General features: G+C 60.2%; 52 protein-coding genes and 1 pseudogene (2 of these 53 only partly in view). 34 read left to right on the top strand and 19 right to left on the bottom strand.

The genetic code is table 11. The annotated features are described in order from the left end of the window. From cysT to JNB91_RS03285, 5 genes are all read left to right on the top strand, one after another. Window positions 1-260, top strand: the 3' end of a protein-coding gene (cysT, locus tag JNB91_RS03305) for a sulfate ABC transporter permease subunit CysT (protein WP_220324091.1). Its footprint begins 565 nt before the window's first position; only the last 260 of its 825 coding nucleotides appear in the window; its start codon lies beyond the left edge, outside the window; its stop codon occupies window positions 258-260. Between the two features lie 4 nt (window positions 261-264). Further along, window positions 265-1,143 (top strand): sulfate ABC transporter permease subunit CysW, encoded by an 879-nt coding sequence (cysW, locus tag JNB91_RS03300; RefSeq protein ID WP_220324090.1) that lies wholly within the window; start codon window positions 265-267, stop codon window positions 1,141-1,143. Then, window positions 1,140-2,174 carry a sulfate/molybdate ABC transporter ATP-binding protein gene (locus JNB91_RS03295; protein WP_220324089.1) on the top strand — a complete coding sequence of 345 codons (1,035 nt, stop codon included), beginning with the start codon at window positions 1,140-1,142 and terminating at the stop codon, window positions 2,172-2,174. The genes cysW and JNB91_RS03295 overlap by 4 nt, the downstream gene beginning before the upstream one ends. Window positions 2,175-2,344: 170 nt before the next feature. After that, window positions 2,345-2,959 carry an N-acetylmuramoyl-L-alanine amidase gene (locus tag JNB91_RS03290; protein ID WP_220324088.1) on the top strand — a complete coding sequence of 205 codons (615 nt, stop codon included), beginning with the start codon at window positions 2,345-2,347 and terminating at the stop codon, window positions 2,957-2,959. Window positions 2,960-3,104: 145 nt separating this feature from the next. Further along, on the top strand, window positions 3,105-5,195 hold the full coding sequence (locus tag JNB91_RS03285; protein ID WP_220324087.1) for a DEAD/DEAH box helicase: 2,091 nt from the start codon (window positions 3,105-3,107) through the stop codon (window positions 5,193-5,195). A gap of 198 nt (window positions 5,196-5,393) precedes the next feature. Here the strand turns inward: JNB91_RS03285 and JNB91_RS03280 are convergent, their stop codons facing one another. The 3 genes from JNB91_RS03280 to JNB91_RS03270 all read right to left on the bottom strand — a co-directional run bounded on the left by JNB91_RS03280 (window position 5,394) and on the right by JNB91_RS03270 (window position 8,301). Then, on the bottom strand, window positions 5,394-5,804 hold the full coding sequence (locus tag JNB91_RS03280) for an endonuclease domain-containing protein (RefSeq protein ID WP_220324086.1): 411 nt from the start codon (window positions 5,802-5,804) through the stop codon (window positions 5,394-5,396). A 300-nt stretch (window positions 5,805-6,104) separates the two neighbouring features. Beyond that, window positions 6,105-7,541 carry an NAD-dependent succinate-semialdehyde dehydrogenase gene (locus JNB91_RS03275; RefSeq protein ID WP_220324085.1) on the bottom strand — a complete coding sequence of 479 codons (1,437 nt, stop codon included), beginning with the start codon at window positions 7,539-7,541 and terminating at the stop codon, window positions 6,105-6,107. 163 nt (window positions 7,542-7,704) lie between these two features. Further along, window positions 7,705-8,301 (bottom strand): cupin domain-containing protein, encoded by a 597-nt coding sequence (locus JNB91_RS03270; protein ID WP_220324084.1) that lies wholly within the window; start codon window positions 8,299-8,301, stop codon window positions 7,705-7,707. A 417-nt stretch (window positions 8,302-8,718) separates the two neighbouring features. On the opposite strand from JNB91_RS03270, the gene JNB91_RS03265 reads away from it, so the two are divergent. Together JNB91_RS03265 and JNB91_RS03260 are read left to right on the top strand one after the other, a co-directional pair. Further along, a complete protein-coding gene (locus JNB91_RS03265) occupies window positions 8,719-10,644 on the top strand; it encodes a methyl-accepting chemotaxis protein (protein ID WP_220324083.1) in 1,926 nt (641 codons plus the stop codon). A 333-nt stretch (window positions 10,645-10,977) separates the two neighbouring features. After that, window positions 10,978-12,156, top strand: coding sequence for a GNAT family N-acetyltransferase (locus JNB91_RS03260; protein WP_220324082.1), 1,179 nt, complete (start codon window positions 10,978-10,980; stop codon window positions 12,154-12,156). Window positions 12,157-12,250: 94 nt separating this feature from the next. Here the strand turns inward: JNB91_RS03260 and JNB91_RS03255 are convergent, their stop codons facing one another. From JNB91_RS03255 to JNB91_RS03245, 3 genes are all read right to left on the bottom strand, one after another. Next, entirely contained in the window at window positions 12,251-13,078 is an 828-nt protein-coding gene (locus JNB91_RS03255) for a hypothetical protein (protein WP_220324081.1), read from the bottom strand. Further along, entirely contained in the window at window positions 13,078-13,770 is a 693-nt protein-coding gene (locus tag JNB91_RS03250; RefSeq protein ID WP_220324080.1) for a hypothetical protein, read from the bottom strand. Before JNB91_RS03250 ends, JNB91_RS03255 begins: the two co-directional genes overlap by 1 nt. Before the next feature lie 64 nt (window positions 13,771-13,834). Beyond that, window positions 13,835-15,010 (bottom strand): acyl-CoA dehydrogenase, encoded by a 1,176-nt coding sequence (locus JNB91_RS03245; protein WP_220324079.1) that lies wholly within the window; start codon window positions 15,008-15,010, stop codon window positions 13,835-13,837. Window positions 15,011-15,141: 131 nt separating this feature from the next. Here JNB91_RS03245 and JNB91_RS03240 point away from each other — a divergent pair, with 131 nt between their 5' ends. From JNB91_RS03240 to JNB91_RS03165, 16 genes are all read left to right on the top strand, one after another. Beyond that, complete coding sequence (locus tag JNB91_RS03240; RefSeq protein ID WP_220324078.1) at window positions 15,142-16,059, top strand: LysR family transcriptional regulator; 918 nt, start codon at window positions 15,142-15,144, stop codon at window positions 16,057-16,059. A gap of 109 nt (window positions 16,060-16,168) precedes the next feature. Next, window positions 16,169-17,230, top strand: coding sequence for a LacI family DNA-binding transcriptional regulator (locus JNB91_RS03235; protein WP_223218033.1), 1,062 nt, complete (start codon window positions 16,169-16,171; stop codon window positions 17,228-17,230). Window positions 17,231-17,314: 84 nt separating this feature from the next. Continuing rightward, window positions 17,315-18,238 (top strand): nucleoside hydrolase, encoded by a 924-nt coding sequence (locus tag JNB91_RS03230; protein WP_220324077.1) that lies wholly within the window; start codon window positions 17,315-17,317, stop codon window positions 18,236-18,238. Beyond that, complete coding sequence (locus JNB91_RS03225; RefSeq protein WP_430736233.1) at window positions 18,235-20,022, top strand: adenine deaminase; 1,788 nt, start codon at window positions 18,235-18,237, stop codon at window positions 20,020-20,022. Before JNB91_RS03230 ends, JNB91_RS03225 begins: the two co-directional genes overlap by 4 nt. A gap of 19 nt (window positions 20,023-20,041) precedes the next feature. Continuing rightward, window positions 20,042-20,719, top strand: coding sequence for a phosphoribosyltransferase (locus JNB91_RS03220; protein WP_220324076.1), 678 nt, complete (start codon window positions 20,042-20,044; stop codon window positions 20,717-20,719). Between the two features lie 277 nt (window positions 20,720-20,996). After that, window positions 20,997-22,046, top strand: a complete 1,050-nt coding sequence (locus tag JNB91_RS03215; protein ID WP_220324075.1) for a dipeptidase — start codon at window positions 20,997-20,999, stop codon at window positions 22,044-22,046. A 58-nt stretch (window positions 22,047-22,104) separates the two neighbouring features. Continuing rightward, window positions 22,105-23,745 (top strand): ABC transporter substrate-binding protein, encoded by a 1,641-nt coding sequence (locus JNB91_RS03210; RefSeq protein WP_220324074.1) that lies wholly within the window; start codon window positions 22,105-22,107, stop codon window positions 23,743-23,745. Between the two features lie 317 nt (window positions 23,746-24,062). Further along, window positions 24,063-25,067 (top strand): ABC transporter permease, encoded by a 1,005-nt coding sequence (locus JNB91_RS03205; RefSeq protein ID WP_430736237.1) that lies wholly within the window; start codon window positions 24,063-24,065, stop codon window positions 25,065-25,067. Continuing rightward, entirely contained in the window at window positions 25,064-25,996 is a 933-nt protein-coding gene (locus JNB91_RS03200) for an ABC transporter permease (RefSeq protein WP_220324072.1), read from the top strand. The genes JNB91_RS03205 and JNB91_RS03200 overlap by 4 nt, the downstream gene beginning before the upstream one ends. Continuing rightward, window positions 25,993-26,829: an ABC transporter ATP-binding protein gene (locus tag JNB91_RS03195; protein WP_220324071.1), complete on the top strand. Its 837-nt coding sequence runs from the start codon at window positions 25,993-25,995 to the stop codon at window positions 26,827-26,829. Before JNB91_RS03200 ends, JNB91_RS03195 begins: the two co-directional genes overlap by 4 nt. Beyond that, window positions 26,826-27,578 carry an ABC transporter ATP-binding protein gene (locus tag JNB91_RS03190; protein ID WP_220324070.1) on the top strand — a complete coding sequence of 251 codons (753 nt, stop codon included), beginning with the start codon at window positions 26,826-26,828 and terminating at the stop codon, window positions 27,576-27,578. Before JNB91_RS03195 ends, JNB91_RS03190 begins: the two co-directional genes overlap by 4 nt. Before the next feature lie 135 nt (window positions 27,579-27,713). Next, window positions 27,714-29,237: an ABC transporter substrate-binding protein gene (locus JNB91_RS03185; protein WP_220324069.1), complete on the top strand. Its 1,524-nt coding sequence runs from the start codon at window positions 27,714-27,716 to the stop codon at window positions 29,235-29,237. 361 nt (window positions 29,238-29,598) lie between these two features. Then, the gene (locus tag JNB91_RS03180; RefSeq protein WP_220324068.1) at window positions 29,599-30,546 is read left to right on the top strand and encodes an ABC transporter permease; all 948 of its coding nucleotides are present in this window, start codon (window positions 29,599-29,601) and stop codon (window positions 30,544-30,546) included. After that, window positions 30,546-31,370, top strand: coding sequence for an ABC transporter permease (locus JNB91_RS03175; RefSeq protein ID WP_220324067.1), 825 nt, complete (start codon window positions 30,546-30,548; stop codon window positions 31,368-31,370). The genes JNB91_RS03180 and JNB91_RS03175 overlap by 1 nt, the downstream gene beginning before the upstream one ends. A gap of 120 nt (window positions 31,371-31,490) precedes the next feature. Beyond that, window positions 31,491-32,096, top strand: coding sequence for an ElaB/YgaM/YqjD family protein (locus JNB91_RS30670; RefSeq protein ID WP_223218032.1), 606 nt, complete (start codon window positions 31,491-31,493; stop codon window positions 32,094-32,096). A gap of 6 nt (window positions 32,097-32,102) precedes the next feature. Then, window positions 32,103-32,555 (top strand): DUF1691 domain-containing protein, encoded by a 453-nt coding sequence (locus JNB91_RS03165; protein ID WP_220324066.1) that lies wholly within the window; start codon window positions 32,103-32,105, stop codon window positions 32,553-32,555. Window positions 32,556-32,926: 371 nt separating this feature from the next. On the opposite strand, the gene JNB91_RS03160 is transcribed toward JNB91_RS03165, so the two are convergent. Both JNB91_RS03160 and JNB91_RS03155 read right to left on the bottom strand, forming a co-directional pair. Continuing rightward, window positions 32,927-33,508: an RNA polymerase sigma factor gene (locus JNB91_RS03160; RefSeq protein WP_220324065.1), complete on the bottom strand. Its 582-nt coding sequence runs from the start codon at window positions 33,506-33,508 to the stop codon at window positions 32,927-32,929. Next, window positions 33,505-33,699, bottom strand: coding sequence for a NepR family anti-sigma factor (locus JNB91_RS03155; protein ID WP_220324257.1), 195 nt, complete (start codon window positions 33,697-33,699; stop codon window positions 33,505-33,507). The genes JNB91_RS03160 and JNB91_RS03155 overlap by 4 nt, the downstream gene beginning before the upstream one ends. A 165-nt stretch (window positions 33,700-33,864) precedes the next feature. On the opposite strand from JNB91_RS03155, the gene JNB91_RS03150 reads away from it, so the two are divergent. Beyond that, window positions 33,865-34,659: a response regulator gene (locus JNB91_RS03150; RefSeq protein ID WP_220324064.1), complete on the top strand. Its 795-nt coding sequence runs from the start codon at window positions 33,865-33,867 to the stop codon at window positions 34,657-34,659. A gap of 384 nt (window positions 34,660-35,043) precedes the next feature. Further along, on the top strand, window positions 35,044-35,985 hold the full coding sequence (locus JNB91_RS03145) for a sensor histidine kinase (RefSeq protein WP_223218031.1): 942 nt from the start codon (window positions 35,044-35,046) through the stop codon (window positions 35,983-35,985). Window positions 35,986-36,294: 309 nt separating this feature from the next. On the opposite strand, the gene JNB91_RS03140 is transcribed toward JNB91_RS03145, so the two are convergent. The 3 genes from JNB91_RS03140 to JNB91_RS03130 all read right to left on the bottom strand — a co-directional run bounded on the left by JNB91_RS03140 (window position 36,295) and on the right by JNB91_RS03130 (window position 40,098). Beyond that, complete coding sequence (locus JNB91_RS03140) at window positions 36,295-37,221, bottom strand: ABC transporter permease (protein ID WP_220324062.1); 927 nt, start codon at window positions 37,219-37,221, stop codon at window positions 36,295-36,297. Then, a complete protein-coding gene (locus JNB91_RS03135) occupies window positions 37,214-38,224 on the bottom strand; it encodes an ABC transporter permease (protein WP_220324061.1) in 1,011 nt (336 codons plus the stop codon). The genes JNB91_RS03140 and JNB91_RS03135 overlap by 8 nt, the downstream gene beginning before the upstream one ends. 164 nt (window positions 38,225-38,388) lie before the next feature. Continuing rightward, window positions 38,389-40,098, bottom strand: coding sequence for a peptide ABC transporter substrate-binding protein (locus JNB91_RS03130; protein WP_220324060.1), 1,710 nt, complete (start codon window positions 40,096-40,098; stop codon window positions 38,389-38,391). A gap of 325 nt (window positions 40,099-40,423) precedes the next feature. Here JNB91_RS03130 and JNB91_RS03125 point away from each other — a divergent pair, with 325 nt between their 5' ends. Both JNB91_RS03125 and JNB91_RS03120 read left to right on the top strand, forming a co-directional pair. After that, window positions 40,424-41,587, top strand: coding sequence for a M20 aminoacylase family protein (locus JNB91_RS03125; protein WP_220324059.1), 1,164 nt, complete (start codon window positions 40,424-40,426; stop codon window positions 41,585-41,587). 42 nt (window positions 41,588-41,629) lie between these two features. Continuing rightward, window positions 41,630-43,477, top strand: a complete 1,848-nt coding sequence (locus tag JNB91_RS03120; RefSeq protein ID WP_220324058.1) for an ABC transporter ATP-binding protein — start codon at window positions 41,630-41,632, stop codon at window positions 43,475-43,477. Between the two features lie 162 nt (window positions 43,478-43,639). On the opposite strand, the pseudogene JNB91_RS03115 reads toward JNB91_RS03120, so the two are convergent. Continuing rightward, window positions 43,640-44,035, bottom strand: a pseudogene (locus JNB91_RS03115) (fused DSP-PTPase phosphatase/NAD kinase-like protein); the annotation flags it as partial. A gap of 323 nt (window positions 44,036-44,358) precedes the next feature. Beyond that, entirely contained in the window at window positions 44,359-45,156 is a 798-nt protein-coding gene (locus JNB91_RS03110) for a MetQ/NlpA family ABC transporter substrate-binding protein (RefSeq protein WP_220324057.1), read from the bottom strand. A gap of 344 nt (window positions 45,157-45,500) precedes the next feature. Here JNB91_RS03110 and JNB91_RS03105 point away from each other — a divergent pair, with 344 nt between their 5' ends. Together JNB91_RS03105 and JNB91_RS03100 are read left to right on the top strand one after the other, a co-directional pair. Beyond that, the gene (locus JNB91_RS03105) at window positions 45,501-46,280 is read left to right on the top strand and encodes an enoyl-CoA hydratase-related protein (RefSeq protein ID WP_220324056.1); all 780 of its coding nucleotides are present in this window, start codon (window positions 45,501-45,503) and stop codon (window positions 46,278-46,280) included. 6 nt (window positions 46,281-46,286) lie between these two features. Continuing rightward, window positions 46,287-47,483, top strand: coding sequence for a CaiB/BaiF CoA transferase family protein (locus JNB91_RS03100; protein ID WP_220324055.1), 1,197 nt, complete (start codon window positions 46,287-46,289; stop codon window positions 47,481-47,483). An 87-nt stretch (window positions 47,484-47,570) separates the two neighbouring features. On the opposite strand, the gene JNB91_RS31390 is transcribed toward JNB91_RS03100, so the two are convergent. The 3 genes from JNB91_RS31390 to JNB91_RS03085 form a co-directional block, all read right to left on the bottom strand. Continuing rightward, complete coding sequence (locus JNB91_RS31390) at window positions 47,571-47,816, bottom strand: PilZ domain-containing protein (RefSeq protein ID WP_346269253.1); 246 nt, start codon at window positions 47,814-47,816, stop codon at window positions 47,571-47,573. A 136-nt stretch (window positions 47,817-47,952) separates the two neighbouring features. Next, entirely contained in the window at window positions 47,953-48,834 is an 882-nt protein-coding gene (locus tag JNB91_RS03090) for a methylated-DNA--[protein]-cysteine S-methyltransferase (RefSeq protein ID WP_220324053.1), read from the bottom strand. Window positions 48,835-48,903: 69 nt separating this feature from the next. After that, entirely contained in the window at window positions 48,904-49,401 is a 498-nt protein-coding gene (locus JNB91_RS03085) for a DUF2244 domain-containing protein (RefSeq protein WP_220324052.1), read from the bottom strand. A 21-nt stretch (window positions 49,402-49,422) separates the two neighbouring features. Between JNB91_RS03085 and nth the strand changes: the two genes are divergently transcribed. Next, entirely contained in the window at window positions 49,423-50,226 is an 804-nt protein-coding gene (gene nth / locus JNB91_RS03080) for an endonuclease III (protein WP_220324051.1), read from the top strand. Here nth and JNB91_RS03075 read toward each other — a convergent pair. Then, window positions 50,204-50,782: a TetR/AcrR family transcriptional regulator gene (locus tag JNB91_RS03075; protein ID WP_220324050.1), complete on the bottom strand. Its 579-nt coding sequence runs from the start codon at window positions 50,780-50,782 to the stop codon at window positions 50,204-50,206. The two genes, nth and JNB91_RS03075, sit on opposite strands and share 23 nt — an antisense overlap. 90 nt (window positions 50,783-50,872) lie before the next feature. Here JNB91_RS03075 and JNB91_RS03070 point away from each other — a divergent pair, with 90 nt between their 5' ends. Further along, on the top strand, window positions 50,873-51,298 hold the full coding sequence (locus JNB91_RS03070; RefSeq protein WP_220324049.1) for a VOC family protein: 426 nt from the start codon (window positions 50,873-50,875) through the stop codon (window positions 51,296-51,298). On the opposite strand, the gene JNB91_RS03065 is transcribed toward JNB91_RS03070, so the two are convergent. Then, window positions 51,295-52,008, bottom strand: coding sequence for a sulfate transporter family protein (locus JNB91_RS03065; protein ID WP_220324048.1), 714 nt, complete (start codon window positions 52,006-52,008; stop codon window positions 51,295-51,297). The genes JNB91_RS03070 and JNB91_RS03065 overlap by 4 nt on opposite strands. Window positions 52,009-52,421: 413 nt before the next feature. Between JNB91_RS03065 and mcpU the strand changes: the two genes are divergently transcribed. Further along, window positions 52,422-54,518 (top strand): methyl-accepting chemotaxis protein McpU, encoded by a 2,097-nt coding sequence (gene mcpU, locus JNB91_RS03060; protein WP_275957779.1) that lies wholly within the window; start codon window positions 52,422-52,424, stop codon window positions 54,516-54,518. Window positions 54,519-54,567: 49 nt separating this feature from the next. Here the strand turns inward: mcpU and JNB91_RS03055 are convergent, their stop codons facing one another. After that, a complete protein-coding gene (locus JNB91_RS03055; protein WP_346269261.1) occupies window positions 54,568-55,518 on the bottom strand; it encodes a LysR family transcriptional regulator in 951 nt (316 codons plus the stop codon). 110 nt (window positions 55,519-55,628) lie between these two features. On the opposite strand from JNB91_RS03055, the gene JNB91_RS03050 reads away from it, so the two are divergent. Together JNB91_RS03050 and JNB91_RS03045 are read left to right on the top strand one after the other, a co-directional pair. Next, a complete protein-coding gene (locus tag JNB91_RS03050) occupies window positions 55,629-56,381 on the top strand; it encodes an SDR family NAD(P)-dependent oxidoreductase (protein WP_220324046.1) in 753 nt (250 codons plus the stop codon). A gap of 77 nt (window positions 56,382-56,458) precedes the next feature. Further along, window positions 56,459-56,673 carry the 5' portion of a nuclear transport factor 2 family protein gene (locus JNB91_RS03045; RefSeq protein WP_220324045.1) on the top strand. It continues 187 nt past the right edge of the window, so only the first 215 of its 402 coding nucleotides appear in the window; its start codon is at window positions 56,459-56,461; its stop codon lies beyond the right edge, outside the window.

Below are 56,673 nucleotides of genomic sequence, written 5' to 3'. Positions count from 1 at the left end.
TGCTCGCACCCGCACTTCTCGCCGGCGTGTCGCTGTCGTTCGCCCGCTGCCTTGGCGAATTCGGCGCGATCATCTTCATTGCTGGCAACCAGCCGATGTCGACGGAAATCACCGCTCTGCTGATCTTCATCCGGCTGGAGGAATATGATTATCAGGCGGCTGCTGCGATCGCCTCCGTGCTGCTGCTTGCCGCCTTCTTCATGCTCGCGGTCACCAACTGGCTGCAGGCGCGGGCGCTGCGTTACACGGTGAAGGGGTGAGACCATGAGCACAGTTTCCACCCGTCGCAAGCCGCCGCGCGTCGGTGATGCCCCGCTGTTTCGCCGCTTAATGATCGGCATCGTTGTCGTTCTCGTGGCCCTCGTCATCATCGCGCCGCTGGTCATCATCGGTGTCGAGGCGTTTTCGAAAGGCTGGCAGCTTTATCGCGATACGGTCATCCATCCCGATACGCTGCATGCCGTGATGCTGACGGTGCTTGCGGCGCTGATCGCGGTGCCGGTCAACACCGTCTTCGGCATTGCCGCCGCTTGGGCGATCACCAAATTCGATTTCTGGGGCAAGCGGTTTCTGCTCGTGGTGATCGAGATCCCGTTTTCCGTGTCGCCCATCGTCGCCGGTGTCGCCTATCTGTTCGTCTACGGGCTGCAGGGCCTGTTTGGGCCGTGGCTCGATGCGCATGACATAAAAATCCTGTTTGCCGTGCCGGGCATCATCATCGCCTCGATGTTCGTCACCGCACCCTTCGTGGCGCGCGAGCTGATCCCGCTGATGCAGGCGCAGGGACGGGATCTGGAGGAGGCGTCGACCTCGCTTGGCGCTTCCGGCTGGCGCACCTTCTTTTCGGTGACGCTGCCGAATGTGAAGTGGGCGCTGCTTTACGGCGTCATTCTCTGCAACGCCCGTGTCATGGGTGAGTTCGGGGCTGTCTCGGTCGTCTCCGGCAATATCCGCGGCCAGACCAATACGCTGCCGCTGCATATCGAGCTGCTCTATCACGATTATAACGCGACCGGCGCTTTTGCCGCCGCCTCGATCCTGGCGTTGATCGCCGTCTTCACCATCATCGCCAAGGTGGCACTGGAACGGCAGGGAGCCGGCCGCGTGCGCAAAACCGACAATCCGGCAGAGAAAACATCATGAAGATCCACCTCGAAAACGTCGTTAAAACCTTCGAGAGCTTTCAGGCCGTAAAGGGCGTGTCGCTCGATATCGAAAGCGGCGAGCTGGTTGCGCTTCTGGGCCCATCCGGCTCGGGCAAGACCACGATCCTGCGCATGGTGGCCGGGCTGGAATATGCCGATGGCGGCGCCATTCATTTCGGCGACCAGGATGCGACCGACATTCCGGTGCGCGACCGCGGCGTCGGCTTCGTCTTCCAGCATTATGCGCTTTTCCCGCATATGACGGTGGCCGACAATATTGCCTTCGGCATGAAGGTGTCGAAGGTGAAGCGCGACCGGGCGGCGATCGATAGCCGTGTGGCCGACCTTCTTCGTCTGGTGCGGTTGGAGGGGCTGGGCGACCGGTTCCCGGCACAGATTTCCGGCGGCCAGCGGCAGCGCGTGGCGCTTGCCCGTGCGCTTTCGGTCGATCCCAAGGTGCTGCTGCTCGACGAGCCGTTCGGGGCGCTCGATGCCAATGTGCGCCGTGACCTGCGCCGCTGGCTGCGCGAGATCCATTCGGAACTCGGGATCACCACTTTGTTCGTCACCCACGACCAGGAAGAGGCGCTCGATCTGGCTGATCGGGTAGTGATCCTCAAGGACGGGCAAATCGTGCAGCAGGGCACGCCACAGGAAGTGTGCCGCGACCCGAAATCCGCCTTCGTGATGAAGTTTCTGGGCGATGCGAATGTGATTGCTGCAGAGGTGAAAGATGGTCGGGCTCACGTTGGCGGGCTTTCCATCGAGGCTGCCGGAGTGGCCGATGGCAGGGGCGAGCTTTACGCGCGGCCGAGAGATATCGACTGGTCCGTTGAAGGGCCGGGGATTGCGGCGGAGATCACCCGCGTGCTCGACCGGGCGGATGGAAGGCGCGTGCTGGCGACGACGGGCGCGGGCGAGGCGCTGGAGTTCGATGTGGAGCCGGAGCGGGTTGTGAAGGCTGGGGATGCGGGGTTTGTGACGCTGCGTCGGGCGAAGGTGTTTTGTGCAACCCTAAGGTTGCCCTAAATTTATTATTGCAATCAATAATGGTTCGTGCGATCCTTGTAATGGGCAGCGATGCCCATTTTCTGTCAGCTTTCGTGCCAGCTCGGAAAGGACGTCGTGTCGCCAAACAGGGCGTCCCAACGACTGATTGCGCGTGATCGGCTGCGGGTTTTCCGGGGAGGGATGATCGCATGCCATTTTCTCTCGAGAACAATAGGCTAGTTTCCGCCGAGACCGAAGTTTTGCAGGAGCCTACGCAGAAGTTGGGTGGTGCGCTCACTCCGCGTTTCCTCGTCATCCATTATACGGCAGGTGCCTCGTTTGAGGCCGACCTGCAATCGCTGGCGCGCGATCAGGAGACCAGAGCCTCTGTCCATCTTCTCATCGGACGCGACGGCAGGGTGGCGCAGATCGTTCCGTTCAACCGTGTTGCCTGGCATGCGGGGCAGAGCAAATGGGGTGAAATTTCCGGCCTCAACAATCATTCGATCGGGATAGAACTCTGCAATGGCGGCCTACTGCGGAAACTCGCGAGCGGGGAATTCGTCACATGGTTCAACCAGGTCATCCCGCCAAACGAAGTGATGGAGGCTGTGCACGAGCGCGGCGGGTCGCTGAGGGGGTGGCATGTCTTTCCGCAGCAGCAACTGGACCGGTTGCTGGAAGTGGCGCATGCATTGCACGCACGCTACAAATTTCTCGACATGCTCGGCCATGACGATATTTCATGGCCACGCAAGACGGATCCGGGACCTGCCTTTCCGATGGATTCGATCCGTTCAAGGATCCTCGGTCGCCGGAATTGACGCCTGTTGCGCGCTGCGCGTGCCTGCATTGTGCGGAGTCGCTTTGACTTTTGTCGTCGGATTCATTAGGGACGGCGCAACGTTCGGCTGCGATCGTTGCAGCCAAGGCGCCAGCAGGCGCGGTAGATTCCGAAAGACAAGATTGATGACCGATATCAACGGCGCCGTTCCGGCGATCGCGAAGGCTTTGCAGAAGCGTGGTTACGAGACGCTGACCCCCGTCCAGCAGGCGATGCTGGACCCGGCGCTTGCGACAGCCGATGCGCTGGTTTCCGCCCAGACGGGTTCCGGCAAGACGGTGGCCTTCGGCATTGCCATGGCGCCGACGCTGCTTGAAGATCGCGACAGCTTTGGCCGCGCAGCAGCGCCTCTGGCGCTCGTGATTGCGCCGACCCGCGAACTTGCCATGCAGGTCAAGCGCGAACTCGACTGGCTCTACGCCGAAGCCGGTGCCGTGATCACTTCCTGCGTCGGCGGCATGGATATCCGCAACGAGCGCCGGGCGCTGGAGCGCGGTGCGCATATCGTCGTCGGTACGCCGGGCCGTATCTGCGACCATATCCGTCGCAACGCGCTCGACATGTCCGAGGTGCGGGTGGCCGTGCTCGACGAAGCCGACGAGATGCTCGATCTCGGTTTCCGCGAGGACCTGGAATTCATCCTTGAATCGGCTCCGGACGAGCGCCGCACGCTGATGTTCTCGGCCACCGTTCCGGCCGCAATCGCCAAGCTTGCCAAGAGCTACCAGCGCGATGCCGTGCGCATCAGCACCCAGGCCGAACAGAAGCAGCATGTCGATATCGATTATCGCGCTCTTCTGGTCACGCCGTCCGACCGTGAAAACGCCATCGTCAACGTGCTGCGTTATTACGAAGCGCCGAATGCGATCGTGTTCTGCTCGACGCGTGCTGCGGTCAATCACCTGCATTCGCGGCTTTCCAACCGCAATTTCTCCGTCGTGGCGCTTTCGGGCGAGCTGACCCAGAACGAGCGTACCCATGCGCTGCAGGCAATGCGCGATGGCCGCGCCCGCGTCTGCATCGCGACCGACGTTGCTGCTCGCGGCATCGATCTGCCGGGCCTCGAACTTGTCATCCATGCGGATCTGCCTACCAATTCCGAAACGCTGTTGCACCGTTCGGGCCGTACCGGCCGTGCGGGCCGCAAGGGCGTCAGCGCGCTGATCGTGCCGGTCACCCAGCGCCGCAAGGCCGAGCGCCTGCTGTTCGGCGCCAAGGTCGAGCCGACATGGGCGAACCCGCCTTCTGCCGACGAAGTGACGGTGCGCGACGAGGAGCGGCTGTTTGCCGATCCGATCTTTACCGAAGTGACGACCAACGAGGACGAGCAGGCGCTGATCGCCAAGCTGACCGAGCGTTTCGACGCCGAGAAGCTCGCCTCTGCATTCGTGGCGCTCTATCGCGGCAAGAATTCCGCACCGGAAGATATCAACGTCGTATCGCTCGAAGCCCGCAAGCCGCGCGATGGCAGCCAGGGCGACCCAGCTTCGCGGCCGCTCACTCCGCGTGGTGATTTCGGCCCGGCCGTTTGGTTCTCGCTGTCTGTCGGCCGCAAACAGCGCGCCGAGCCGCGCTGGCTGATCCCGACGATCTGCAAGAGCGGTGATTTGAGCAAGAACGAGATCGGCGCGATCAAGATGCAGGCCGACGAGACCTTCGTCGAGATTGCCGAGGCGCATGCCGACAAGTTCATGGCCAAGCTCGGCAAGGACAAGACGATGGAGCGCGGCATCCGCGTCACGCGCCTGGATGGAGCGCCGGACTTTTCGAAATTCTCTCGCGGCACGGATGACGAGGGCTTTACCAGGCGTGAAGGCCCGCGGATGGACAAGCCCTGGAAGGACGGGCCGAAGAAGGACGGTTTCCGCAAGGACAAGCCGTTCGCCAAGGACGGCCCGCGTGGCGACAAGGCTTATGGCGACAAGCCGTTCCGTGAAAAGAAGCCTTTCAGGGATGGCGATAAGCCGTTCGGTGATGCGCCGCGCAAGGACTGGAAGCCGAAGGGCGAAAAGGCTAGCGCCGAGCGCCGCATGGACGATGACGTCTGGGGTGAAAAGCCGAAGGGCGATTTTGCCAAGAAGGGCGGCGATAAGTCTTTCGGTGATAAGCCGTTCAAGAAGAAGGCTTTTGGCGACAAGCCGTTCGCCAAGGGTGATGGCGACAAGCCTTTCAAGAAGAAGCCTGCGGCCAAGGGCGGGTTCGAGAAGCGGAAGTAAAGCTCGTTCGGCAGAGTAGTGCCTCAGTCCGAGCGCTGGCGAGGCCCCTCATCCGCCTGCCGGCACCTTCTCCCCGTGATAACGGGGAGAAGGGATATGCCGCGCCCTTTCGTCTAGTCACTGACGTTGCGTGAGGCACGTCCCCTCGCCCCGTTTACGGGGAGAGGGTTAGGGTGAGGGGCAGACGCACACGCGTTCTCATCGTTCGTGGCGATGAGGCGCTGGGTGGAAGCTGAATTCAGCAGAGATCGTTTTCTCCACCAACCTCCCATCAAGAACAGCAACGATCGTCTCCAACATCTCGTCCATGTGATCGAAGACACCACTGTTGGAAAAGCGTGCAACCGACCAGCCTTCCAAGTTCATGAATTCGTCGCGACGCCGGTCATAGGCGCTGCCGGCGTGCTGGCTGCCGTCCAGTTCAATGACGAGGTCTGCTTCACGGCAGGCGAAGTCTGCGTAATATCTCCCAATTGGAAATTGACGGACGAATTTGAAGCCATTCAGCCGGCGGTTTCGAAGCTCGCTCCATAATTTCGCTTCTGCATCGTTGTCCGACTGGCGCAAGGAGCGGGCGCGAGTGGTTTTGGCTGATTGGGGACCGCGCATGGTGAGTTGCTCCTGATCCGATTGCGTTGAATGTAGCTGCTGCGTTGTCCTCTTCAATCCCGAGAATCTGGGGGCTGCCCCTCACCCTAACCCTCTCCCCGTAAACGGGGAGAGGGGACGTGGCCCGCGCGACGTTGGAGAGGGGCAGAAACGTTGCGTCTCGGGTCCTTCGCCCCGCGTACGGGGAGAAGGTGCCGGCAGGCGGATGAGGGGCGGTACGTACGCAAGCAAGCGGCAAAAGAAAACCGGCCGGAGCGCGTGCCCCGGCCGGTTCGATAGACGTGATCGCGGATGGAGCGATCAGTTCATCTGGGTGACGTATTTGGTTTCGAGATAGGCGGCGACGGCTTCCGAGCCGCCTTCGGTGCCGTAGCCCGAATCCTTCATGCCGCCGAAGGGGACTTCCGGCAGGGCGAGACCGTTGTGGTTGATGGTCAGCATGCCGGCTTCGACTTCGCGGCCGAGCGCATGGGCGGTCTTGACCGAGCCGGTGAAGGCGTAGGAGGCAAGGCCGAAGGGCAGGCGGTTCGCCTCGGTGATCGCGTCCTCATAGGTCGAGAAGCGGTTGATGATGGCGATCGGGCCAAAGGGCTCGTCGTTCATGATCTTGGCCGAGGTCGGGACGTTGGCAAGAACGGTCGGTTCGAAGAAGTTGCCCTTGTTGCCGATGCGCTTGCCGCCGGTCTTCAGTTCGCCGCCGTTCGAAACTGCGTCCTGGATCAGAGCTTCCATGGCCGGGATGCGGCGGTCGTTGGCAAGCGGGCCCATGACCGTATCGGCTTCCAGGCCGTTGCCGACCTTGATGGCTTCCGCAGCCTTGACGAAACCTTCGAGGAACTTGTCGGCAACGCCGTCCTGAACCAGGAAGCGGGTCGGCGAGACGCAGACCTGACCGGCATTGCGGTATTTCGACATGGCGCTGATTTCAATCGCCTTGTCGAGATCGGCATCGTTGAAGACCATGACCGGGGCGTGGCCGCCGAGTTCCATCGTGGCGCGCTTCATGTGCTTGCCAGCGAGGGCTGCGAGATGCTTGCCGACCGGGGTGGAGCCGGTGAAGGAGATCTTGCGGATGACCGGATGCGGGATCAGGTATTCCGAGACTTCAGCCGGAATGCCGTAGACGAGGCCGATGACACCGGCCGGGATGCCGGCATCGACAAAGGCGCGGATCAGTTCAGCCGGCGAAGCAGGCGTTTCTTCCGGTGCCTTGACGATGATCGAGCAGCCGGTGGCGACGGCGGCGGAAAGCTTGCGAACGATCTGGTTGATCGGAAAATTCCACGGGGTGAAGGCTGCGACCGGGCCGACCGGCTGCTTGATGGTCATCTGGGCGACGCCGGAGAAGCGGGCCGGGATGATCTGGCCGTAGGTGCGGCGTGCCTCTTCGGCGAACCAGTCGATCGTGTCGGCGGCGCCCATGATTTCCATCTTGGACTGTGCCAGCGGCTTGCCCTGTTCGCGGGTCATCAGGAAGGCGATCTTGTCGGCGCGCTCGCGCAGGATGTCGGCTGCCTTGCGCATCATCTTCGAGCGCTCGAAAGGAGCCGTGTCGCGCCAGATCTTGAAACCCTTGTCAGCGGCTTGAAGTGCAAGATCGAGGTCCGCCTTGCGGGCGTGCGCGATCTTGCCGATCACTTCGTCGGTGGCCGGATCGGTGACTTCGATCGTTTCGCCGCCGATGGCATCGCGCCATTCGCCGTTGATGAAGAGTTTTACGTCGGGATAGGTCTGCATGGGGGTCCACTTTCGTTTTGAAACGTCAGGTCGCGCGGCCGGGTGCCGCGGGCAGAAGGAGGGCGGAAGGTTCCGGTGCCTGAGTTAGGACAAACGCCGCTGACAATCAACTTCGCTATTGTCAAAAAAGTCATACTAATCGGATTAAGGGATGGGACGAAGCCTAGAGATAGGGCGGGGTAACCGCGCTGACCACTTCGCAGCGCTCCGTGCCGACATTGCGGTAGCGATGCGGCAGGCGGCTGTTGAAGAGATAGGCATCGCCGCGTTTCAGGATTCGGGTCTGACTGCCGACGGTTACTTCCAATTCGCCAGCGACGATGACGCCGCCTTCTTCCGCCTCATGGGCCAGCATGGTGTCGCCGGTATCGGCGCCAGGTTCATAGAATTCGTGGAAAATCTGGACGCTGTGGGATTTCGCATCGCCGACCTGAAGCAACGTCAGCGGGCCTTTCGACAAAGGTGTCAGTTCGTCGGCACGATAGAAAATCTGGTCGACGGGCGGAAGCGCCAGGGCGAAGAAATCGGTGAGCGGGTAATTGATCGCCTCCAGAATCTTCTTCAGCGATGCGACGGAGGGGCTGACCTTGTTCTTTTCGATCAGCGACACGAGCGAATGGGTGACGCCGGCCTTTACCGCAAGGGCGCGTTGCGACAGGCCGTAGCTCTGCCGCACGAGGCGAAGACGGTCGCCGACATCGAACTCGCCTTGCGCATCGTTCTGGCTGGCGGTTTTTTCCGCGTCATCCGTGGCGTGCATGTTTTTCGAGGTCTTTCCTATCGGTGGCTGTCGCTCTTTCGAACTGCACCGCACTGATATACCCAAGGCTCGATCTTGGCCAATGACGATTAGCGGCGCGATAGCTTTCGCGAAGAGCGCTCGATTTCAGCCGCATTACAACGTGTGATATGTGATCGGTAGTCGCATATGTTGCGCTGCAAAAAATAATCAGCGATCCAACTAATTTCGTAACGGTTTGTTTATTCGCGAGAAACATATGTATCTCACGACGGTTTCCCGCGGATCGAGGTGTCTTGCCTCGTTGCCGTGTGGTTGTTGAATACACCTATTGCGTGTCTTTCTCTTCCCAATGATTGGGTGAATGCGTGCTCTGTCGGCGTGGCCTTTATGGCCTGCTGCACGGGAACGACACGGTTTCTCTCTTGTGGATGACAAATGACGATTTTGGAAAAGACCGGAATTCGAACGAAAATTCTTACGATTGTTCTCGTGATCTGCGCGGCCGGCCTCGGGGCCGTAGCCTTCATCTCGGGGCAGTTCAAATCCTCTGACGAGACCTATTTCGAGTTCATCAGCAAGGATAACCGGGCAACGCTCGAGCTGGCGCGTGCAAATCGCAATCTGGCGGGGCTGGCCTATACGGCCTACCAGATCAATTCCTATGAGCACGAGCATCCGATGTATGCCTTTGCCCAGAAGGACTATCTGGCCACCAAGGATTTCGTGCTGAATCAGCTTACGGCGGCGAGCAACCTGCTTCCGCAATATCGCCAGCAGTTCGATGTCTTCCTGACGAGGGCGCGCGCCGTGATGGCGCAGACGGATGAGGCAATTGCCTTGGCCGATTCCGGAGACCGGGTGCAGGCCAAGGCTGCGCTCGTGAAGGCAGATGCCCTGTTCGTACCGTTGAGCGATGATCTCGTGGGCTTCCTTCTGGAGAGAATGAAGGAAGTCGAAAGTCAGAGCCAAGTGCTGACCGATGACAATAACGGCACGATCGTCTCCACGCTTGTTGCTGTCGTGGCGCTGTTTCTGGCGGTCATCGCGGGCGCCCTCTTTGTGACGTCCCGTGGCATTACTACGCCGATCGTGCGCCTGCGAGAGCGGATGCTATCGCTTGCCTCCGGTGATTCCGCCTCTCAGATCGTCGGCATGGACCGCAGGGATGAAGTGGGCGAAATGGCGCGCGCCGTGGAGGTCTTCCGTCAGGGCGCGATCGACCGTATCCGGCTTGAGCGGGAAACGGAAGAAAGCCGTTCGCTGAGCGAGCAGGAGCGGATCGAGCGCGACAGGCAGAAGGCGAAGGAGGCCGCCGATGTGCAGTTTGCCGTCGACAGCATTGCGACCGGCCTCTCCAAACTGGCCGATGGCGACGTGGCCTATCGGATTGTCGAGCCGTTTGCACAGAACCTCGACACGGTTCGCGGCGACTTCAACAATTCGGCGGAGAAGTTGCAGGCGGCGCTTGTGCAAGTTTCGCAGAATGCCCGCGGCATCGATGCCGGCGCCAATGAAATCAAGGCTGCTGCCGACGATCTGGCAAAGCGCACCGAACAGCAGGCTGCGGCCGTTGAGGAAACCGCCGCCGCGCTGGAACAGATCACCACGACTGTGAAGGACTCGACCCGGCGTGCGCAGGAAGCCGGCGAAATCGTCAGCCGGGCAAAAGCCGGTGCAGAACAATCCGGCGATGTCGTGCGCAAGGCGGTTTCGGCCATGGAGCAGATCGCCAATTCGGCAAACGAGATCAGCAGTATTATCGGGGTGATCGACGAGATTGCCTTCCAGACTAATCTTCTTGCTCTCAATGCCGGTGTCGAGGCGGCGCGGGCCGGTGAAGCCGGCAAGGGCTTTGCGGTTGTGGCCCAGGAAGTGCGTGAACTCGCCCAGCGGTCCGCAAGCGCTGCCAAGGAAATCAAGCTGCTGATCGATACGTCGAACCAGCAGGTGCAGGACGGCGTGCATCTCGTGGGTGAAACGGGCAATGCTCTGCAGGTCATCGTGGCTGAAGTGCAGGAGATCAACCGCCACGTCAGCGCGATCGTGGAATCCGCTCACGAGCAGTCGTCCGGGCTGCAGCAGATCAATACGGCCGTCAACCAGATGGATCAGGATACCCAGAAGAACGCAGCGATGGTGGAGGAATCCACTGCTGCCAGCCATGGGCTTGCAAAGGAAGTCGCCTCGCTCAATCAGCTTCTCACGCAGTTCAGGCTCGGCGGTGCGGCGCATGTTTCCGTGGCAAGGGCTTATGAAAAGCCGGTCGCATCTCCCGCACGTGACCTCGGACGCAAGATCGCCACGGCATTTTCGGGCAATGCCGCCATCGATGTGTCGAAGGGGCAGTGGCAGGAATTCTAGGCTTTCGCCACGTAATCAGGAAGGGCCCGGACGCGATGCGACCGGGCCCTTTTTTCTATTTGTTTCGGCCTATCCACGCCGCCGCGGTCACAGTGAGGGCGCTGCGGCTGCCATTATTCTTCATTCTCCTCGAGTGTATTTTGTCGATAAAGAAGAAATTTATATTTATATTTCGAAATCCGCCTGACTCTCGTCGTTATTTCGTAAAATATTTTTTTCTAAAGTAAAGATCATTTCATATTGACATGTATTTTATGTTCATTAGTTTATTTCAAAAATATAAAATTCAGCTGATCTGTATTCATTTCAAGCTGAATGTCTTGGGAGGAATAAATGCTGCGGCCAATTCTGTTGGACTGCGTAGAAGATTTTGCTCGGCTTGAAAGTGATTGGAACAGTCTCGCGCGATCGGTTGCAACCTATCACTACACGCAAACTTTCGAATGGGCGAAGCTCGGATGGCAAACCAGGGATGCCTGCGCAGGTGACCGGTTGTTCTGCGCGACCGTTTGGTCGGGTTCGCGGCTTGTCGCCGTCTGGCCGTTCCAGCGGAACAGGCTTGGCTTTGCAAGCCGTCTCGAGCCACTGGGTTGCGGCATGCACGAGGAATACGGTGATCCGTTGATCGCGCCGGACATGGATCCGGTCTATATCTGCAGCGAACTCGTAGCGCTTCTCAAGCCTTTAGCCGATATTATCGAGGTTCCGTTTGTTCAGCATGACGGTGCCGCCCGGCGGGTGCTGGAAAAGGTCGGGGTCTTCAATATTCCGAACCCGCTGGACAGCTATATGATCGAGCGGCGCGGCATCGAGAGTTTCGACGACCTGATGCAGACCTATTCGTCCAAGTTTCGCACGAACCTGAAACAGGGGCGCAAGAGGCTCCAGAAGCTCGGTGAATTGAGCTTCGAGCTGCCTGAGGATTATGCGAGCTCGGTCGAGACGATCGATTGGGTGATCGGGGAAAAGCGGCGCTGGCTGCAGCGCATGGACAAGTCCTGCCCGTGGCTGGGCAAGGAGGAGGCGCGTGCGTTTTTCGTGGCGGCCTCGATGAAGCGCGGCGAGTTCGGGCGTGTGGGGCTTTTCCGCCTGACGCTGGATGGCAAGCCGATTGCTGCCTTCCTGACGATGATCGATCGGACCCGTGTCGAGTTGCTGACAACCAGTTTCGATCCGGATTATTCGCGATATTCTCCGGGCATGCTGATCATCGAGGATGCGGTGCGCTGGTGTTTTGAGCGTGGTCTGGATTTCGATATGCGGATCCTGCGCATGGACTACAAGGAGCGGTGGTCGAATGCGCAGACGGTCCGAATTCAGTATCGGATGCCACTGACCGTGAAGGGGGCGGCGGTTCTGCTGCCTGACTACCTGTCCTATTGCTTCTATCGAACGGTACACGCAATCTCAAATGCGGAGCAGCGCGCGGCGATCCGGCGTCTGATGAAGTGGCGGCCGGTGCTGAAAGGCCGAAGCGGGTCGGCCGGCGCCCAGATCGAGCCGAGCGCTTAAAGGTTGCGCTCGCAGAGCGGCCGAGCCGGAGTGTTGGCGGTGGCGCGCAAAGGTGCCGCGCAGTTTTGCGCGGCCTGCCTCAGGCGAACTCTCTTCAGGTGAACTCTATGTCCCGACGATCGACATAACCATAGATCGGCTCTTTTTCGTTCGACAGGAGCGCCTGAACCTTGACCCAGTCGATATCGTTTTGGCGAAGTTCGGCAACGGCCTTGAACGTCGTGTAGCTCACGCAACCGGAGGACGGGGAGCCTGCGTCGGGCAAAGCGTGTACCGCCGTGCGATAGATGGTCTTCGCTTCTGCCGGGCGGCCGAGTTTGCGTGTTTGCGCCAGTATGTTTTCCAATCGGGTGGAAAAATCGGTGGCTTCATGGCCGAGGGGCTGCAGGTCCGAGGTGAATTGTGCCCACGGCTTGTGCCCTACTACACTTGCTCCACCGCGAGAGGTCTCATAGATGAAGGTTGGCGATGCTATGTTGCTCATTCGTTGCTGAAACCCGTTGAGTGCGATGAAATTGGCATCGCTGATGAGTTTCTGCATCTCGGGATTGATCGACGGGACCTTCGTGTCCTTTTCCATAAACGTGCGGATCAGACCTTGTTCGTTGTTCAAGACGATATCGGCCTGCTGCGCCTTATGTCTCATCTGCACTGTGTCGATCGGCACGAACCGCAACTGGAAGGGCATGTTACCCGACAGGTAATCCCTGACGGCCTGACGGGAGAAGGGGCACCACGGCGCGCCTAAGAGGTAGACGCTTTTCTCGTTTTGGCCGGATGTTCCCCATAGCGCATTGCGGAGGTCCCAGAGAACGGTCTTGTCCCAGACTGAGCACAGGCTCTGTGCCAATGACGGGCTTGCCGCCCCTGCCATCGCACCGGTTGCAATGCCCTTGAGAAATGTTCGCTTGCTAATCAACATCATGCTTCCCCACAATTCACGTCGCCCTGAATGACCTTGGTGTCGCTTTCCTTGACGGCACGATAGAGGTCCCATTCCTCGTGCCGGACATATTCAAGATCGCTGCCGCTGATCTTCAGGAGGAGTTGCGACGGCGTGTCCGCTATCGACACACGAAGCGTGTTCTCGGCTTCCTCTCTCCCAAGAAATCCCTCGCCGAAGAAGATCATCTGCCGGTTTTCCTGGCCCGCGCACATCCACAACTGGTACTGCAGCGGTTCTTCCGTGCGCACCTTCCTGAGATTGATCGCGATCGCGTCACCTTCGCGTGCCGCCTTGCTGACATATACGGTGTCGAATTTCTGGACCTCAGGCCCTAGCCGGTTCCTGATCTCGGTCAGGATTTCGAGTTCCGGAGAGGCGGCCACCGTGATCAATCCGGCGGCTCCGCAAATTTTCACGCCGATTTCCCATTTGTCGAGAAGGCTTAAATTGGCCCATTCTCCTCGGAAGGCCTTCGGAAGGCTTCCGACAAATATCCACTTCAGTATAGCGTACATCAAGATACCCCTCAGCATATGCGCCAAAGGCATATCGAGGGCGGTGTTTAGAAAAACTGAATTTCGGGCAGTGTTGGGCGGCTGAAACGAAGTCTCTGTTTCTATGGTTGTTTTTCCGTCAGGCGGGGCATGACGTGTGGTGACGTCGGTCACCCGGCGCGTATTACGCGCCGGGCCAGATTGGGGGTGAACCGCTTTTCTGTTGTCTCTTCCGTTCTCAGAAGAACGCCTGGATGCCCGTCTGTGCGCGGCCGAGGATGAGGGCGTGGACGTCGTGGGTGCCTTCGTAGGTGTTGACCGTTTCCAGGTTCTGCGAATGGCGCATGACGTGGTATTCGACTTGGATGCCGTTGCCGCCGTGCATGTCGCGGGCCTGACGGGCGATATCCAGCGCCTTGCCGCAATTGTTGCGCTTGACGATGGAGATCATTTCCGGCGCCATCCGGTGCTGGTCCATCAGCTGGCCGACGCGGAGCGATGCCTGAAGACCAAGGGTGATCTCGGTCTGCATGTCGGCGAGCTTCTTCTGGTAGAGCTGCATACCGGCGAGCGGCTTGCCGAACTGCTTGCGGTCAAGACCGTATTGGCGGGCGCGGAACCAGCAGTCTTCGGCAGCTCCCATGACGCCCCAGGAAATGCCGTAGCGGGCGCGGTTGAGGCAGCCGAAGGGGCCTTTGAGGCCGGAAACGTTGGGCAGGAGCGCGTCTTCGCCGACTTCGACGCCGTCCATGACGATCTCGCCGGTGATCGAGGCGCGCAGCGACAGCTTTCCACCGATCTTGGGGGCGGAAAGGCCCTTCATGCCCTTTTCCAGCACGAAGCCGCGGATTTCATTGTTATGAGCTTCCGATTTTGCCCAGACGACGAAGACGTCGGCAATCGGTGCGTTAGAGATCCACATCTTCGAGCCGCGCAGGCGATAACCGCCTTCGATCTTTTCTGCGCGGGTCTTCATGCCGCCGGGATCGGAGCCGGCATCCGGCTCGGTCAGGCCGAAACAGCCGATCAGTTCGCCGGAGACGAGGCCGGGCAGGTATTTTTTCTTCTGCTCGTCGGAGCCGTAGGCGAAGATCGGATAGATGACCAGCGAAGACTGGACGCTCATCATCGAGCGGTAGCCACTATCGATCCGTTCGATCTCGCGGGCGACGAGGCCGTAGGCGACGTAGGAAGCGTTGGCCGCGCCATATTCTTCCGGCAGCGTGACGCCGAGAAGGCCCGTCTGACCCATCAGCTTGAACAGGCCGGCATCGGTCTTTTCCTCGAGATAGGCCTCCTCGACCCGCGGCAGGAGTTCCGACTTGGCGAAGGCTGCTGCCGCATCGCGGATCATGCGCTCCTCTTCGGTCAGCTGATCTTCGATGAGGAAGGGGTCGTTCCAGATAAAGGCCAAGGGGATCTCCGATGTTTTTAGGCGGGACGGGTGTCTCAATCGCCAAGCAATTTCCCGAACAGATTATCGTCCTGTGGTCGTTTGTCGCAAGGTCCGTTTACTCAATCGGCCATGAGGGTTAGTAATAGGCCATGAAAGAATTATCGCGAAAACTCCTGCCTTCTACCTCGGCGCTTGCCGCCTTCGATTCCGTTGCGCGGCTCGGCAGTTTTTCGCTGGCGGCAGATGAGCTGTCGTTGACGCAAGGGGCGATAAGTCGGCAGGTTTCCGGGCTGGAAGAGCAGCTTGGCGTGCTGCTTTTCGACCGAACCAGCCGTGGCGTCGTGTTGACATCTGCGGGGGCGGATTTTGCCAAAGCGATTGCCGGGGCGCTGTCGCAGATCCGCTCGGCATCGCTGCATGCCATGACCAAACGGCATAGTGACCAGCTCAATCTGGCGATCCTGCCGACATTCGGCACGCGCTGGCTGATGCCGCGCATTCCCGGCTTTGTTGCTCGGCATCCGGAGATCACTCTCAACTTCGCGACCCGTATCGGGGTGTTCGACTTCGATCGGGACGGCATCGATATGGCGATCCATGTCGGGCAACCGGAGTGGCCGGGTGCGGAATGCACTTTTCTGATGGACGAGATGGTGGCGCCGGTCTGCTCGCCTGCATTTCTCAGCTCTCATCCCGTCGAGACTGCGCAGGATCTGCTGCGGCTGCCGCTTCTGCATATGGCGTCGCGGCCGGGCGGCTGGAAGCACTGGTTCGAAAGCCTGCGGATTGCCGGCAGCATGAGCGAGGGTATGCGCTTCGAACAGTTCGGCAGCGTGACGCAGGCGTGTATTGCCGGTCTGGGTGTCGGGCTGATGCCGCTCTTCCTGATCGACACGGAGTTGGCGGGCGGGCAGTTGGTGGAGGCATTTCCGCATCAGGTAGTCAGTCCCAGTGCCTATTACGTGGTCGCACCTCAGGCGAAGGCGAGCTTTCCGCCGGTTGTCGCCTTTCGGGCATGGCTGATGGAAGAGGTTGCGCGCTATCGGCAGGAAATCGTGGCCTGGTAGCAAGGGCTGTGTATTACTCTATATGAAAGGTTGTATTTCGCTCGACATATAAAGTGTATCCGGGTATGTTTGATTAAACGATTAATCAGCTTGGAACGCAGCAGAGACAATGAGTGTCGGCCGGACGCCAGCGACGATGACGGAAATTGCCGCCGCCCTTGGTGTGTCTTCGGCAACCGTTTCCAATGCGCTTTCCGGCAAGGGGCGCGTTTCCGCCGAGCTTTCGGCGAAAATCCGGCAGGCGGCAGATGAGCTTGGCTATGTGCCGAGCCATGCGGCGCGGGCACTCAGGACAGGGCGAACTGCCGTTATCGGCCTGGTATTGCCGGACATATCCAACCCCCTGTTTCCGCAGATCGCTCAGGCAATCGAGCAGGCGGCGGCTTCTGCCGGTTTCGGCGTGTTGATCGCCGATAGTCGAGGGGAGATCGCCCAGCAGACGGCGGCGATCGGCCGGCTGGTCGAGCGCGGTGTCGACGGGATGATCGTCGTCCCCCGTCGCGGCTCACGCATTGCGGATATCGGCACTCCCGTGGCGATCATCGACAGCCCCTCGACGCCCGGAAATACCGTGTCATCCGACCATTGGGACGGCGGGGTGCAGATGGGGCGTCATCTCGCCTCTCTTGGGCATCAGAAAGTACTGTTGATCGCCAATAGCCGACAATCGAATGTGCAGAACGATCGGGTCGGCGGTCTGGAAGCCGGTCTCGGCAGTGACGCGTGCTGCGAAACCTTGTGGGTGGAGGAGATGGAGGTTTCGCAGGGGGCTGGCTGCGCGCTCGGTCTCGCGGCTCGGGTGGCGGACGGGTATACGGCGTTTGCCGCCGTTTACGACCTGCTTGCATTGCGCGCGCTGACCGAATTGCAGCGCGACGGAATCGATGTTCCGCTTCAGGCCAGTGTCAGCGGCTTCGATGATCTTGTCTGGTCATCGGTGGTCATGCCGCCAATCACCACCTTGCGGCAGGACCTGGCGGTGATTGCGGAGCGTGCGGTGCAGGCTTTGGGGGACGTGATTGCAGAACGCGATGCCGCAACCGGCGAACCGGTATCTGCGGAGCGGAATGGCGCAGGCGTGCCGATGACGCTCGTGATCCGGCAATCGACGGGGCCGACGATGCATTCGGTTGTGGCTGGTGCCGCGCATGCTCGGAGGGATGGTAGGTGAAAACCCTTATCCTCCGGTCTCAATCTCTCGTGTATATGGGCGTCCCAATGGGTCGTCCGGTTGTATTTTTGGAGTGTGCTTGAAATGGGTGTGTGGATCGATACCGATATGGGGTTCGATGATCTGGCCGCCATCATGGTCGTTGCCCATGGCGGGCTTGCCATAGACGGGATCTCGCTTGTTTTCGGCAATGCACCGCTGGATCAGGTGCGCCGCAATGCGGCCGGTGCCGCGGGTGCCTTCGTCTGGCCGTTTCCCATTCATGCCGGGCGGGCAAAGCCGGTACTCGGCAAGCTCGAGACCGCGGTTTCCATTCTGAGCGATGCGGGTATGCCGACAGCGGGCGAAGCATTGCCGACCGGGCCGGATACATTCGTCGAGGATGCGTTCGAGGCGCTTTGCTCCTGGTTGGAGCGCAGCGAAGGCGAGCGACGCATTCTGGCGCTCGGGCCGCTCACCAATATTGCTGCCGTGGCGCTGGCGCGACCGGATCTCGCCGCCAAGATCACTGACCTGACCTGGATGGGCGGCGGGCTGACGGCTGGCAATCATACGGCTTCCGCCGAGTTCAACGCCTTTGCCGATCCGGAAGCGGTGGCGATTGTTCTCGCACACGGTATCCCGTTCCGCATGGTCGATCTCGATCTTTGCCGCAAGGTGCTTTGCGCGCCGGAGGATGTCGAGCCGGTGCGCTCTGCCGGTGGCCGCAACGCGACGCTGCTTGCCGATCTGCTTGCCGGTTTCGTGTCGATCGCCACCAGCCGCGGGCGCAAGGCAATGTCGCTTTATGACGCCGTTGCGGCGGTTGCCTTCGTGCAGCCGGATCTTGCGACATGGCAGGAGGCTCGGATCGACATGGAGCTGACGGGCAGCCATACGCGCGGTCGCACCGTGGTCGAGACGCGAGCGGGCAGGGCCGAATTCAACGCGCAGTTTGCGGCCGATATCGATGCCGCAAAGGCAAAGCAATCCATTCTCGACGCATTGAAGGCGGAGGCAAGCTGGTGAAGGACATTATCGCAACCGTTGGCGAATTTACCGAACCGTGCTTTCGTGACAATGCCGTGAAGGTCGCACGCGGCGATGCGCCGTTCGACATCCTGATCGCCGGCGGAACGCTGGTGGATGTGGTGACCGGTGAGCTTCGTCCCGCCGATATCGGCATTGTCGGGCCGCTGATCGTCAGCGTCCACGAGCGTGGTGCACGCTCGGATGCGGCGCAGGTGATCGATGCGACCGGAACCTTCGTTTCTCCGGGCCTGATCGATACGCATATGCATATCGAAAGCTCGATGGTGACGCCGGCGACCTATGCGGAGACAGTGGTGCCGCGCGGCGTGACGACGGTCGTCTGGGATCCGCATGAATTCGGCAATGTCTGCGGTGTCGATGGCGTGGCATGGTCGGTTGAGGCGGTGCGTTCGCTGCCGCTCAGGGCTGTCGTCATGGCGCCGTCCTGCGTTCCGTCTGCTCCGGGTTATGAGGTTGCCGGTGCGGATTTCGATGCCGATGTGATCGATGAGATGTTGCTGTGGCCGAAGATCGCCGGCCTCGCGGAAGTGATGAACATGCGCGGCGTCATCGACCGCGAACCGCGCATCAGCAATATCGTGCAGAATGCGCTCGTTTCGGAAAAGCTCGTCAGCGGCCATGCGCGCGGTCTGGCCGGCGGTGATCTGGCCGCCTTCATGACGGCCGGCGTCACGTCCGATCACGAGCTGACCTCCGCCGACGACCTGATGCAGAAACTGCGGGCCGGTCTGACGATCGAGATGCGCGGTTCGCATGACCACCTTCTGCCGGAATTCGTCGATGCTCTCAACAAACTGGGACACCTGCCGCAGACGGTGACGATCTGCACCGACGACGTGTTCCCCGATGATCTCGTCGATGGCGGCGGTCTCGACGACGTGGTGCGCCGGCTGGTGCGCTACGGGATGAAGCCGGAATGGGCGCTGCAGGCGGCGACGCTGAACGGGTCGGTCAGGATCGGCCGCGCGGACCTTGGATTGATTGCGGCAGGTCGCAGGGCGGATATCGTGCTCTTCGAGGACCTCAAGGATTTTCGCACGCGCGTAGTCGTGGCGAGCGGTCACATCGTGTCGCGCGATGGAAAGATGACGGGCGACGTGTGCCGGATGAACCCCAATCCGCTGCGCCGTTCTGTAAAGCTGCAGGCCTTGCAGGAAGATGATTTCAAACTTCGCTCTGAAGCTACCCGGGTGAGGGTCGCGACCATTGATCGGCCGCGATTCACACGCTGGGGGCAGGCGGATGCGGTTGTCGAAAACGGGTTCGTGGTACCCCCGCAGGAATCGGTGTTGATCGCCGTGACTCATCGCCATGGCCGTGTCGACAGCCGCACCCGGTTGGGTTTCCTCACCGGATGGGGCAAGTGGAAGGGCGCGTTCGCCACCACGGTGGCGCATGACAGCCATAACCTCACCGTTTTCGGTTCCGATCCGCGCGACATGGCGGCTGCTGCGAATGCGGTGATCGCATCGGGCGGCGGCATGGCGGTTGCGATCGGCGGCAAGGTGGTAAGCCTGCTGCCGCTGCCGTTGGCGGGCCTCGTGTCGGAAGAGCCGGTCGAGGTTGTTGCCGAACAGTTCCGCGCGATCCGGGCGGCAATGGACAAGGTCGTCGACTGGGAGCCGCCCTATCTGGTGTTCAAGGCCTGCTTCGGTGCGACGCTGGCCTGCAACGCAGGACCGCATCAGACCGACCGGGGCATTGCCGATGTGACCACCGGCACGCTAATGGAGAGCCCGATACTGGAAATTCTGGCATAATATAAGGTTGGGAAAAGCGATGCAGCCGCATGAATTCTGGCAGGAGCTGCACGCTCCCGGTTCTTTCGAGGAGACCGGGCCTTTCTCCGGCTTCTTCCCGGCGCGGCTCGACAGCGGCGAACAGATCAGACTGCCGATCCGGCCTCTTTCAGACGGACAACATGCGCTGGCATCGCTGATCATCAATCAGGCGAGCTTTGATGTGCAGGATGCGCTGGCCGCCGATCTGGCGCCTAAGATCGCGGCGCTTCGGCCGGAAGTGATCGTCGGTCTGCCGACACTGGGCCTGACGCTGGCGGCCGCGGTGGCGAGGATGCTGGGTTTTGCCCGTTACGTGCCGCTCGGGACGTCGAAGAAATTCTGGTATGACGAGCAGCTTTCCGTGCCGCTTTCCTCGATCACCACGCCGGAGCAGCAGAAGCGGCTTTATGTCGATCCGCGGATGATGCCGCTGATCGAGGGGAAGCGCGTGGCGTTGATCGATGACGTGATTTCCTCCGGCACCTCGATCATTTCCGGCCTGACGTTGATGACCTCGCTCGGGATCGAGCCGGTGGCGATCGGCGCTGCCATGCTGCAATCGGATCGCTGGGAGAAGAAGCTCAACGATTTCGGGCCGCAGTGGAAGGGGCGCGTGTTTTCGTGTTTTCGCACGCCGATATTAAGCAAAGTTGGTGAGGGGGCGTGGTCTCGCTGACCCTCGAGGTTGATGCCCTTGAAAAGAAAGACCCCTCCCAACCCTCCCCACAAGGGGGAGGGCTAACCCTGCCGCATCGCCGAGGCCTATTTGAAGGTGGCGGTTGCCGCGGGTATTCTCCCCCCTTGTGGGGGAGATGGCCGGCAGGCCAGAGGGGGATTTGCCACACGCAGAAGCAATGTCCTGATACTACTTCACTCTTGCGCATCGCCATTGGCTGGCTAGGATCGCCACATCCTACCTCAAGACCCCAAGCGAAATTGTCAGGAAGAGTTTGATGGAACTGGTGTTCGACGGCCATAACGATGTGTTGTTGCGGCTCTGGCGGAACATGAAGGCGGGGGCTGATCCCGTCGTGGAATTCTCAAACGGGACGCCGGAAGGCCATATCGATGCGCCGCGGGCGCGTGCCGGTGGACTGGCCGGTGGTCTCTGCGCCATCTACATCCCCTCCGGCGATCTGGTGCTGAAGGACCCCGAGCCGGACGGGAGTTATGTGACGCCGCTTGCGGCGCCGCTCGAATACGCACCTTCGCTGGATATAGGGCTGGAAAAGGCGGCAATCGCGCTGAAGCTCGATCGAGCAGGCGCTTGGAAACTTTGCCGCTCAACCTCGGACATCCGGCGAGCGATGAAGGACGGCGTGTTTGCCGCCGTGCTGCATATGGAAGGCTGTGAGCCGATCGACGGCGATCTCGCCAATCTGGAGGTATTCCATGCGGCGGGTCTGCGCTCGCTTGGGCCGGTGTGGAGCCGCCACAATATCTTTGGCCATGGTGTGCCTTTCGCCTTTCCGATGACGACCGATACCGGGCCGGGGCTGACCGATCTCGGTTTCGAACTGGTCAAGGCCTGCAACCGGCTGGGTATCCTGATCGACCTGTCGCACATCACCGAGCAGGGGTTCTGGGATGTGGCGAAAACCTCCGACCAGCCGCTGATCGCCAGCCATTCGAATGCGCATGCCCTGACGCCGGTGGCGCGTAACCTGACCGACAGGCAGATGGACGCGATCAAGGAGAGCGGCGGGCTCGTCGGCCTGAACTATGCCGTCACCATGCTGCGCGATGACGGGCTGGACATTGCGGCGACGCCGATTTCCGAGATGATACGCCATGTGGACTACATGGTGGAACGCATGGGGATCGACCATGTGGCGATCGGATCGGACTTCGACGGCTGCACCGTGCCCACCGAAATTCGTGATGCCGCGGGCAATCAGAATCTGGTTGCAGCCCTAAAATCAGGGGGATACGCTGGCGATGATTTGGCCAAGCTGGCCCGCGAAAACTGGTTGAGGGTATTGGGTAAAGCTTGGCACGAATAACGGCCGAAGGGCCGGTGACGTTGACGAATTTGAGCACATGAAAACAGGGGAACTGATCATGCTCCATTCACTGCGTACTTCCGTCCGCATTCTTTCCACCGGCGCAGTACTGTCGCTGCTTCTGGCGACCGCGCCGCAGGCCTTTGCCGCGACGCCCGCAGATACGCTGGTCGAAGGCTTTGCGATCGACGACATCATCACCATCGATCCGGGCGAAGCCTTCGAGCTTTCCACCGCCGAAGTGACCGCCAACACCTATAGCAAGCTGGTCATGCTCGACCCGGCCGATACGTCCAAGGTCGTCGGCGATCTGGCGGCCAGCTGGACGGTTTCCGACGACGGCATGACCTATACGTTCAAGCTGAAGCCGGACCTGAAATTTGCCTCCGGCAATCCGCTGACCGCCGAAGACGTGGCCTTCTCGTTCGAGCGGGCAGTGAAGCTCGACAAGTCTCCGGCCTTCCTGATTACCCAGTTCGGCATTACCGGCGACAATGTTGCCGAAAAAGCCAAGGCGACCGCGCCCGACACGTTCACCTTCACGGTCGACAAGGCCTATGCGCCGAGCTTCGTGCTGAACGTCCTGACCGCTACCGTCGCCTCCGTCGTCGACAAGAAGGTGGTGATGGAACATGCCAAGGCGATGACGCCTTCGGCCGACTACAAATACGATACCGATTTCGGCAATGAATGGATGAAGACCGGTTTTGCCGGTTCCGGCCCTTACAAGGTGCTGGCATGGCGCGCCAACGAGGCCGTGATCATGGAAGCCAACCCGAACTATTACGGCGAGAAGCCGAAACTGAAGCGCGTCATCTATCGCCACATGAAGGAAAGCTCCGGCCAGCGTCTGGCGCTGGAAAACGGCGATATCGATATCGCCCGCAACCTCGAGCCGAACGATGTGGAAGCAGTTTCGAAGAAGGAAGGCCTGTCGGTGACGTCCGCGCCGAAGGGCACGATCTACTATTTCAGCCTCAACCAGAAAAACGAGAAGCTGGCGAAGCCCGAAGTGGCGGAAGCGTTCAAGTATCTGGTCGATTATGACGCGATCGGCGCGACGCTGATCAAGGGTATCGGCGAAATCCACCAGACGTTCCTGCCGAAGGGCCAGCTCGGTGCGCTGAACGACAATCCTTACAAGCTGGATGTCGCCAAGGCGAAGGAACTGCTTGCCAAGGCAGGTCTCGCTGACGGCTTTACCGTGACCATGGACGTGCGCAATACGCAGCCGGTGACCGGCATTGCCGAAAGCGTGCAGCAGACGCTGGCGCAGGCCGGCATCAAGCTCGAAATCATTCCGGGCGACGGCAAGCAGACGCTGACCAAGTACCGCGCCCGCACCCACGATATCTATATCGGCCAGTGGGGTTCGGACTATTTCGACCCGAACTCGAATGCCGAAACCTTCGTCGTCAACTACGACAATTCCGACGAGGGCAAGAACAAGACGCTGGCATGGCGTAATGCCTGGGATGTGCCGAAGGACATCGAAGAAGCCGCCCAGGGCGCGCTGCTGGAAAAGGATGCGGCCAAGCGCGCGGCAGTCTACGAGGACCTGCAGAAGAAGGCTCTGGCGCAGAGCCCGTTCGTGATCGTCTTCCAGCAGACGGAAGTTGCCGGTTATTCGGCGAAGCTGAAGGACTTCAAGCTCGGCCCGAGCTTCGATACGAACTTTGTCTATCCGATTTCGAAGTAGTCGGCGCGTATCGGGAAAGACCCCTCCCAAACTGCCCTGGGTAGAGCCACTCGTCTCTGCCCGTCCTTCGGACCCCCACAAGGGGGAGGGCTTAACCCGGAAGCACCGCTGAGACCCAAGTGATTTAAGCGGTGGCCGCGGGTTTTCTCCCCCCTTGTGGGGGAGATGGCCGGCAGGCCAGAGGGGGATTTTTTATTCACTGTAATCCTGGGGGCAGAGGTTCTGTTCCTCTCAATCATCTCAAGGAGAACTCCTTGACGCTTACCGATACGACGGCAGTGACGCGGCGCAGCCGGCGGCGTGCTTCTTCCTTTGGCATGGCGGTGGTCCGTTTCGTGGTCACGGTCGTCACCACCTTTCTCGGCCTTCTGGCCGTTACCTTTTTCATCGGCCGCGTTGTGCCGATCGATCCGGCGCTGGCGATCGTCGGTGACCGAGCGCCCTCCCATGTGGTCGAGCGGGTGCGGGAGGAGCTTGGCCTCAACCTGCCGCTCTACCAGCAGTTCTGGATCTACATAAAACAGGCGATGACCGGCGATTTCGGCATTTCGGTGCTGACCACCAATCCCGTGATGACCGATATCGCGCGGGTGTTTCCCGCAACGATCGAGCTTGCGACGATCGGCACGATCATCGGGGCGCTGATCGGGGTGCCTCTCGGGGTGCTGGCCGCCGTCAAGCGCGGATCGATTGCCGACCAGATCGTGCGGGTGATCGGGCTGATCGGATATTCGGTGCCGATCTTCTGGCTCGGCCTGCTGGCGCTGGTGCTGTTCTACGCCAAGCTCGGATGGGTGGCCTATCCGGGGCGGATCGACATCGTCTACGAATATACGTTCACGCCGCAAACGGGCTTTTTCCTGTTTGACGCGATCTGGCAGGGGCAGTGGGATGTGGCCTGGGATCTGTTCCGCCATATCATCCTGCCCGGTGGGCTGCTCGGTTATTTCTCGCTTGCCTATATCAGCCGCATGACGCGCTCGTTCATGCTCAACGAGCTGCAACAGGAGTATATCGTCGCCGCACGGGCCAAGGGTCTGTCCGAGGCGCGGATCATCTGGTTCCATGCGCTGCGCAATGCCGCGGTGCCGCTGGTGACGGTGATTGCGCTCTCCTATGCGGGCCTGCTGGAAGGCTCGGTTCTGACCGAGACGATCTTCTCCTGGCCGGGGCTCGGTCTTTACATCACCAACTCGTTGCAGAATGCCGACATGAATGCCGTGCTTGGCGGTACGATCGTCATCGGTGCGGTGTTCGTTGCCATCAACATCTTGTCCGACCTTCTCTACCGGACGCTTGATCCGAGGACGAGAAGCCGATGAGTGTTCTCCAGGCGAATGAAAAACCCTATAGCCGCGAATGGCTTTTATCCGAACAGCCGACCTCGCGGCATCAGGCTCGGCTAGGCCGCGCCTATGTGATCTGGCGGCGGTTTTCCGCCAACCGGCTGGCGCTAGCCGGTCTCGGCATCATTCTTCTCTTGATCCTCGTTGCGATCTTTGCCGACGTGCTGGCGCCGCATAATCCGGTGCAGGGCGATCTCAGGAATGCGCGGCTGCTGCCGCCGGGAACGGCTGGCTATCTGCTCGGTACCGACGACCAGGGGCGCGATATTTTATCCCGGTTGATTCATGGCTCGCGGCTGACGCTGTTTGTCGTCGTGCTGGTGGCGATCATTGCCGCACCCGTCGGCCTGATCATCGGCACGGTTTCCGGTTATGCCGGCGGTTGGGTGGATGCGGTGCTGATGCGGATTACCGACATCTTTCTTGCCTTCCCGAAGCTGGTTCTGGCGCTTGCGCTGGTGGCGGCTCTCGGACCGGGGATCGAGAATGCGGTTCTCGCCATCGCCGTCACCTCGTGGCCGCCTTATGCGCGTATCGCCCGCGCCGAGACGATGACGTTCCGCAATTCGGAATTTATTTCCGCCGTGAAGCTGATGGGGGCATCGCCGTTTCGCATCGTCCTGCGCCACGTGATGCCGCTCTGCCTTTCCTCGCTGATCGTGCGGGTGACGCTGGATATGGCGGGCATCATCCTGACCGCCGCCGGTCTAGGTTTCCTGGGCTTGGGTGCGCAGCCGCCGCTTCCCGAATGGGGGGCGATGATCGCGTCGGGCCGTCGCTTCATTCTCGACCAGTGGTGGGTGGCGGCGATGCCGGGGGCGGCGATCCTGATCGTCTCGCTCGGTTTCAACCTGCTCGGTGACGGGTTGCGCGATGCGCTCGATCCGAAGGAGGCCGGGCAATGAGCGATAGGCTTTTGACCGTCGAGGACCTGCGGGTGAGTTTTCCGACGCGGACCGGTGAGGTGCAGGCGGTGCGTGGCGTGTCGTTTACGCTCGGGCGCGAAAGGCTGGGCATTGTCGGCGAAAGCGGTTCCGGCAAGTCGCAGACCGGCCGGGCGATCATGGGATTGACGCCGAAGCACGCGAAGATCACCGCCAAGACGTTGAATTTCGCCGGGCGCGATCTGCTGGCGATTTCCGACCGCGAGCGGCGCGAGATCCGCGGTAAGCGGATCGCCATGGTTCTGCAGGACCCAAAGTATTCGCTGAACCCCGTTTCAACGATCGGACGGCAGATCATCGAGACGTTGAAGACGCATGAGAGGATTTCGACTGCTGAAGCCAAGGCGCGCACGCTTGCGATGCTGGAGGCGGTGCAGATCCGTGATCCGGAGCGGGTGTTTTCGCTTTATCCGCACGAGGTTTCCGGCGGCATGGGGCAGCGGGTGATGATCGCGATGATGCTGATCTGCGGCCCGGAACTGCTGATTGCCGATGAACCGACTTCGGCGCTTGACGTGACGGTGCAGCTGGAAGTGCTCGGCATTCTCGACAAGCTGGTGGCCGAGCGCGGCATGGGGCTGATTTTCGTGTCGCATGATTTGCGGCTGGTCTCTTCCTTCTGCGACCGGGTGCTTGTCATGTATGCGGGGCGCGTGGTGGAGGAACTGCCATCGGCCGATCTTTCCAAGGCGCAGCATCCCTATACGCAGGGCCTGCTCAACTGCCTGCCAACGATCGGTTCCGACCGACACCCGCTGCCGGTGCTCGACCGCAAGAAGGAGTGGGCGCTATGACGAAAAATGTTCTTTCCGTCAAAGACATGGTCGTCATGTTCGACGAGTTTGTCGCGCTCGACCATGTGTCGGTGGATGTGGCGACAGGCGAAAGCTTTGGGATTGTTGGCGAAAGTGGATCGGGCAAGTCGACACTGCTGAGGGCGGTGGCGGGGTTGAACACGTTCAGCGCCGGGGCGCTTTCGATCAACGGACAGTCCTATTCCGGGCGGAGCCGGTCGAAGGATTTTTACCGCACGGTGCAGATGGTGTTTCAGGATCCCTACGGTTCGCTGCATCCGCGCCAGACGGTGGACCGGTTGCTCTTGGAACCGCTGGCGATCCATGGGTTCGACAATGTCGACCAGCGGATCATGCGGGCGCTGGACGAGGTGGGGCTGGGGTCCGGTTTCCGCTTCCGCTATTCGCATCAGCTTTCCGGCGGTCAGCGGCAGCGCGTGGCAATTGCGCGAGCGCTGATCCTGGAGCCGAAGGTACTGTTGCTCGACGAGCCGACATCGGCGCTCGATGCCTCGATCCAGGCGGAAATCCTCAATCTGCTGGAGCAGGCCCGAAAAGATCGTGGGCTGACCTTCGTGATGGTGAGCCATGATCTCGGGGTGATCAGCCATATGTGCGAAAGGCTTGCGGTGATGAAGGGCGGCAAGGTGATCGAGACGGTGAAGGCGGATGCGCTGGAAAGACGCGATTTTTCCGCCGACTATACGCGGCAGCTGTTGACGGCGAGTGAAGGGTTTCGGCGCGTCTGAACTGCGTGTTTCAGTAAGGCCGCAACTGCTGGACGGGCGTCAGATTGGCGCAAATTGGCATTGTGTGCAGTTGCGAAATGTTCTTAGACTGCGCCCAACAAAGCTGCGCGCAGCAGATAACGGGGAGCATATAGGATGCAGACGATTTTCTCCTGGTCTCAGGTCTCCAGGCGTGGCGCAATAGCGCTGGCGCTTGTGGCAGGCGTGGCGTTTGCAGCACCTCATGCGCAGGCCGCGGCCAAGACTTCAGCAACGATCGGCATGACGGTTGAGCCGGGTGGTCTCGATCCGACGATCGGCGCGCAGGTGATGATCGGGCAGGTGACCTGGCAGAATGTCTTCGAAGGCCTGACGACGATCGACAAGGCGGGCAAGGTGCAGCCGCAGCTTGCCGAGAGCTGGCAGGTTTCCGAGGACGGCAAGACCTATACGTTCAAGCTGCGGCAGGGCGTGAAATTCCACAATGGCGTGGCCTTCGACAGTTCAGTCGCCAAGTTCACGCTGGATCGTGCGCGCGGCGCTGACAGCGTCAATCCGCAGAAGCGTTATTTCACTTCCATCGACACGATCGAGACGCCGGATGCCGCAACGCTGGTGTTGAAACTCAAACAGCCGACCGGCAGCCTGCTCTACTGGTTCGGCTGGCCGGCGGCGGTGATGGTGGAGCCATCGACGGCCGCGGACAACAAGACCAATCCGGTCGGTACGGGGCCGTTCGTCTTCGACAGCTGGGCCAAGGGCACGCAGGTCAATCTGAAGAAGAACGCCGATTACTGGAACAAGGATGTTGCGGTTAAGCTTGAAACGGCTTCCTTCCGCTTCATCAACGATCCGCAGGCGCAGTCGGCGGCGTTGACGGCGGGCGATGTCGATGCGTTTCCGGAATTCGGTGCGCCGGAACTGGTGTCTTCCTTCGAGGGCAGCGACAGGCTGGCGACGGTGATCGGCAATACCGAACTCAAGGTCGTGGCGGGGATGAACAATTCCCGCAAGCCTTTCTCCGACAAGAAGGTGCGTCAAGCGCTGATGATGGCGGTCGACCGGGCGATGGTGGTGGAAGGTGCATGGTCGGGTCTCGGCACGCCGATCGGCAGCCATTACACGCCGAACGATCGCGGCTACAAGGACCTGACCGGCGTCTATCCTTACGACGTCGAAAAGGCCAAGGCGCTGCTGGCGGAAGCCGGTTATCCGGACGGTTTCTCCTTCACCATGAAGGCGCCGCAGATGGCCTATGCGCAGCGCTCATCGCAAATCCTGCAGGCGCTGTTTGCCGAAATCGGCGTAACGATGAATATCGAAACCACCGAGTTCCCGGCGAAATGGGTGGCGGATGTGCTTAAGGCCGCTGACTACGACATGACCATCGTTGCCCATGCGGAGCCGATGGATATCGATATCTACGCGCGCGACCCCTATTACTTCAACTACAAGAACCCGGAATTCAATGCGATCCTCGCCAAGGTTGAGGCGAGCACCGATGTTAGCGAACAGGACAAGCTTTATGGCGAGGCGCAGACCATTCTCGCCAATGACGTACCGGCGCTGTTTCTGTTCGTGATGCCGAAACTCGGCATATGGGACAAGAAGCTGAAGGGGCTTTGGGAGAACGAGCCGATCCCGTCGAATGTGCTGACCGAGGTGTTTTGGGAAGAGTGAGGGGTTTGGTCTGGCATAACGGGGCGGCATTCCGATCTCCCCCCTTGTGGGGGAGATGCCCGGCAGGGCAGAGGGGGGCTGTCGCGGCAAACTCATCCATCTCTGATGCTCCCATGGCGGGCTGCGACGTTTCACCCCCCTCTGTCACTCTCGTGACATCTCCCCCACAAGGGGGGAGATCAGTTGGAGGTCGTTGCGCCTGCCTCAGTTCCCTCTCATCGCCACGCTTATCGAGCATCTCCAAGACGGCTACACATCAATCCGGTAACGCTGCGTCTTTAATGCTAAAAAGTCTCTTTACGCGAATGACTTCGCGTGGCTGGATTCCTGTGACAAGCACAGGAATGAGGGACACCAATCGATGATCTCCATCCTCATCCGTCGTCTCGTCAGCCTGATCGTCACGCTCATCGTCGTCTCGCTGCTCATCTTCACCGTCATGAACCTCTTGCCCGGTGACCCGGCGGCGATCATGCTTGGGACTTCGGCGACGCCGGAGACGTTGGCGGCGCTCAGGACTCAGATGGGGCTGGATGAACCGCTGATCGTTCGATATCTCGCATGGCTTTCCGGCGTGCTGCAGGGTGATCTCGGGCAGTCCTATACCTATGGTGTTCCCGTTGCAGGGCTGATCGTCGAGCGGTTGGCGGTGACGTTGCCCTTGGCGTTGATGGCTGTGGTGATGTCGGTTGCGATCGCGGTGCCGCTCGGCGTGGCGGCGGCGCGCAGGCATAATGGTCTGTTCGATTATATCGCCGGGGCTTTTTCCTACGTCTCGATCGCGGTGCCGGCCTTCTGGGTGGGATTGCTGCTGATCATCGCCTTCTCGACCAAGCTCGGCTGGATGCCGGCCGGCGGGTTTCCGGGATGGAATGCGGGGTTTTGGGCAGGGCTTGCCGCGCTTTTTATGCCGGCCATTGCGCTGGCGCTGCCGCAGGCAGGCGTTTTGACGCGCGTGGCGCGCAGCGCTGTGCTGGACGTGATGGGCGAGGAGTTCGTGCGCACAGCCCGCGCCAAGGGGTTGAGCGACAAGGCTGCGGTCTGGCGGCATGCGCTGCCGAATGCGTTGATCCCGGTCGTCACGATGATCGGGCTGCAATTCACCTTCCTGATTGCCGGTGCCGTTTTGGTGGAAAACGTCTTCAACCTGCCGGGCCTCGGGCGGCTGGCGCTGCAGGCTTTGTCGCAGCGCGACATCATCGTGATGCAGGATGTGGTGCTGTTCTTTTCGGCGCTTGTGATCGTGATGAATTTCCTCGTCGATCTCGCCTATCTGGTGATCGACCCGAGACTGCGGGTGGCGACGTGATGACGGGGATTTTTCGTCGCCCCGTGCTGCTGATCGGGCTCGTCGTGACGCTGGCGCTTGTCGGTGTGGCGCTGTTGTCGCTGGTTTGGACACCGTCACTGCCGTCGAAGATGAATATCGTGCAGCGATTGAAGCCGCCGCTTGGGCCGGGCGCGTTGCTCGGCACGGATCAGTTCGGCCGCGACGTCGCCTCGATGCTGATGGTGGGGGCGTGGAATTCGCTGTCGACCTCGTTTCTGGCGGTTGCGATCGGGGCGACGGTCGGGTCGGCGGTCGGTGTCATCGTGGCGATGCGGCGCGGGTGGCTGGAACTGATCGTGATGCGTGGCTGCGACATCATCTTTGCGGTGCCGCCCATCCTGTCGGCGATGATGCTCGGCGCCTTTCTCGGTTCGGGGCGATTTACTGCGATCATTGCGATTGCGGTGTTCATGGTGCCGGTCTTTGCGCGGCTGACACTTGCCGGGGCGAAGCAGATCTGGGCGCGGGATTATGTGACGGCGGCGGTCGGGATCGGCCGGTCGAAGGCGACGATCACGCTGGTGCATATCCTGCCCAACATTTCCAACCAGATCATCGTGCAGGTAACGATCCAGCTCGGTCTGGCTATCCTGACCGAGGCCGGGCTTTCCTTCCTTGGGCTCGGCATGCCGCCACCGGCGCCGACATGGGGGCGGATGCTGGCCGACAGCCAGACATTTTTCGGCCAGGCGCCGTGGCTTGCCATCCTGCCGGGCATGGCAATCGCGCTTGCGGTATTGGGCCTGAACATGCTTGGCGACGGTCTGCGCGACATGCTCGATCCGAAGACGAAAGCGGCCTGAGACTTTCTCGGTTTTTACCGTTCTGGATTGGAACAAACTTCAACCTCTCACGTTGTTTGCGTGCAGCCATCGGCATGCAGGTTTTGTGTTGCCGTGACAGGCGGGTAGGGGAGTTATCGATTGAACGACGTTGCAGAAAAGCCGAAGGCTACGAGAATTCGTAAGAAGGCTGTCCAACCGGTTTCGGACTCGCCTGCGGAGGCTTCCACCAAGGTGCCCGAGAAGAAGACACGGGCGAGACGTTCAGCAGCCAAGCCAGTCACCGCCGATGCAGTCAAGGGGGCCGTCAGCAAGACGGCCGAAGCTGCAACACCGAAGCGTGGCCCGCGCAAGACCAAAGCATCGCCCGCAGCAAAAACGAACATGATCAAACAGGAGACCGCCATGCCCGCATCGACCTCGACGACGACCGAATTTCCGCGCACCGGCTCTGCCGCTTCGACCAAGGATATTGAAGTACAGCTGGAGCAGCTGCGTGAGGATATCGCAGCGCTCGCCAAAACTGTTGCCGCTGTCGGCAACGAAAAGGCTTCGGAAGTAAAGAGCAAGGCAAAGCGCGCAGCAGCCGATGCAACAGATGCTTCCTATCAGATCGCCGAGGCGGCGAAAAACCAGGCGCTCACCTGGGAACGTGATCTTGAAGGGCAAATCCGCGCCAATCCGATCCAGTCGGTGGCGATCGCTGCCGGTGTCGGCTTCCTGTTTGCTCTCCTGTCGCGCCGCTGATCCTAGATGCTGACCGCACTGGGGCCGCTTATCGCATCCTTCATCGCAACGGATGTGGCGGCGATGAAGCGAAAGATCAGACGTAACGCGATCCTCTACGGGATCGCGGCTGCGTTTTTATGGACAGCTTACGGTCTGCTGGTGGCGGCGCTTGCCATCCATCTCGGTGAACGCTGGGGCCTGCCGATGGCGATGCTGGTGATTGCCGGCGGAATGATTGTCATGGCGTTGTTCATTATTGCCATCGTGATGATGATGAACGCTGCAGAGGAGCGACGTAAGCGTCGCGAGGTTGCGGCCAACAGCCAACGCGCGCTGGCCATGACCGCGGCCGTTTCGGCGCTGCCGCTTCTGATGAAATCAAAGCCGCTGATGCTGCTTGCCGTTGCCGGGGGGCTTGGGTTCCTTGCAACGAAGGGCGGAGGCGGACGGAGGCAGGGACCACCGCCAGCGGAATGAGGTTTTCGCAGGGTTTATGAAATGAAAGGCCGCTCGGATATTTCGGGCGGCTTTTTGCTTTTTTGGGTGATGGTTCGGCCTGGGGTCTTAGAGAGGTTTGAGTTTGCCGGTTGCCCCTCACCCTGAGCGCGGCTTGCTGCGCTCCACCTCTCCCCGCTCGCGGGGAGAGGTGATGTGCCACATGCAGCCTTTGCATCCATTCGCTTTTCTCTATTGGGCGGAGCCGATGCGACTTGCGCCCTTTTCCCCCGAGCGGGGAGAAGGTGCCGGCAGGCGGATGAGGGGCAGATTCGGCAAGACTGATCGAATGGACAAAAGAAAAGGCCGCCCCGGAGGCGGCCTTCTTAGTCGATCACGGTAGGCTGATGCGATCAGCTGCCGAACGCCCGTGCGGTAATCGCGGCGTCTCCGGCATCCGGTCCATAGTCGCTTTCGCCCGATACGCCGAGCAGTTCCTGCAGGCGGGTGCGGGCGCGGGAGACGCGGCTCTTGATCGTGCCGACGGCGCAGCCGCAGATTTCGGCGGCTTCCTCATAGGCGAAGCCTGCCGCACCAACGAGAACGATCGCTTCACGCTGGTCTTCCGGAAGCTTGTCGAGCGCCTCGCGAAAATCCTGCAGATCGAGACGGCCATATTGTTCCGGGTGAACCGAGAAACGCTCAGAGAACAGCCCGTCACTATCCTGCACTTCGCGGCCGCGCTTGCGCATCTGGCTGTAGAATTCGTTGCGAAGGATGGTGAATAGCCAGGCGCGCATATTGGTGCCCGCCGTGAAGCTCTTCTGGTTTGCCCAAGCCTTCATGATCGTGTCCTGCACAAGGTCGTCTGCCTTATCGTGGCGACCTGTCAGTGAGACGGCAAAGGCACGCAAATTGGGCAAAGACGCGAGCAGGTCGCGCTTGAAGATGCGGTCATCCGCATCTGTCGGGGGGGACACAGCCTGTGCGCTCATTTTGCATCCACCGCCTTGGCGTTAGCCTTCTGAGCCTGCTCGGCTGCTTCCAGTCGTTCCAGAAGATCGAGAAAACGATCCGGAATGCCTTCTTCCTGCACAGCATCATAAAACTCCTTCAGCTTCCGGGAAATGGAGGCGTTGGGAGCTATGGTTCCTGGCTTGATATGTGAGGGCTGGGCTGTGGTCATATCCTGCTTTTTTCTGGTCTCGTCACTCATCACGCGGGCGCCTGCTTGCAAATTGTCGGTTGGAAAATGCTTGAGTTTAAAAAAAGTTCCGTCTTGCGGAACTTATTTTGCATCGCCACGTTAAACGCAAGTCAATTGCCCAACAGGGCCCAGGGGAGAATTTGTATGTCACTCACCACGCGCGTTGCGTCCCACCTTCCGTATCTGCGTCGGTATGCCCGAGCGGTAACCGGATCGCAGACGTCAGGAGACGCTTATGTGGCGGCCGTTCTGGAAGCGCTGATCGCCGATGTTTCCATTTTTCCGGAAAGCTCAAAGGATCGCGTTTCGCTTTATAAACTCTTCGTCGCGATTTTTGGTTCCACTTCCATAGAGATCAGGCCGATCGAATCCCCGTTTGCATGGGAACAGCGTGCGGCGCTCAACCTTTCGAATATTCCTTCGCAGGCAAGGCACGCTTTCCTTTTGATTTCCGTCGAAGGTTTTACGCCCGAGGAAGCCGCAGAAGTGCTGGATATCAGCGTTGTGGATGTGAACAAGCTTCTCGACGAAGCGTCCCGCGAGATTTCCCGCCAGGTTGCGACCGACATCATGATCATCGAGGACGAGCCGCTTATCGCGCTCGATATCGAGCAGATGGTTCAGGATCTCGGTCATCGGGTTACCGGCATTGCCCGCACCCATAAGGAAGCCGTGTCGCTGTTCCAGTCATCGCAGCCGAAGATGGTTCTCGCCGACATTCAGCTGGCGGATGGAAGCTCCGGCATCGATGCGGTCAACGAGATCCTCAAGACCTCCAGCGTTCCGGTCATCTTCATTACCGCGTTCCCGGAAAGGCTTCTGACCGGCGAACGTCCGGAACCGGCGTTCCTCGTTACCAAGCCGTTCAACCCGGACATGGTGAAGGCGCTGATCAGCCAGGCGCTGTTCTTCAACGAAGCGGTGAAGGCGGCTGCGTGAGCGGTGAGGCTTTCGCTTTGAATGCGGCTGGAACAAAATTGCGAAGACAAGGTTGTGGCAAGTCCGCTCAGGCGGCCTGTCACCCCTTGTTTTCGCCGTCCTGTGCCTATTCTTAATGATGGTCTGACACTGCGGGTGCCGGTGCCTGAGGCTCCGGACCGGCGCGTACGAAGCAGAGGCACCCGTCCGTCTTCATCACGCCACGCATTTTGGACCCGCTCGGCTGTTGCATCAGTTGGGCGGTCCTGAAGATAGAAACACGAGCATCCGGCGCTGCCATCGGGGCGTTTACGGATGAAGCGGTAGATGGAGTGGCAAAGATTGGCGCATCCGCTGACATGGCAGCACGCTGGTCAGAGTGATGACAAGCTGCGGGATTTTTTCATGCCCGCACTCATCGACCTCGGCGCGAGCATCATTATTCAGAACAAGGCGCTGGACTATCTCTACCTCGCCAATCTGCCCGACGTATGGGCGCTCGCGGATGTCGTGGCGCCTTCCGATGCTGCGCTGTTCGGCGAGGACGTTGCGGCCAAGCTTCTCACGCTCAAGCAGGGCATGAAGGAAAGCGGCAAGAAGGGCCATGTCGAGGTCACTGTCGGTTCCGACCAGATTTTCGAGTTCCGCGTTCAAGCAGTAGAATTCCAGTCCGGCGGCCTGCATCTCGTCACTACGATTATCGACCGGTCCGAAGAGCGGCATCGCGAACGGCTGCTGCGTGCCCTGCTGCGCGAGGTCAGTCACCGTTCCAAGAACCTGCTTGCGATCATCCAGAGCATCGCCTTGCAGACGGCGCGTTATTCGGGTTCGCTCGACCTCTTCCTGCACAAGTTCAGGGGGCGGCTTTACTCGCTGTCGCAAAGTCAGGATCTGATCACCGATTCCAGTTGGCGCGGCGCCTATCTCTTCGATCTCGTGCGGCAGCAGACGGAGAAATATATGCCGGACAACCGGCATATGGTGAAGATCTCCGGAGACAATGTGCTGCTTTCGCCGAATGCCTCGCTGCATCTGGGGCTAGCTCTGCATGAGCTTGTCGTCAATGCGGTCAGCCATGGCTCGCTGTTGCGCAATGGGCGGCCGATCGACATTACCTCGACGCGGGTGAATGCCGATGGACATGATTATCTCGAGATCAGCTGGGACGAGAGGCTGAGCGGGTCGGATGCCCGGGATGCGACGGAAGAGGGGTTGAAAGCCCATTTCGGCAGCACCGTTCTCGAACGCGTCGTGCCAGCTTCGGTCAACGGCAAGGCGCAGTATGAGATTTCCAATCAAGGGATCAGCTACAAGCTGCGCTTCCCGCTGGATCATGGCGGCGAGTGACGCCGTGCCGCTTCACTATGTGATCCGCAGTTGTCGCGCTGAAGACTTGAGCGGGGGCTTCTGACGTTTCATTACGCCAAAACAGATCCGGCTCGGTTTCCTTGGGAAACCGAGCCGGCTCGTCTCTTCGAGGGGGATTGAAGAGTTGTCCGAAAGCTTTGTAGGGCGGGGGACGGGGGGTCGCCTTCGGACACTGTGATAACGGGCGGCATAGAAGAAGGTTCCCAATTTTTTTCAGAAAAAAATCGTGGTGCCGGCAACGGTAAACGGCGGCTTTCGCCGCCGTTTCAATGTGGCGCATCGGTCATATCAGCGCTTGACGGCGCGAGGGTCCAGTGCGTCGCGGATGGCATCACCCATATAGTTGACGCTCAAGACCGTGAGCGAGATGGCGAGGCCCGGCCAGAGAACGCGGGACGGCGTGAGCTGCAGGAAGTTGGCGCCATCGAACAGCAGCCGACCCCAGGTCGGGAAGTCGGACGGGAAGCCCAGGCCGAGGAAGGAGAGCGCCGATTCCGTGATGATGGCGGAGGCGATGCCCAGCGTTGCCGAGACCATGATCGAGGAGAGCACGTTCGGCAGGATGTGCCGGATGATGATGCGATATTCGCGCATGCCGCTCGATTTCGCCGCCAGCACATATTCCTGGCTTTTCACCGCCAGAACATCACCGCGGACGATGCGGGCCGTGTGCATCCAGCTGGTGATGCCGATGACGAAGACGATCAGGATGAAGATGCCGGTTTCCGGGCCGAAGGCGGCGCGCAGCGTATCGCGAAACAGCATGATGATGACGAGCAGCAGCGGCAGGAGCGGCAACGCCAGAAAGAGGTCCGTCAGGCGCATCAGCGGCCCGTCGAGGCGGCGGAAATAACCCGACAGGACACCGACCAGCGTGCCGAGAAACAGCGCCAGCAGCATGGCGGTAATGCCGACCGCAAGCGAGATGCGCCCGCCGGCCAGAACCTGAGCGAGCATGTCCTTGCCGAGATTGTCGGTGCCGAAGGGGTGGGCGAGCGAGGGCCACTGGTTCTTGGCGCGGATATCGATCTTGTTCGGGGCGACGGTGTGGATATAGGGGCCGATATAGACCGCGAGCAGGATGAAGGCGAATGTGAACAGTCCGATGACGCCGCCCTTGTGGGCGCGGAACTGGTGCCACATATCGGCGAATGCCGAACGTGCCGGGGTGGAGGCTGCGGTCGGCGCAGAAGAGCTCAGGGTCGCATCAGTCATAACGGATCCTCGGGTCAAGAATGCCGTAAAGCACGTCGGCGATCAGGTTGAAGAGGACGATCAGCACCGCGAAGATAAAGGTGAGCGTCTGCACGAGCGGCATATCGGCGCCCTGCACGGCGGTGATCAGGAGCTGGCCGAGACCATTCACGCGAAATACCTGTTCGGTGATAATGGCGCCCGAAAAGACCGTCGGCACGCCGAGTGCAATGACGGTGACGACCGGAATGAGGCTGTTGCGCAGGACGTGGACGAGGAGCACGGCCTTTTCCTTCACCCCCTTGGCGCGGGCGGTGCGGACGTAATCCTGATGCAGGTTGTCGAGCATGGAAGCGCGGACGAAACGAGCGATCTGCGAGGCGTTGTAGAGCGCCAGCACGAAGACCGGCAACGCCATCTGTCTTATCTGGGCAACGAAACTGTCGAAATCCGTGACCCTCAGATTGGTGTCGTAGACCGACGGGAACCACTGAAGATAGGAGGAGAAGATGACGATCAGCAGGACGCCAGTGAAGAACGTCGGGACCGAATAACCGACCATCGAGACGAAGGTGCCGATCTGGTCGAAGATCGAGTACTGCTTGTAGGCGGAGATCACGCCGATCGGGATGGCGATCATAATGCCGAAGAGATAGGCGAGGCCGACGACCCAGAGCGTCTGCGGCAGGCGCTGGACGATGAGATCGACGACCGGGCTGCGGGTTGCCCAGGAGAGGACCCGCATGCGCTCGCCATCGCCGAATTGCCAGCCGGTGAGGCTTTCGAGGATGTTAAGCGGCTCATTGATGAAGAATTGCTGCAGCCATTTCATGTAGCGGATCAGGAAGGGCTGATCGAGGCCAAGCGAGGCGCGGATCTGTTCGCGCACTTCCGGCGGGATGGTCAGCGGCAGGTCGCCGGTCGGGTCGTTGGGCGCGAGATCAAGAAGGGCAAAGATGACGAAGCTGATGATCAGCAGCGTCGGAATTGCGAAGAACAATCGTCGCAATGTGTATGTGAACATGGGTGGCTCTCCGGCTGCGCTTGCCTAAGCCATGGCTGCAAAGGCTACGGCGGCGCAGAATTATCGATGCTGGCAAACCGGCCCTGCCGGAGGGCAGGGCGAGTTCTTGTTCTCTCGCAGCATTGCGAAAGCCGGGCAGAGATCAGTCCGCCCGGCCTTGGCGGTTACTTCTTGCGAGACCAGTCGGCGATGTTCCACACCTGGCTGTCCCAGGAGTTCATCCTGACACCTTCCAGCGTAACGGCGAAGGAGGACTGGTCGCCACGATGGACGAGCGGGATATGCGCGCCTTCTTCCGTCAGCATGTCGTTCAGCTGCTTGGCGAGGGCGGCGCGCTTTTCGAGATCGGCGGTCTTGGAGAGTTCGCCGACAAGCTTGTCGTATTCAGCATTGCAGTAACGTGGAATGTTTTGGCCCTGCCAGCCGTTGGCCGGTCCCGGCATCTTGTCGCAAAGCCACTCTGCCAGATATTTTTCCGGGTCGGTGCCGTCGAAGTTGTTGGTGTACATGATGACGTCGGCATAGAACTTCTGGAACGTGTCCGGGCTTGCCGGGTCGCCGCCAAAGAAGACGGAAGCCGACGCATTGCGCAGCTCGGCATCGACGCCGATTTCCGCCCACATGGCCTTGACCAGTTCCTGGGTTGCCTGACGCACCGAGTTGGTCGAGGTGGAGTAGAGGAAGGAGAGCTTTACGCCGTCCTTGGCACGGATGCCGTCACCGCCCTTTACCCAGCCTGCATCGTCGAGCAGCTTGTTGGCGGCTTCCAGATCCTGCTTCAGGCACCAGCTGTCGTTCTTCGTGGAGGCAACGGCTTCCGGGGCCGGAACGATGTTGCAGGTGGGCTTACCGGACTGGCCGTAACCGGCCTCGACGATGATGTCGCGGTCGATGGCGAGCGACAGGGCGCGGCGAACAGCCGGGTCCTTCAGAGCCGGATGTGGGCCGGCTTCGGTGGTGGAGCGCTTGTCGCCCAGTGCCGGATCCGGGTTGGTCCAGTTGAGGTTGATACGCTCGACCTGTGTGCCGAACGAGATTTCCAGGCGACCCTTGCCGGCTGCCATCATGGTCTGCAGCACTTCCGGCTCGACCTGGGCGTTCCAGGCGTAATCGTATTCTCCTGTTTCGAGAACGGCGCGGGCAGCAGACGCCGCGTCACCGCCACCCTTCAGGGTGATCGAGGCGAAGGCCGGCTTGGCAGCATCGCGATAGTTCGGATTGGCCGCGAAGGTGATCACGTCGTTCGGCTTGAAATCCTTGACGACGAAGGCGCCGGTGCCGATCGGGCCGAAATTGGCGGCCGTGCAGCCGGGAGCCTTGGTGCCGAGGCAATCCTTGAACTGGGCAGCCTGAATGATTGGCGACTGTGCGCCGACAAAGGCGGAATAGGGATAGGGTTTTGGCTCTTCGAACGTGATCTTGACCGTGTGCGGGTCGACGGCCTCGACATTCTTGACGCCTTCATACTGGGCGCGCTGGGCGCAGCCGCCATCCGGCGCGGTGCAATATTTCCAGGTGAAAATCACGTCTTCGGCGGTGAAGGCTGTGCCATCAGACCATTTGACGTCGGGCTTCAGCTTCCAAACCATGCTCATGAGATCCTGGGCGACTCCGCCGTTCTCGACGGTCGGGATCTCGGCGGCCAGCCACGGTACAAGTTCGCCCTTTTCATCGGTGCGGGCCAACGGCTCGATGACGATGGAAGAGGCGAGCACTTCCTTGGTGCCTGCCGAAAGGAACGGGTTCATGGTGGAGACGGCCTGCCAGAACAGGATCTTCAGGTCACCATCCGTGCCGCGTTCCGCATGAGCCGTGGCGCTGGAAAGCGCCATGGCGGCTACGGTGCCGGCCAACAGAAGTCTCAGTTTGCGCATGCTGCTGTTCCCCTTTGTGGTTCTCTTTACGAGTTGTGATGATTGGTGGCGGGCGGTTCCGGTCGGGGCTCCCTGGTCGCGGCATGTTTGCCTGTCAACCTTCCCGACGGGTGCCAAAGTTGCTGCCCGCAAGCTTTCTGTTCAGTCTATTTATGACACGTCCATTCCTTCACGTCTGGCGTGTTTGACCAAATTTTGAGCCATCAAAGCACAAGCCTATTTTTCGTTCAAGAGCGAAAATTGATGCTTGCAAAAGCTTGTATAAGCGTCGCAATATCCCCGCCAACCAGAGTGGGAATTCTAGAAAAATCAATGAGGTGCCGGAATGCCAGTGATCAATCGCGTAGCCGAGATGCAGGAACAGGTGGCGGAATGGCGGCGTCACCTGCATCAAAATCCCGAGCTGCTTTACGATGTTCACGAGACCTCACGCTTCGTTGCGGAGAAGCTTAATTCCTTCGGCTGCGACGTGGTCGAAACGGGCATCGGAAAGACCGGCGTCGTTGCCATCATCAAGGGCAAACACGGTGATGGGCCGGTGATCGGTTTCCGTGCCGACATGGATGCACTGCCGATCTTCGAGACATCGGGCAAGCCATGGGCGTCGAAGACGCCGGGCAAGGCGCATTCCTGCGGTCATGACGGGCATACGGCGATGCTGCTCGGCGCTGCGCAGTATCTTTCCGAGACGCGCAATTTCAAGGGTTCGGTCGCGGTGATCTTCCAGCCCGCGGAAGAGGGCGGTGCCGGTGCGCTGGCGATGATCAATGACGGGTTCATCGATAAATTCGGCATCACGGAAGTCTACGGCATGCATAACGAGCCGCGGCTTCCGGTCGGCAATTTCGCCATCCGCAAGGGCGGCATCATGGCGGCTGCAGACGTGTTCGAGATCACCGTCAACGGTCGCGGAAGCCATGCCGCGCAACCGCATAACTCGATCGATCCGGTGCTTGCCGCATCGCATATCGTCATTGCACTGCAGTCGATCGTGTCGCGCGAGACCGATCCTCTGAGATCGCTGGTGGTGACGGTCGCGGCGATCCATGGCGGTGATGCGAATAACGTCATTCCCGACACGGTGAAACTTGTCGGCACGGTGCGCACGCTTTTGCCGGAAACGCGCGATTTTGCAGAGAAGCGCCTGACGGAGATTGCCGAAATGACTGCGACCGTGCATGGCGCAACGGCGGAAGTCGTCTATCGTCGCGGATATCCGGTGACCTTCAACCATGAGGCGGAAACCGAATTTGCGATCGGCATTGCCGGCAAGGTCGCAGGTCCGAAGGCTGTCAATGGCGAGGTCAATCCGCATATGGGAGCCGAGGATTTTTCCTACATGCTGGAACAGCGTCCGGGCGCCTTCATCTTCATCGGCAATGGCGATACGGCGAGCCTGCACAATGCCGCCTATGACTTCAACGACGAGGCGATCCCCTATGGCGTCAGCTACTGGGTGACGCTGGCGGAAACCGCGCTCGCGGCCTGATCCGGGCAAGTCCATCGCGTTATAAGAACCAAGGGGAAACCGATGCTGCTTTCCGGAAATGACATGGAACACGGGGGCGGCTCGGTCGCTCCGGTTCTTTCGGTCAGGAACCTCTCGACCTCGTTTCGGGTCGGTGACGAATGGAAGACCGTGGTGCGCAACATTTCCTTCGATGTCGCGCCGCGCGAGACGGTGGCGATCGTCGGCGAAAGCGGGTCGGGAAAATCGGTGACGTCGCTGTCGATCATGCGGCTTTTGCCGAAGAAGACGAGCCGCATCGAGGGACAGGTTTTTCTGCAGGGCAAGGAACTGGTCTCGCTGCCTGAGGAAGAGATGCGCCGGGTGCGCGGCAACGATATCTCTATGATCTTCCAGGAGCCTATGACCTCGCTCAACCCGATCTTCCCGATCGGCAAGCAGATCGCCGAGGCGCTGACGGTTCACACGGATATTTCCAAGGCAGAGGCGAAGGCGGAGGTCATCCGGCTTCTCGAGAAGGTGCGTATTCCGAACGCCAAGGGCCGGTTCGACGAATATCCGCACCAGTTTTCCGGCGGCATGCGCCAGCGCGTGATGATCGCCATGGCGCTGGCGTCGAAGCCGAAGCTGCTGATCGCCGATGAGCCGACGACGGCGCTCGACGTGACGATCCAGGGGCAGATCCTCGACCTGATCAAGCAGTTGCAGGACGAGGAGGGGATGTCGGTCCTGTTCATCACCCATGACATGGGCGTGGTGGCAGAGGTGGCCGACCGGACGATCGTGATGTTCCGTGGTGACGCGGTGGAGACCGGCGCGACCGACGACATTTTTCATCGCGGCAAGCATCCCTATACGCGCGCGCTGCTTTCGGCTGTGCCGAGGCTTGGCTCGATGGGTGAGCGCAAGCTGCCGCTGCGTTTTCCGATCATCGACATCAAAACCGGGGAACAGCAGAAGCTGGCGGATGTGACCGACACTGTTGCCAAGGGCCGGACGCCGATCCTCGACGTGAAGGATCTGACGACACGGTTCGATATCCATTCCGGGCTTCTCGGACGCAAGACCGGGGCCGTGCATGCGGTGGAGAAAGTGTCCTTCGATCTTTACGAGGGGGAGACGCTGTCGCTGGTGGGCGAGAGCGGTTGCGGCAAGTCGACGACCGGGCGCTCGGTGACGCGGTTGATCAACCCGACCAGCGGCAATGTCGTTCTCGACGGCTACGAGGTCATGAAGCTCGACCAGCCGACGCTTCGCAAGATGCGCCGGTCGATCCAGATGATTTTTCAGGATCCGTTCGCGTCTCTCAATCCGCGCATGAGTATCGGCTCGGCGGTGATGGAGCCTTTTGTCGAGCATAATCTGGGGACCAAGGCGCAGGCGCGCGACAAGGCGGCGGCGCTTCTGGAAAAGGTCGGATTGTCGGCCGACATGATGAAGCGCGTTCCGCACGAATTTTCCGGCGGCCAGAGGCAGCGTGTGGCGATTGCCAGGGCGCTGATGCTCGATCCGAAAGTAATCGTGGCGGATGAGGCGGTTTCGGCGCTCGACGTGTCGATCAAGGCGCAGGTCTGCAACCTTCTGCTCGACCTGCAGCAGAGCCTGAAACTCGCCTATCTGTTCATTTCCCATGACATGGCGGTGGTGGAACGGGTGAGCCACCGGGTGGCAGTGATGTATCTCGGCGAGATCGTCGAGATCGGACCGCGGGCGGCGGTGTTCGAAAATCCGCAGCATCCCTATACGAAGAAGCTGATGTCGGCAGTGCCGATCCCTGATCCGTCACGCCGGTCGATCAAGCGCAACATGGCGACCGATGAGATCAAGAGCCCCATTCGGTCCGTCGATTATGTTCCGCCGGTCCGGCAATACCGTGAGGTCTCCCACGGGCATATCGTGCAGGTCGCCTGAGGCGGATGTGGGCGAGGTCGCAGCCGGGTGTCCGTCTTCGGACAGGCCGTAATGACGTTCCAGCATTTCCCAGGTCCGGTCCATCGCATAGGCCCTTGATATGTGCGGCAGGCCGATATGGCCGAAAAACAGCGATAGCTGCCTCTCGGCCGTGTCGACCGGGATGCCGGCTATCTGCTGGCTGTAGATGACCGAGGCGAGGCCGGTGCGGTCGGCGCCGCCCTGGCAATGGATGAGGATGGGTTTCGGTGCATCCCTCAGCAGGGCGACAAGCTGGTCGGCCTGTTCTGCGGTCAGCCCTTTTGAAGCGACCATGCGGAAGTCGATATGGTTTATCCCGAGCCGCTGTGCTGTCGATATTTCGTCGGCGTACCAGCTGGCATCCTTTGAAGCGCCGCGCAGATTGATGATGGTGCGGATACCGTAATCTTGCACATAGTCTTCGATCTGCGCCGCAGTCGGTTGCGCCGAGCGGTAGAGTTCGCCGGCGATAACCGTGTGGAAATTGCCGGAGAGCTGGAGGAAGCCGAGATAGGCGCCGAGGCCGAGCGCCGTCATACCGATTGCGGCGGCTGCGTTGCGAAGCCATTTCTGCCTGGATGTCACTGTCATGTTGCCGATCCACCTTGCCGAACAGGCGGGGCACGCCTGCTATTGCAGCGTGGCATCGGCTTTCAAACTGACAGTCACCTGAAAGGGGCACCTGATGAAGTGGGATCTCGGCGTCGACGTGCCTCACGTCCTGCCTGCGATATCTCCGGATAGTCTGCCGGACGTGTGAAAGGATCGCCGTTATGCAAGAGGGACGGCCACCAGTACGGTGACCGTCCCCCTGCATCACGTTTAGGAGGCTTATTGGCCCGACAAGTAAAGAGAGCCGATCACCAGGCAGGGACGGCTGCGCCCTTGAGCTGGACGGCAAGCGCTTGCTTGACCGGATCGGAATGGAAAGCCGAGATGAAATCGGCGAGCCACGGCGCCTTCACGTCCTTCTCGCCAACGGCGATGATGTTCGAATAAGGTGAATCGCGGTCTTCGCGCAGGATGGCATCCTTGGCCGGATCCAGGTTGGCCTTGATCGCAAAGCTGGTGTTGATAGCCGCGGCGTCGACATCGCTCAGGCTGCGGGCCAGCTGCCCGGCTTCCAGTTCGACGAATTCGAAATTGTGCGGGTTCTCGACGATGTCGAGGACGGTTGAATTGTCGTGACCGCCGTCACGAAGCTTGATGACACCCTTGTGCGACAGAAGCAGCAGCGCGCGGGCAGCATTGGTCGGGTCGTTCGAAATGCCGACCTGCGCGCCGTCCGGCAGCTCTTCGAAGCTCTTGTATTTCGTCGAATAATAGCCGAGCGGCAGAACATAGGTCTTGGCGACGTCGACAACGGTCTTGCCCGAAGACTTGACGTAATTGTCAAGGAAAGGGCGTGTCTGGAAGGTGTTTGCGTCGATTTCACCCGAGACGAGCGCTTCGTTCGGAATGACATAGTCATTGAACTCGATGATCGTGATGTCGAGACCGCGCTTGGCAGCCTCTTCCTTGACGACTTCCAGAACCTCGGCATGAGGGCCTGATGTGGTGCCGACCTTGATCGAAGCGGCTTGGGCCGAAGCGGCCATGAGGGTTGCCAAGAGGCCTGCAAAAACGGCCTTGGACACACCAACTGCAATATTTTTCATGAAACGCACTTTGCTGTGGGATGATCGTGGCCTGCGATTGTACAAACGGGCGTCAGCTTAAAAAGAGATTTTATTACGCGATATCTTTGCCTTGAATATAAATAATTCCTGTATCCGATGGATTTTGAAATTAAATTCCGAGCTCGGTGGGGGCTTATCAGTAATATGCGGCGAGCCAGCGGTAGCAAAGCGTTCAGCCCGTGCCAAAGGGAAGAAGCCGGCGTTGACGAGCGTGTGAGGACAAAACAGATATTTCCTGGTGTCTTCTCCGCAGGCTGAGCTTGCGGGTGCCGCGAGGCGCCTGGCTATTTTGAAAATGTAATACGCCAAAGATTGGTTGGTTCATGTCGCAATATATCAAGACCGAGATTTCAGGTGACATCGCTCATATCGGGATCGCCAGGCCGGAAAAACACAATGCCATGTCGCTGGAAATGTGGGACGCGCTTGGCGCGGCGCTTACCGCGCTCGATGGCAATACCGACATCCGCTGCATCGTTCTATCCGGCCATGGCGGGCGCGCCTTCAGCGCCGGGGCCGATATCGGCGAATTTCTTCAGGAGCGCCAGGATCCGGAGGCGGCTCATCGTTATGGTGAACGCGCGGGCGCGGCGCTTGCGGCGATCCGCAATTGCCGCCACCCGGTGATTGCAGCGATCGACGGGTTGTGCGTTGGCGGTGGGCTGGAGCTTGCTGCTCTCTGCGACATCCGTATCGCCTCAACCGCTTCGCGCTTCGGGCTTCCAGTCAAGCGCCTTGGCCTGACCGTTGCGCTCAGCGAGCTTGATCCGCTGGTCAGCCTGATCGGCCCCGGCCCAAGCCTGCAATTGCTTCTGACCGGCGACCTGATCGATGCCGAGGAGGCAAAGCGGATCGGGCTTGTCGGTATAATCAGCGATGCGGAGAATTTCGAGGAGACGGTACGCACGACCGCGGCAAAGATCGCTGCCGGCGCTCCGCTCGTGGCGCGCTGGCACAAGCGCTTCGTACACAGGCTCACGGAACCGCGGCCGATTACAGCCGAAGAGCACAAAGAGAGCCATGCCTGCTTTGCCACCGAAGATTTCCAGATCGGCCGTGAAGCCTTTCTCAACAAGACACAACCGCAATTCAAAGGTCGTTAATACCCGATGCCCACTCCCCTTGATGGAATCCGCGTTCTTGATCTCAGCCATGTCATGGCCGGTCCGGTCTGCTCGATGTTCCTTGCCGATCTCGGCGCTCATGTCACCAAGATCGAGAAACTGCAGGGCGGCGACGATTCCCGCCGGATGGTTCCGCCGACCATCGGCGGTGAATCCGCAGCGTTTCTTCAGGTCAACCGTAACAAGCATGGATTGGCACTGGATCTGAAATCGCCGGAAGGACGCAAGATCATCGAGCGACTGATCGAGCGCTCTGACGTTCTGGTGGAGAACCTTCGCCCTGGCGCATTGGCGCGACTGGGCTTTGACGATGCTCGGCTGGAAGAGATCAATCCGCGCCTCGTGCATTGCTCCATTACCGGTTTTGGTCAGACGGGTCCTTATGCCGCACGCGGCGGTTTCGACCTGATCGCGCAGGCAATGAGCGGTTTGATGAGCATCACCGGCGAAGGCGCTGGCCGGCCTCCCGTCAAAGTGGGATCCCCGGTGACGGATATCACCTCGGGTCTGCTTGCCGCCATCGGCGTGCTTGCTGCCCTGATGCGGCGTCAATCTACCGGCAAGGGTGGCAAGGTCGATACCTCGCTGTTCGAGGCCGGCATCATGCTGACCTACTGGCAGTCGGCCATGGCCCTTGCGACCGGTGTCTCTCCCGGTCCTCTCGGCTCTGCCCATCCGCTCGGAGCGCCCTATCAGGCGTTCGAGGCCGCCGACAGCTGGTTGGTGATCGGCGCATCCAACCAGACGAACTGGCTTCGCCTTCTGGAGGTGCTCGATAGGCGCGACCTGGCGGAAGATCCGCGTTTTTCGTCCAATGCCAACCGCCTCGCGCACCTTCCCGAACTGGAGGCCATCCTGACCGAGATTTTTCGCACCCGCCCGGTCGCGGACTGGCTGGCAGATCTGGAGAAGGCCGGCGTTCCTGCGGGGCCGATCAACAGCATCAATGCGATGCTGCGTGATGAGCAGACGATTGCGCGCAACATGATTGTCGAGACACAGCATTCGTCTCTCGGGCCGATCCGCACGCTCGGCTTCCCGATCAAGCTGTCTGATATGCCGCCGATGCCGGATAAGGCAGCTCCGGTTCTGGGAGAAGATACCGCAAGAATTCTCAGCGAAGCCGGGTTCGCTAAGGACGAAGTGGCCGCTTTTGCCGCTGCCGGCGCAATCAATCTGTAGATGCTGCACCAATGAACGGGATTGGCTTTGAGGCTTCGCTTGTGCGCTGAAGGCCTGGGAGCCAATCCGTTAAATGCATGGCAACGCTCAGTCGGTGCGAAACTCCACACCGATTGCGTTGATGCGGCGCCAGCGGACATCGCATTGGAACTGGCGGCCGTCGGAGAGTTGCAGTGTGAAATTTTCCGGGACCGACATCGCGCTTTCGGTCCTGATCATTGCCCCGCCTTCCGACATTTCCTTGACGATGCCGTCGAAAGCCGAGCGGTGATCGTTGAACAGGATCTTGGCGCCGAGGAATGCCCTCGATCGCGGAAACTTACGCTCATGCACCCGGACGGATCTCCAAATTTCGATTGGAAATCCTGTAACGCTCGAAGCCGAGGCGAGAAAACCCTGCAAATAAGCCCCTAAAATCTTCGGGTAGATTGGTGGGGCATTATTCTGATAGCGGATCGGAATCAGGGGCTCAGATGCCGCCGGTTTCCCAGCCGAGCATGGCCCGCTTGCGGGTAAGGCCCCAGTGATAGCCGGTGAGGGCACCATTCTTCGCAACCGCGCGGTGGCAGGGGACGACGAATGAGATCGGGTTTGCTCCGACCGCCGCACCGACGGCCCGGCTCGCTGTCGGCTGGCCGATATCGTTGGCGACATCGGAATAGGTGACGGCCTTGCCGTAGGGGATCTTTAACAGGCTTTGCCAGACGCGCATCTGGAAGTCGGTGCCGATCAGAACGACCCGCAAGGGCCGGTCGCAGAGCCATTTCGAACGGTCGAAAACGCGGGTGACATAGGGTTCGGTTGCGGCCCGGTCTTCCACATAGGTGGCGTTCGGCCAACGGCGAGTCATGTCGTCGAGCGCCTCCTGTTCGCCGCCTTCATCGGCGAAGGCGAGGCCGGACAAGCCGCGCTCGGTCGCCATGACGAGAGCAAGGCCGAAAGGAGAGGGGTGGAAGCCGTAGCGGATCGTCAGGCCGCCGCCTTTGGCCCTCCACTCGCCGGGAGACATGGCCTCGTGGGTGACGAAAAGATCATGCAGGCGGCCGGGGCCGGAGAGGCCCAATTCGTAGGAGGTTTCCAGAAGCGGCAGGCCTTCATCGCCGAGCAGGCGCTTGGCGTGATCGATCGTTACCGCCTGCAGGAAGGCTTTCGGAGACAGGCCGGCCCAACGGGTGAAGAGCTTTTGCAACTGTGTCGGCGACTGGCCGATCTCGGCAGCGATAGTCTCCAGCGAGGGCTGGTCGCGGTAATCGAGGGTAATCATCTCGATCACCCGGCGCACGGTCTCGTAATCCGAGCCTTCCGGCGTCACGTCGATCGCAGGTGTCGAAAACTGAGCGAGAGCATTCATGGTCTGTCTCCTTTCGCTCATATTTGCCTTCTCCTACTCATCGATACCACCCGTTTCTTGCGGCTCTTCTCACAGGCGGCGGGTTACGGTTGCGAGCGCGCTGCGGAAGGCTTTGGCAAAGCTTTCCCGGTCGTCGGGATTGAGAAAGGAGCCGACATCCGTCGCGCGGCCTTCGCCGCTGACGAACATGGAGATGATGCCGAATTCCTCATGCCGGTTGATGCGGAAACGCGCCCAAAAGGGATTGAAGCTATGTTCGATCATTCGGCCGGTCGGAGAGACTTTGCGGATCAGGATTTTGGTGGGCGACACGCTGACTTCCTCGCGCTGGCGGCCGGAACGGTAGCTCATCTTCAGTGCGAAATAGAGAAGCAGAAAATCCGCCCCGAGAAACAGGCCGATCGGCCAGGCGCCGCTTACCATGAAGAAGATACCGTAAAAGGCGCAGACGGCGCCGGAGAGCGCAAGCACCAGCTTGAAGCCCTTGCGCCCGAGCGAGCGATAGGGCGTCAGCTCGGCGGCAAAGACCGGGTGGTCCTCCGCTATCTGCGCGTTGCTTTCCGTCATGGGGCGTGACTATACAGGCTGATGGCCATTTCCAAATCCCGATCCAGCACCGCTTCCTTGCAAAAGTCAAATCGGACGCCGTCCAAGGCGGCTGCAAAGACGGGCGCTGCGAAGACGAAACGCTTCAAATCCGCCTACTCGAGGCAAGAGATGGTGGAGATCTTTCGCCGCTTCTCGATCCAGCGGCCTGAGCCGAAGGGCGAGCTGGAGCATGTGAACCCGTTCACACTGGTGGTTGCCGTGGCGCTATCGGCGCAGGCGACCGATGACGGGGTCAACAAGGCGACGCGGGCGCTGTTCCGATTAGCCGATACGCCGGAAAAGATGTTGGCGCTGGGCGAAGACGGCGTTATCGCCCATATCAAGACGATCGGGCTTTATCGCAACAAGGCGAAGAATGTGATTGCGCTCTGTCGCATGCTGATCGACGAATTCGGCTCTGAAGTGCCGAAGACGCGCGAGGAGCTGGTGCGGCTGCCGGGTGTGGGGCGCAAGACCGCCAATGTGGTGATGTCGATGGCTTTCGGCATTCCGACGCTTGCCGTCGATACGCATGTCTTCCGCATCGGCAACCGCTGCCTGATGGCGCCGGGCAAGACGCCGGATGAGGTGGAAGAGCAATTCCTCAAGGTCATTCCGGAAGAATATCTTTTCCATGCGCATCACTGGCTGATCCTGCATGGGCGCTATACCTGCAAGGCGCGCAAGCCGGAATGCGAGCATTGCGTCATTGCCGATCTCTGTCGCTCGCCGGAAAAGACGTTCGATATTCCAGCGCCGCTGGTGGAGCTGCCGCCTCAGATCATCGGCGGGGCTGCACTGTAAGGCCATCGAGCAGGGCGGCGATTGCGGCTTCGTAATCGGCGCGGTTTCCGCCGCAGTCGATTGCGATTGCAGCCTTTTCGAAGGCGGATGAGATCAGTGATGTCAGCGGATCGAGAAGCTTGAGGTTTTCGGATCCTGCAAGCAGCTGCGACAGGCCGATTTTCAGCCCCTCTTCGGCGGGGTCTTCGCCTTGTCCGCTGTCGATCGCCTGCTGCGCCGGGGTTTCTTTGAGAAGCAGGCGTGTGCGGCCCGGCACGGCCATCGCGTCGAAATAGGCGGATGCGCCCTGCAGCAACGCCTCGCGTGGCGACGAGGCATCTGCCGAGCGGGCGTCGATATCGGCGGCGACATGGTTGGCCTCGCGTTCGATCACGGCCCAGAACAGCGCTTTTTTGTCGGCAAAGTGATGGTAGAGCGCGCCACGCGTCACCTCGGCCGCGGCGACGATGTCCGGAGTTGCGGTTTCGGCATAGCCCTTTTCGATGAACAATGTCCGCGCGGCATCCAGAAGGGCGGTGCGGGTGGCATCGGTGCGTTCGCGATTGCTGCGCGGCATGCGACCATCCTCTATTTACATACAGACAGAATGTATTTATAAGAAAACATACAGGCTGAATGTATCTTGGATTTCAACGGAGGAAAAGAGATGAAAGCAGTCAGCTACTATCCTGTCATCATGACGCAGGATGTCACCGGGACGGCGGCGTTCTATACCCGGTATTTCGGCTTCGAAGCGCTGTTTACCGCCGACTGGTATGTTCATCTGCAATCGAAGGAGAGCGAGCATGTGACGCTCGCCATTCTCGACGGTAGCCATGAGACGATCCCGGAAGGTGCGCGCGGCCAAGTGTCAGGCCTGTTGCTGAATTTCGAGGTCGAGGATGTCGATGCCGTCTATGCACGGCTGAAGGCGGCAGGGCTGCCGATAAGGCTTGATATCCGCGACGAGGATTTCGGCCAGCGGCATTTCATTACCGCCGATCCGAATGGGGTGCTGATAGACATCATCAAGCCAATCCCGCCGAGCGCGGAGTTTGCTGCGCAGTACGATGCTTCTGCGCTTCCGACCTAGCCTTTGAAATCCGGATCCCGCGCCGAGATTGCCTTGTGCAGATGCACCATCAGACCGGCGGCAAAGAGCGGGGTCAGAAGATTGACGAAGGGAATAGCAAGAAAGCCTGCGATCAGCATCCCGGCGAGCAGCACCGTCGAGCCATGTTTGGCTCGGAAAGCGCGGGCTTCCTGTGGTGGGCGAAAGCGCATGGCGGCGAATTCGAAGAATTCCCGACCGAGCAGATAGCCGTTGACCATGAAGAAGGCGATCAGGTTGACGCCTGGAATGAACAGAAGAAGAAGCGCGATAAAGTTGCCGACGATGACGACGCCGAGGAACTTTATCGAACCCGCGATCGCCTGGCCGAGCGGCAGTTCGTTACCGGGAAGATCATTCGGGTAATCCCGTTTTTCGACGACCGCTGCGACATCATCGAGAAAAAGGCCGGCGATCAGCGCGGTGATCGGTGCGATCAGCAGCGCCAAGGCCAGCGCCAGGCCGATGCTTGCTGCAATGGCTGCAAGGAGCGTGAGCCAGCCTGTCCACTCGGGCATGGCAGGGAGAAAGGCCGCAAACCAGGGCCAGACGTAATAGGCAAAGGCCTCTCTCAGCGTGAACCAAAGGCCGACGAGGATGAGAATCGTCAGCCCGAGCATCTTCCAGAATGCCGAACGGGTTTCAGGCGCAAAAAGATTTACCAGCGCAAGGCGAGCGGCATTGAGGATCATCAGTGGTCTCCGGCAGTTAGCCGGGCAGATGTAGGCAGTGAAGGAGGCGAGGACAAGCAGGCTGTTGCTGCTGAATCCCAGAAGGCACGGATACTTCCGCAGAGGCTTTTAGGTTGAAGTAAAAGTATGACTAAATATGGCAGTTATCTGAATTTGTGTTACTAGTTTCTGTGGGCGCGCAGCAATTGGTTGTTGCGCATTGTTGTTCCGTACTCCTATTGCGTGCATTTCTTACTATTTGTTTTTTATTCAAAGTTTATTTTTTGCATTTAATCATGCGGATGCTTGTGGCCTCAGCCCTCGTCACGGTCGCATGATGCGTTCCCGCCCCTGCCTCACGGCATGTCTCCCCCATCCAGAACCATGCCAACGATCAGCCGGGTTTACCGGCTTTTATCAGAGGAACACCTCGTTTGACCAAGAAATCAAACCTCATGACGCGCATCCTGCTCGCCGCGTCTTTGCTTGTGGCCGCCGCTTTCGGCGCGTTTTCGGTCTATATCGACAGCCTGCAGCGCGATGGCGTTGCGGAGTCCGTCACTCGTAACATCGACTCCACCGGAAAACAGGCGTCGGAGAGCGTCGCCAACTGGTTGAGCGGCCGTTTCATGCTGACCGATACCGTTGCCAAGCAGATAGAGAAGAGCACCGACGTCGCGTCGCGTTTCGCAATACTTGACAACAATGTTCTCGCCAGCCAGTTCGTTTCCACCTATTTCGGTGGGGAGGCCGATGGTGAGATGACGCAGTGGCCAGATCTGCCGCTGCCCGCCGGCTACGATCCGCGCCAGCGCGGCTGGTATAAGCAGGCCGTTGCGCTGAACGGCCCGGTCCTGACCGAGCCTTATGTTTCCGCATCCGACAAGAAGCTGATGATCACGGCTGCTGTTCCTGTCAAGAAAGACGGCAAGTTCATTGGCGTCGTTGCGAGCGACTTTTCGCTCGATTCGCTGGTGCAGGCCATCAATTCGGTCGATGCCGGCCCTGAAGGCCATGCGTTTCTCGTCAACAAGGCAGGCAAGATCCTGCTTCATCCGGATGCGGCATTCGTCAACAAGACGTTGGCCGACCTGTTCCCGACCAATACACCGAAGATCGGTTCGGAGATTTCTGAAACCGCGATCGGCGACAAGGGCAAGCTCGTGAGCTTCCTGCCGGTTGCCGGACTGCCGAATGCAGAATGGAGCCTCGGCTTCGTCGTCGACAGGGATAACGCCTATGCTGCTCTCGGCGAGTTCCGTGTTGCAGCTACCATTGCGACCCTGCTTGCCGTTGTCGCCATGATCGCCTTCCTGGCAACCTTGCTCAGCCGTATCGTCATCTCGCCGGTGACCGCCATGACGGCTGCGATGGAGAAGCTTGCGAGCGGCAATCTTCAGACGACCATTCCGGGGCAGGACCGTACCGACCAGATCGGCTCCATGGCCGCAGCCGTCGCCGTTTTCCGCACCAATGCCGTCGAGCGCCTGCGTCTTGAAGGGGATGCGGAGGAGACTCGGACGCTTTCGGAGCGTGAACGTGGTGAGCGCGAACGGGTTGCCGCCCGTAATGCAGCGGATGTGCGTTTTGCCGTGGACGAACTGGCGAAGGGCCTGTCGCATCTTTCCGATGGCGACCTGCAATATCGCATCAATTCGCCTTTTGTGGCCGAGCTCGACCGGCTGCGCGAAGACTTCAACACCTCGATCGGCAAGCTGAACAGCGCGTTGACAAAGGTGGGCGACAATGCCCGCAATATCGATGCCGGCGCTTCCGAAATCCGCCATGCGGCCGACGATCTGGCACGGCGCACCGAACAGCAGGCAGCCTCGGTCGAACAAACGGCTGCTGCGCTGGAAGAGATCACCACGACAGTCCGAGACAGCGCGCATCGCGCCGAAGAGGTCGGTCGTCTGGTCAGCCGGACCCGTTCCAATGCAGAGAATTCCGGCAGCATCGTGCGCGAGGCGGTACGTGCGATGGAAGACATCGAGCGGTCTTCCTCGGAAATCTCCAAGATCATCGGCGTGATTGACGAGATCGCGTTCCAGACCAACCTGCTTGCGCTGAATGCTGGTGTCGAGGCCGCACGCGCCGGTGAAGCCGGTAAGGGCTTTGCGGTCGTGGCGCAGGAAGTCCGCGAACTGGCGCAGCGCTCCGCCCAGGCTGCCAAGGAAATCAAGGAATTGATCAACGCATCCGGCACTCTGGTTCAGCAGGGCGTTGGCCGTGTCGGCGAGACCGGTACCAGGTTGGAGGCCATCGTGGCCGAGGTGCAGGAGATCAACGGCCACATCCAGGCGATCGTAACGGCAACTCGCGAACAGTCGACCGGCCTGAACGAGATCAATACTGCCGTCAACACGATGGATCAGGGCACGCAGCAGAACGCGGCGATGGTCGAGGAACAGACGGCAGCGAGCCACGGACTTGCCGCCGAAGCGACGGCTCTCAAGACGCTGCTTTCGCAGTTCCGTCTCGGTGGAATGGCTGCTTCGAGCGAGCGCGGAAGCTACAGCCGCGCGGCCTGACAGGCTCCGGTTTCATCCGTAAACATGAATGAGGCGGCCATTGGTCGCCTCATTTGCTTTGATGGGGGCACGCAATAGGCAGGCGGCTGCGAAATCGCGGGTCGTCCAGCGCATCCTTCGGAAAATTCGCGGCCAGGTGATCGATGAATTTTCTCACCGCCGGCGGCAGGCCGCGGCGGGTGGTGAAGACCAGATGGACGATGCCGGTGATGCCGCGCCATGCGGGCAGGATGCGAACGAGCGTTCCATCCTCAAGCGCCTGGCGGCAGGTGTGATCGGGCAGGATGGCGACGCCGAGGCCGGCAATTGCCGCGGCGCGGACGGCGGAAAAATCGGCGCAGCCCATGCGCGGGGCATGGCGGAGGATGTGTCTTCGGCCGTCCTCGGTTTCCAGATGCCATTCCAGTTCGCTCGCATCGTCGCTTGTTGCGAGGGTCGGTAATGTGCCGAGCTGTTCGACATCGGCAATGCGGCTGGCGAGCTGCGGGCTGGCGACGAGGATGCGGACGGACTGGCCGAGCGAGCGCATGGTCAGCGATGCGTCGCTGTCGATCGTGGTGCGGACTCGCAGCGCGATATCGATCCGTTCCTCGATGAGATCGACCGGGCGGTCGACTGCCACGAGCTGCAGTTGCACCTTCGGATGGCGATCGAGGAATGTGTTGACCAGGCCCGATATCGGCTCGACCAGGCCGGTCGGGCAACTGAAGCGGACGAGGCCTTCCGGTTCCGATTTGGCTTCCGCCACCAGCGCCTGCGCCAATTCCGCCTCGGCCAGCATTGCCTTGCAGCGCTGATAGAAGACTTGCCCGACATCCGTTACCCGGAAACGGCGGCTTGATCGTTCGATCAGGCGCACGCCGAGCCGCGTTTCCAGCCCGGCCACGCGGCGGCTGAGCTTGGATTTCGGTTCGCGCAGGGCGCGCCCGGCAGATGCGAAGCCGCCATGGGCTACCACTTCGGCAAAATAGACGAGGTCATTCAGATCTAGCCGCACTATCGTTCTCCATATGGAACGATGAGTGTCGATATTGCTGACTTTCGATCACAGCGTTCCGAATGCATCTTTCATCCAGCGGAAAACAAACCGCAAGAAAAAGGAGAAAGACAATGGCTGCAAGATTTGAAAACAAGGTCGTCATCGTTACCGGCGGCACGAGCGGTATCGGGCTTGCCACGGCAAAGGCTTTTGCGGGCGAGGGGGCATCGGTGTTCATCACCGGTCGGCGCCAGGAAGCGCTCGATGCTGCTGTGAAGGCTATTGGTGGCCGGGTGACAGGCGTTCGTGGCGACATGGGCAAGCTTGAAGATATCGACCGGCTTTATGACGCCGTGCAGCAGAAGCACGGTCATATCGATGTCGTCTTCGCCAATGCCGGTGGCGGTGAGTTCGCAGCGCTCGGTTCGATCACCGAGGAACATTACCAGTCGACATTCGACAGCAACGTAAAGGGCGTGCTGTTTACCGTGCAGAAGGCGCTGCCGCTGATGCGCGATGGCGGCTCGATCGTGCTGACGTCTTCGACCACCAGCATTTCCGGCACGCCGGCCTTCAGCGTCTATTCCGCCACAAAGGCTGCGATCCGCAGCTTTGCCCGCAACTGGATCCTCGACCTGAAGGACCGGCATATTCGCGTCAATGCCGTCAGCCCCGGTGTTACCGACACGGCTGGCCTCAACGAGTTGTTCGGCGGCGGTGCGCAGGCTGAAGGCACGAAGGATTATCTCGCCGGCCTCATTCCCGCCGGTCGTGTCGGCCAGCCGGAAGAGATCGCCAAGGCAGTATTGTTCCTCGCTTCCGATGATGCAAGCTTCGTCAATGGCGTCGAGCTGTTTGTCGATGGTGGTCAGGTGCAGATCTGACCGAAAGAATGATTTGACCGTTGAAGCTCATCCGCGCGTCCTCGAGGGGACGCGTGGCTTTCTCAAGGAGACTGACGATGACTTACGACATTGCGACGCTTTTGAAGCGCAATCTGCAGGAGGTTTTCGGCGAGGCTGACGATCAGCGACGCCAAGCGGTTGCGGCTGAGATTTTTGCGCCGGACGCGGAATTCCACGAGCCGCACGGCGTTTATCGTGGTCCTGCAGAAATCGCCCGGATTGCAGGGGTGATCCGGGCATCGCATCCGGATTTTCAGTATCGTGAACTCGG

It is taken from the genome of Aliirhizobium wenxiniae, assembly GCF_019511445.1.
GTDB classification, from domain to species: domain Bacteria; phylum Pseudomonadota; class Alphaproteobacteria; order Rhizobiales; family Rhizobiaceae; genus Neorhizobium; species Neorhizobium wenxiniae_A.
This window is presented reverse-complemented; position numbering and strand designations above follow the sequence as displayed.

Excerpts from the sequence above, each read along its gene's own strand:
- JNB91_RS03200 (WP_220324072.1), top strand. The coding sequence starts at position 25,064 with ATGAGTGTTCTCCAGGCGAATGAAAAACCCTATAGCCGCGAATGGCTT.
- JNB91_RS03130 (WP_220324060.1), bottom strand. The coding sequence starts at position 40,098 with ATGCGCAAACTGAGACTTCTGTTGGCCGGCACCGTAGCCGCCATGGCG.
- JNB91_RS03125 (WP_220324059.1), top strand. The coding sequence starts at position 40,424 with ATGCCAGTGATCAATCGCGTAGCCGAGATGCAGGAACAGGTGGCGGAA.
- JNB91_RS03165 (WP_220324066.1), top strand. The coding sequence starts at position 32,103 with ATGCTGACCGCACTGGGGCCGCTTATCGCATCCTTCATCGCAACGGAT.
- JNB91_RS03160 (WP_220324065.1), bottom strand. The coding sequence starts at position 33,508 with ATGAGCGCACAGGCTGTGTCCCCCCCGACAGATGCGGATGACCGCATC.
- JNB91_RS03210 (WP_220324074.1), top strand. The coding sequence starts at position 22,105 with ATGCTCCATTCACTGCGTACTTCCGTCCGCATTCTTTCCACCGGCGCA.
- JNB91_RS03105 (WP_220324056.1), top strand. The coding sequence starts at position 45,501 with ATGTCGCAATATATCAAGACCGAGATTTCAGGTGACATCGCTCATATC.
- JNB91_RS03145 (WP_223218031.1), top strand. The coding sequence starts at position 35,044 with ATGCCCGCACTCATCGACCTCGGCGCGAGCATCATTATTCAGAACAAG.
- JNB91_RS03275 (WP_220324085.1), bottom strand. The coding sequence starts at position 7,541 with ATGCAGACCTATCCCGACGTAAAACTCTTCATCAACGGCGAATGGCGC.
- JNB91_RS03285 (WP_220324087.1), top strand. The coding sequence starts at position 3,105 with ATGACCGATATCAACGGCGCCGTTCCGGCGATCGCGAAGGCTTTGCAG.
- JNB91_RS03070 (WP_220324049.1), top strand. The coding sequence starts at position 50,873 with ATGAAAGCAGTCAGCTACTATCCTGTCATCATGACGCAGGATGTCACC.
- JNB91_RS03220 (WP_220324076.1), top strand. The coding sequence starts at position 20,042 with ATGCAGCCGCATGAATTCTGGCAGGAGCTGCACGCTCCCGGTTCTTTC.
- JNB91_RS03255 (WP_220324081.1), bottom strand. The coding sequence starts at position 13,078 with ATGTTGATTAGCAAGCGAACATTTCTCAAGGGCATTGCAACCGGTGCG.
- JNB91_RS03190 (WP_220324070.1), top strand. The coding sequence starts at position 26,826 with ATGACGAAAAATGTTCTTTCCGTCAAAGACATGGTCGTCATGTTCGAC.
- JNB91_RS03205 (WP_430736237.1), top strand. The coding sequence starts at position 24,063 with ATGGCGGTGGTCCGTTTCGTGGTCACGGTCGTCACCACCTTTCTCGGC.
- JNB91_RS03075 (WP_220324050.1), bottom strand. The coding sequence starts at position 50,782 with ATGCCGCGCAGCAATCGCGAACGCACCGATGCCACCCGCACCGCCCTT.
- JNB91_RS03270 (WP_220324084.1), bottom strand. The coding sequence starts at position 8,301 with ATGCACGCCACGGATGACGCGGAAAAAACCGCCAGCCAGAACGATGCG.
- nth (WP_220324051.1), top strand. The coding sequence starts at position 49,423 with ATGGCCATTTCCAAATCCCGATCCAGCACCGCTTCCTTGCAAAAGTCA.
- JNB91_RS03175 (WP_220324067.1), top strand. The coding sequence starts at position 30,546 with ATGACGGGGATTTTTCGTCGCCCCGTGCTGCTGATCGGGCTCGTCGTG.
- JNB91_RS03050 (WP_220324046.1), top strand. The coding sequence starts at position 55,629 with ATGGCTGCAAGATTTGAAAACAAGGTCGTCATCGTTACCGGCGGCACG.
- JNB91_RS03265 (WP_220324083.1), top strand. The coding sequence starts at position 8,719 with ATGACGATTTTGGAAAAGACCGGAATTCGAACGAAAATTCTTACGATT.
- JNB91_RS03155 (WP_220324257.1), bottom strand. The coding sequence starts at position 33,699 with ATGACCACAGCCCAGCCCTCACATATCAAGCCAGGAACCATAGCTCCC.
- JNB91_RS03290 (WP_220324088.1), top strand. The coding sequence starts at position 2,345 with ATGCCATTTTCTCTCGAGAACAATAGGCTAGTTTCCGCCGAGACCGAA.
- JNB91_RS03280 (WP_220324086.1), bottom strand. The coding sequence starts at position 5,804 with ATGCGCGGTCCCCAATCAGCCAAAACCACTCGCGCCCGCTCCTTGCGC.
- JNB91_RS03295 (WP_220324089.1), top strand. The coding sequence starts at position 1,140 with ATGAAGATCCACCTCGAAAACGTCGTTAAAACCTTCGAGAGCTTTCAG.
- JNB91_RS03120 (WP_220324058.1), top strand. The coding sequence starts at position 41,630 with ATGCTGCTTTCCGGAAATGACATGGAACACGGGGGCGGCTCGGTCGCT.
- JNB91_RS03185 (WP_220324069.1), top strand. The coding sequence starts at position 27,714 with ATGCAGACGATTTTCTCCTGGTCTCAGGTCTCCAGGCGTGGCGCAATA.
- JNB91_RS03215 (WP_220324075.1), top strand. The coding sequence starts at position 20,997 with ATGGAACTGGTGTTCGACGGCCATAACGATGTGTTGTTGCGGCTCTGG.
- JNB91_RS03110 (WP_220324057.1), bottom strand. The coding sequence starts at position 45,156 with ATGAAAAATATTGCAGTTGGTGTGTCCAAGGCCGTTTTTGCAGGCCTC.
- JNB91_RS03065 (WP_220324048.1), bottom strand. The coding sequence starts at position 52,008 with ATGATCCTCAATGCCGCTCGCCTTGCGCTGGTAAATCTTTTTGCGCCT.
- JNB91_RS03230 (WP_220324077.1), top strand. The coding sequence starts at position 17,315 with ATGGGTGTGTGGATCGATACCGATATGGGGTTCGATGATCTGGCCGCC.
- JNB91_RS03195 (WP_220324071.1), top strand. The coding sequence starts at position 25,993 with ATGAGCGATAGGCTTTTGACCGTCGAGGACCTGCGGGTGAGTTTTCCG.
- JNB91_RS03085 (WP_220324052.1), bottom strand. The coding sequence starts at position 49,401 with ATGACGGAAAGCAACGCGCAGATAGCGGAGGACCACCCGGTCTTTGCC.
- JNB91_RS03135 (WP_220324061.1), bottom strand. The coding sequence starts at position 38,224 with ATGTTCACATACACATTGCGACGATTGTTCTTCGCAATTCCGACGCTG.
- JNB91_RS03090 (WP_220324053.1), bottom strand. The coding sequence starts at position 48,834 with ATGAATGCTCTCGCTCAGTTTTCGACACCTGCGATCGACGTGACGCCG.
- JNB91_RS03235 (WP_223218033.1), top strand. The coding sequence starts at position 16,169 with ATGAGTGTCGGCCGGACGCCAGCGACGATGACGGAAATTGCCGCCGCC.
- cysW (WP_220324090.1), top strand. The coding sequence starts at position 265 with ATGAGCACAGTTTCCACCCGTCGCAAGCCGCCGCGCGTCGGTGATGCC.
- JNB91_RS03100 (WP_220324055.1), top strand. The coding sequence starts at position 46,287 with ATGCCCACTCCCCTTGATGGAATCCGCGTTCTTGATCTCAGCCATGTC.
- JNB91_RS03260 (WP_220324082.1), top strand. The coding sequence starts at position 10,978 with ATGCTGCGGCCAATTCTGTTGGACTGCGTAGAAGATTTTGCTCGGCTT.
- JNB91_RS03140 (WP_220324062.1), bottom strand. The coding sequence starts at position 37,221 with ATGACTGATGCGACCCTGAGCTCTTCTGCGCCGACCGCAGCCTCCACC.
- JNB91_RS03150 (WP_220324064.1), top strand. The coding sequence starts at position 33,865 with ATGTCACTCACCACGCGCGTTGCGTCCCACCTTCCGTATCTGCGTCGG.
- JNB91_RS03180 (WP_220324068.1), top strand. The coding sequence starts at position 29,599 with ATGATCTCCATCCTCATCCGTCGTCTCGTCAGCCTGATCGTCACGCTC.
- JNB91_RS03240 (WP_220324078.1), top strand. The coding sequence starts at position 15,142 with ATGAAAGAATTATCGCGAAAACTCCTGCCTTCTACCTCGGCGCTTGCC.